Source organism: Paenibacillus sp. CMM36 (assembly GCF_053570945.1).
On record NZ_JBSEDY010000014.1, the window covers coordinates 1 to 57,671 of the forward strand.

Genomic DNA, 57,671 nt, shown 5'->3' on the forward strand with positions numbered 1-57,671 from the left:
TGCTCCGTCTTTCCTCCTTCGCCCATGCAGGAAAAGGATGTATCGGGTATTAGCTACCGTTTCCGGTAGTTATCCCTGTCTTGTGGGCAGGTTGCCTACGTGTTACTCACCCGTCCGCCGCTAGGTTAGTTAGAAGCAAGCTTCTAACTAACCTCGCTCGACTTGCATGTATTAGGCACGCCGCCAGCGTTCGTCCTGAGCCAGGATCAAACTCTCCATTAAAGACCAACCGAAGTTGGTTTATAGAAAGAGCGATAAGCTCATTTTGAAACTGACGAGATAAAAAATATCTCTTGTTTGCTTCCATTTTATACAGCCTGGAAGGCATGTACCAAAATTTCAGCGTTGGATTTTGTGAACAAAATCCCTACTCACTCGTTGTTCAGTTTTCAAAGATCAAGTCAACAGCCGTTTAACTGGCTGGATATATAATTTATCACGTGTATACCTATCAGGCAAGTTGTAATATTTTCCAATTTACTAGTTTGTATTTCTACACGGTGATTTACCTGGAACAACTGAGACTCTCTTATCTCCTACTTAAAGCGCAAAGTTGATCAGGTATAAACATCATAAATCAGAAAAGCAGAAGCTCTTTATGTATTGGAGGAACCGCTACTTCCGCTTTTTTAGATAAAATCCTGAAAGTTAGCTTAGCCTAAAGCTGTAGCTAAATCCTGTATCAGAAGTTCAGCAGGCTCATGCCCTACAGCTAGGCGGATAAGCGATTCGGGCATGTGTTGTTTTTCTAGACTCTGCTTATTGAAGCCGTAGTTTGGTGAGATCACCTGGCTCTCCATAGACCCCCAAGATACACCGATCCGAATCAGTCGCAGTTTATTGATCACTCTGCATATATCCTCATAACCCGAATCTTTTAGTTCAAAACTGAATAATCCGGCATACCCTTTGAGTTGCCTACATGCCAGCTCATGTTGTGGGTGAGAAGGAAGTCCGGGATGATTCACTTTTGAAATGGCCGGATGATCTGATAGAAAACGAGCAACCAACAGAGCATTTCTCTGATGGGCTTCCATTCGGAGCGGGAGTGTTCTTAGCCCCCGAATGAGTAGCCATGCTTCAAAAGGGGCCAACGAGCCGCCAATCAACTCATACTCTTCAGCATACATACGATTTATTATCTCTTTAGAAGCGATCACTGCCCCTGCAATTAAATCATTATGACCACCCAAGTACTTGGATGCGGAGTGAACAACGATATCTACGCCCCATTCTAATGGTTTTTGAAAAAGGGGTGTAGCCCATGAATTATCTATGATTGTGCGGATGCCCTTCGCTTTGGAAAGCGAAGCTACCTCCTGAATATTTACCATATCGAATGTGAATGAGGTAGGAGACTCCATAAGAATAGCACGGGTCTGCGGTTTGATGGCATCAGCAACTGCTTCCGTAGAAGTGGAATGTACAATTGTATAATTTATATTGAACTTCGATAAGTATTTAGCTAGGCTGACGGAGGTTTCGTATATGTGTCCGACCAGAATCAGATGGTCCCCGGCGGATAAACTACACATTAGAGCCGCACTGATAGCAGCCATTCCGGAAGCAAAGCACTTGCAGTCCGCCCCACCTTCCAGTGCAGCAATCATTTGCTCTGCAATCTGAACGGTAGGATTGGTTCCCCTCGAATAGACATAATGCTCCTTTTCATTATTAGCCGCTTCAGCATAATCTTCGTAAGTATCAAAGAAAAATGGAGCAGTCTCATAAATAGGAGGAGCAGCAGCCTTAGCAAAACACCCTAGTTCGTCCTCAAATCGGAGACAGATAAGCTGATCATCCGAGAAACTCAAATCTGATCACCACTTTCTGAAAAATTTCAAACTCATGAGGTAGTCTCCTCAATCCGGGACTCAAATATTCTATAGGGTTATTTCAAAAATCTTTTAAAGAACTGCTGGATCTAAAAATGATAATTAAATGCATGAAATAAATATGGAGCAGTGAATGGAAGCAATGAGTAAAAATACACTCAGGGTATCAGAGTTGATCATCTGTATTTCATTGTTTGAGCTGGGAAGTACAACCCTGACTGTTCACCTTGCTCCTCTTTTTTGGCTTAATTATCAAAATGGTCTTATTTTTAATGCTTTTTCTATCTCATTGGCACGATATGAAGTGTTCCATCCTCGCTTAACTCTGCATAGGCAATCTCATCGATACTATCATATCCCTGCTCTCGCACCTTAGCCTTAATCTCTCCAATATCAATTGTTTTCCCACGCATAGATTCATTTAGCAACCTTCCCTTATCAATGACAGTAACAGAAAAAAGATCAGGCTGTGCATCTATTCCCATATCCTGAGCGGCGGGTGGCTCGTATTCAGGTTTCCGCATGACTGACAAGGAGCCGTTCGTCTCTAACGTAGCGTACCAGACCTCACGCAGAGAAAAAATATTTTGCTGGCGTAGCATGGAGAGTAGCTGTGTAAATTCTATGTCATATTTCTCCAGCATTTCTTGATTAACCTGCCCTTTATCCACGAGCAGCACTGTTCGACCTTCTGCCATATATCCAAATTTCACAAAATGGGTCGTCGCTTTTTCAAAAAAGTAGGCCAGCGCGCACCATAGTGCCAAAGCAAATAAAAGCTGCCCAATGGTCACCTTATCGTCATATAACGTATTTCCCACAATTTCGCTTAACACCAATGATGTTAGGAAATCGAGTGGTGTTAACTGACTAAGTGTTTTCCGACCTGTAATAAAAGTAATGATCCACAAGCCAAAAAAGCTGATGATCAATTTGACACCAATCGAAACAAATACCTCCATAAATAGGCCTCCCGGAAGAAGTTGTTTTGTTATGTGTTATTTACACCGGCCTACCTCAGCATAAACAGAGGATTATTCCTGAAATGTCTGAATAAAAAAGTCCGCTACCAACTAGAGGCAGCGAACTTTTTAATTACGGCTAGTATATAATCTTTAATCAAAGGCAATATGCCAGCTCCCGTAATTTTGTGCATAGTGACATCATTGCCCGCTAGCTTGGACTCCGGAGTCAGATTATCTACTTTTCACAAGAAGCTGAATCGCTTCTTTAACCAGCTTATCCGTGTCTCCTCCTGCCTCTTGCTCTTCCAATATACATCGTTGCAGATTCTCTGCTACAATTTGGGCAATCGCTTTATCTGATGCGTTACGTACGGCAGATAACTGGCTAACGACGTCTTTGCACGATTTTCCTTCATCCATTAAACGAAGTACCCCACGCACCTGTCCCTCAATCCTCCTCAGGCGCGTTTTCAGTTCATCACTGTAATTGTAATCCATAAGTAATGCACTCCTTTTTTGACTTACCATATACACGTATAGGTATATTATAAACCAAAAAAATAAATAGGATACCCTAAATAAATAGATTCACCTTGCCCTGGGAAGCATCCCCCAAGTAGGCGGCTACCCCAGCATATTCCAAACCTTCGATTAGCTCTTCTTGCTGCAGCCCTAACAAATCCATGGTCATGGTACAGGCGACGAGCTTGATCCCCTGCTCTCGTGCCAACTCTATAAGCTGCGGCAAGGAAAGCGCATTGTGTTTTTTCATGACATGCTTGATCATCTGTGGACCGAGTCCGGCAAAATTCATTTTGGATAGTGCCAGCTTTTTGGGTCCACGAGGCATGATCCAACCAAAGGCTTTTTCGAGTATCCCCTTATTAGTGCTCACGATTTCATCCTTGCGTAACGTATTTAGCCCCCAAAAAGTAAAGAAAATAGTTACTTCGTGATCATATGCTGCCGCTCCGTTCGCAATAATGAATGCAGCAATCGCCTTATCCAGCTCCCCGCTGAATAATACAATCGTTGTTTTGGGTGTGCTCATATGGATTCGCTTCCCTTAGTCTCTCCAGCCCATTCGGATATGCCTGAAAGCACAGATTTGACTTTTTTAGCGCCTTTGGCAACTAATAACTGACAAGCCATTTCACTGCGTGCTCCAGCTTGGCAAATCACTGCGATCTCTTCTTCCAAGTTCAGTTCAGAAAGTCTGTGCTCCAGTTCGCCAAGAGGGATGTGCTTAGATCCAGGGATATGTTTAAGCGTAAATTCAGCGGGTTCACGAACATCGAGTAAAATGAAGTTCTCTTTGCCAGAACATTTTGCTTGTAGCTCTTCATGGCTTATCGTAGAAGAAAATATTTGCTCCTTCTTCACTTCAGCTAGATTTGCTTTTTGTAGATAATGTCGCATTACATCTCCATCTTGGAGGGTGCCCAAATATTGATGTCCGGTGTTTTTGGCCCAGCTCTGAAAATCGGCTAATGAACCTTTGTCAGTCGCCTGAACCTCCATAATCTTTCCGGGAACGAGCTCATTCATAGCCTTTCTTGCTTTTACAATAGGCATAGGACAAGCTAACCCTTTACAATCAAGAATATGATCTGCTTGGATATTGTTAGTTGATGACATTCTATAACCTCCGCCTGTTTTTTTGAGGGGGCTTAGCTTAGTAAAATTTTTTATACATATACCCCTATAGGTATTAGAATAATGATACTCACTTCTCTTGTCAACTTATTTGGCCGTTTTTTCTCAGAAGCAAACAAAACCATGTCTTAAACAAATAAAATTAAAAGCAAAAAAAGCCGCGCAAAAACGCGACTCTAATGCATAAACATAAACCAAAATTAATCGTTTTTTTTCATCAGTTCTGGCAAATCCAGCGACATTGAAATATTACACAGCATACCTCTAGCGAGAAAAAGCATCGTTCTTTCCATTGCTTGTTCAATACCTGCCCGTCGGAAAGCATCATACACCGTCGTATGAATTTCACGTAACCCTTGCTGCATCACGCTTACAACCTCATCCTCGCGGATCGTCTGCGCCTGCATTTGCAAAAGTGTTTCATTACGGTATTCCGTCATAATTTGCGAATAGGCTGCAATTAGCTCTTGCTCGAGCTGCTCAGATGAGGCCGAATGAATGACGCTGTGAAAAGAATCTATGATACGTGTAAATGAAACCTTCAGGGCTTCAACAAGCAATGCTTCCTTGGTAGCGAAAAAACGAAAGACATAGGGTTGAGAAATATTGGCCCGTTCTGCAACTTTGGCTGTTGTAGCTCGGTAGTAGCCCATCTCAGCAAACACTTCAATGGCAGCAGATATGATTTCCTTTTGGCGATTTATAGATGTTGACGTAGCTTTAGTCATGTTTTTTTCATCCTTTTATTTAACACAGTTTTCCGATTAGTGATTAATCAATTACAAAATAGTATAAACGACATACCCTAAAAATGCAATGAGCTTGAACAAAGTCGCCTCCGCAATTCTAACGGAAACGACTCTGTTATATACATCCAATTATGGCGTTTTAGAGTTAAAATATAATCGGATATAATTGACCTTTTGCGTTTTGGTTTGATAGGAAAATACTAAATTATAACTAAGTCCTGATGTGTTATTGATCGTATAATTAGCTTCTGCTGTGTCAGGTATGTCTCTAGAGGTATCAACGGTTTCCGTAGGTTGGCCTAAATCGTCAACAATTTGTTTGATAAGCAACTTTTTATAGTCTGGATCGGAAGATGTAATTTCTGTAACTTTATCGCTTCCATCCAGCATGATGTCTGTATGATACTTAGCGTAACTTCTCATAGGACCAGTAGAACCAGACTCGGATTTCCCCCACAGCTCAAATAAAAGATCGCTGCTAGTTCCCAAGCCAAGACCTTTAGGCAAATTCGGTAAGGTTCCCTGCTTGGCTGCGCTAAATATAGCGGCTGCAGGGCTGTGTTTACTGTGAGGTGTAGCTGTACTATTGGCAGGTTCTTGATGGGTCGAGGTTGAGGTTGAGCCTTGCCCATTAGTATTGAGATCCGTGTTTTGATCTGTAGAACTAGCAGGCGATGTGACTGTTTCTGCTTTAGTAGGAGCAGTTGATTTTGCTTCCCCGCTATTGCTGCATCCTGTCATCACAGCAAAACCTATCGCCAATAAAGCACTAGTGGTGATTAGCTTGTAAGCCAACTTTTTACGATCATAAGATTGATGTGTATGCTTCATTATAAGATCACTCTTTCCTTGTTCATGGGTACAAACCAAGTGTAACCGAACCTCGTTTCCAGAATACCTCTACTTGTTTCCAACTTGTAAACAAGGACATTAATGATTTTCTAATATACACTATTTACGACCATAAGATCCCAGCTGTTGTTTAGAAAAGGAGTAAGGAGAGTCACTCTTCTTCAACCATATATTCCCTTTAATGATGAAGATGTATACAGCAAAAACAAAGTAGATCGTACCCGCAATCCAGTCTATTGCCGTTGGGATGTCTCGCTGTACTATTGCATGTATATACCAAATCCCGACTGGGACATGCAGGAGAAGTGCCGTAAACAATCCAGGATTATATAAGGTTTTTGCTTTAATATTGACAACGATGCCGTGCCATACGACCTGAAAGAATCCCATAAAAACGGGTGCGAGTCCAAGCCAGATTACTTGCGGAAACCATACGGGGAGCAGGTAAAACACATAGGCAATTGCAACATTGATAATCATCGCTGATTGAGTGTTCAAGGGGTAATGATCGGGTGCTTCACTTTTAAACATAACGTTGTTAAATAAACCAGCAAAATATCCAGGCCAGCGGTACTCCTCAAATTGATGAAACAATATAGCTACAAAACTCAACCATAACATGCCTGTTATATCCGAAAAGATAGCTTGATTCATAAGCAAAACAACACATACGACCACACCGATTATAGCCCCTGCATCTTGCCAATATTTTCTCAAATAATTCATATTAGTCACCCCTATGCTTTATTTTGATCAAAATATCTTTCAAACAGCAGATTTAATTGTTCCTCTATTGAAGGTATTTTCACAACTGCCCCTGATTCAAGAATCGGACTCATCAGTGCGGGCAGAAAAATAGCTCCGAATATTTGCAGCATCATCGCTAACAAGCGCCCCGGCTGTTGCTCGCCTGTCAGCTCCTTGATCGTGTTCTGAACCTTTGGAAATCCCATTATGTTTAAAAACCTTCCGTATTCCTGTTGAGATGTAAAGGGCGTGCTGCCCATGGCAATAATTCGCGAAAGAAGCTCTGGATATTGACGAATGACCTGTAAATAGTTATATAAAAATTGTTTCAGTCTATCTTGGGGGGGGATCGCTGTATTATCCAAAATAGAAAAGGTGTGTTGAAAGCCATTTAATATCACTTCAATAGCTTCACTGAGCAAATTTTCCTTGGAGCCAAAATAATAATTAACTAAAGAAATATTAGTAGCAGACAGGTCGGCAATTTTTCGGATTGTAACCGCCTCAAAACCTTCCTTTTGAATAAATTCCAGCGTAGCGTCTAAGATTTTTTCTTTGGTTTGTTGTTTTTTGTCTGGGTGATTCATGTTGTTCCTCCTCCTGTTTGGTCAATCATAACGGATGAATGAAATAGGGCAATTTATGTAAATCATTTTTCAAACAGTAATTAAAACATTGTTTAAATTACTGTTTGAACTTAGTTTAGCACTTTATATTTCACAAAACAAGGAGTGATTTGAGATTTAGGGAATAGAAAAACCCGCATACGAATGAGATCGTTTGCGGGTTGATTGATTTGAGGTTGAGAAAAGGACTAAATAGCCCAATTTCCTTTGCGGAACACGGCTTCGTTACTTCCATCTTGCAGTTCGCCATCAATATCCAGCTCAGCTGAGCCGATCATGAAGTCAACATGAGTCAGACTGACATTGGCACCGTTCTGGAGCAGCTCCTCCCGGTTCATTTGTGTCCCATTTTCCATATTAAATGGATACGCACTGCCTAGGGCCAAGTGACAGGAGGCATTTTCGTCGATACCTGTATTGTAAAAAATACGATTGAGATTGGAGATCGGTGAATCGTGCGGCACCAGTGCAACTTCTCCCAAATAGCTGGCCCCTTCATCCGTAGCGAGCAAATGAGTCAGATGCTGCTCGCCGGATTCTGCTGTATATTCAGTGACTTTACCGTCCTTAAAGGTAAACGTTATGCGATCCACCAGTTGTCCATTTAAATTGAGTGGCATGGTACTTGTGACATGACCATTCACACCTGTACGCTTAGGCATCGTGAACACTTCTTCTGTCGGCATATTCGCGACAAAGTAATCTCCGCGCTCGTTCTCCCCACCGCCGCTGCGCCAAATATGCCCGTCAGCCAGTTCAATTCGCAAATCTGTTCCTGGTGCACGATAGTGGAGACTTTTATACTTTTTATGATTCAGCTTGTCTTGTACCTGTTCAAGGTTTTTCAAATGTTTCTGCCAATTCTGAATAGGATCAGAGCCATCTACACGGTTCATTTGGAAAATTGTATCCCACATGACACGTATACGATCCTCTTCTGCTACATCTGCAAATACTTTATCGGCCCAAGCCTTCGTCGGCGCTTTAATTAAACACCAGCTAATTTTATGATTTCGGGTATATTTGGAAAAACTTTCTCTCGCCGTAGCTGCCGCCTTAGTCGCACGAGATACCTTTTGTGGATCAATGCCTTGATATAAATCGGGGTTCGGCACTTTAATCGTTAGTGTGGCTCCACCCTCTTCGGCAAATTTCTCCATCATTTCTGCCTTCCAAGCAGGGTAGTAATCAAAGCTGGCTTCGTCACCATGTTCAAAACGACTACGTGTAATGGAATCATCCTCAAACTCTACCTGTACATATTTAGCGCCTGCTTCATAGGCTTTGCTGACAATCAGGCGTGTAAACTCAACAGTTTCCAGTGGTGCAGTTACCAAAAACACCTGTCCGGGCTGAATGTTAACCCCTACTCTTACAACCAGTTCTGCGTATTGCTCCAACAATGATTCAAATGTACTCATTTTTCCACGCTCCTGTTCCGTTTTGATTATATTGAATAATTTCATCATTACAGTACGGATTGCTTCTCCAGTTCACGCAGCTCCACTCTTCGTATTTTGCCTGAGCTGGTTTTAGGGAGTTCTTTAATAAACTCTATTTTTCGTGGGTATTTATAAGGCGCCGTCCATGTTTTCACATGATGTTGCAGTTCCTTCACTAACGCCGGTGATCCTTCTACCCCAGCTTTGAGTACGACAAAAGCCTTTACAACATGTCCACGGATTTCGTCAGGGCTGGCTACGGCAGCACATTCCTGCACGGAGTCATGCTTCATAAGCGCTTCCTCTACTTCAAAAGGACCAATGGTATAGCCAGAACTGATAATGATATCATCCCCACGTCCTTCGAACCAGAAATATCCATCCTCATCTTTGCGAGCCCGGTCTCCCGTAACAAAATAATCTCCGTGGACACTAGCTAATTTGCGTTCTGGATCATGGTAATACGTATGGAATAATGCCGGCAGATCAGCGCGTACCGCAATATCGCCCACTTGCCCCGGAGCCAGCGGAATGCCATCCTCGTCTACGACCTCAACGAGTCCCGGTGCAATAGATTTGCCCATCGAGCCTGTACGCAGAGGTGCATCCTTTAAATTACCAATAATTAATGTGCTCTCCGTTTGACCGTAGCCGTCACGAATCGTAATGTTGAACTGCTCCTGAAACTTATTAATGACCTCCTGATTGAGAGGCTCTCCCGCAGAAACTGCGCTGCGCAATTGGGATAGATCATATTGATCCAAACCATCCGTTTTCGCCATAATCCGATATTCTGTCGGCGTACAGCACAACACTTGGATTCCGTACTGCTGCATGAACTGCAAATAGCGACCCGGACGAAACGGACCATTATATATGAATCCGGTCGCTCCATTCCCCAGTACAGATAAAAACGGACTCCAAATCCACTTTTGCCATCCTGGTGCAGCTGTAGCCCATACTACGTCTGAAGCTCGAATATCCAACCATGGTGATGTTATCCGCAGATGAGCATATCCCCAGCCATGGCTATGTACAACACCTTTAGGATTTCCCGTGGTGCCCGAAGTATAGGCCAGAATGGCCATGTCGTCACGGTGCGTCTTCACAGCTTCAAAAGTATCTTCCTGTCCATCCATCAGCTCATTCAGCACGAGCCAGCCAGATACATCTAGCGTGTCGTCCCCGGAGACCACGATACGATAATCCAGAGTAGGCAAATCATCGCTTATTTTGTCCACTTCACCTGTTACTCCGGTCCAGGCAATGACTGCGCGTGCTTCAGAATGGCGAAGACGATATGCAATATCCTTGGCACGCAGCATTTCTGAAGATGGAATGACAGCAAGCCCCAGCTTCAAGCAGGCTAAATAAATTACATACGCAATAATACGCCGTGGTACTACGACCAGAACTCTGTCACCTTTGTTAAATCCCAGACTTGCGAGTCCTCCAGCCAGTCGATTAGCCTTTTTCAACAGCTCTCCATAGGTGATTTCTTCGTATTCTCCTGTCTCACTCAGCCACTTAAGTGCTGTTTTATCAGCCTCATGGTGTTCCATTTCCGAAGTCATATTGTAAGATTCAGGCGCAAGCCATTGTTGTTGATCTGTCAAATTATACCTTCCCCTTTATACATAAGATGAGATCCACTTTCTTACTGTAGTATAACACGTCTTAGTACCAGGTTCTAATACCAGAATCATTTTTTTGGAAAAAAAATGAATTGGGTAAAAACAACCACAAAAAGAAAGAGCCTGATTTCAGACTCTTTCTCTTCACTGCAATCTTGATCTACAACTGGAGTTCTACCACTGTATAAGCCGCTTCCTGACCATTTACGAGCAACGCAATCCGATGCGTTCCCGCATAATGGCGACGAGTTGTCAGGTCTGCAAAACGGTGTGTCCGTGTACCTGTAAGATGGGTTCCTCCGGGGACCGTTTTGTCAGATAGCAAAAACAGTTTACGTGAAACTTGTCCTCTCGCCTTTACAAAGTCAATGCCGTACTCGATGCGGACTCGTACCGGGTCACCTTCACGAAGCTGAAGCGCGTAGCTCAACTCACAGCTATCACCAAGCTTTAGCACGGCAGGGTCTGTGGTGAAAGAGGCACCCGTGACCAACGGTCCCCCGTCTGTTTCATCCGCATAGCCGAACATTGCCATCACTTCGGGGATGGATTTGCGAATCAGGGTCCGGCAGCCATGACGCACAATCCAGTCGGTGTCAGGATGTGTCCCTTTCCACCGTTGAGCCGTAGCAATGACCACATCAGGATGATCCTTGGCAATATCGTTCAGGTTGTTGGCTACACTTTTACGTACATATAGTGATGGATCGGCTTTCAGTAATTCCAATACAGCCAATACTGGAGCAGGATCGCGCTTAAACACAGGCAACGCCTGTCCCCAGGGTAGCCGTGGACGGCAGCCTTCGCTGGCAAGACGACGAACGTGCTCACTTTGATGTCCCGCCCAGGTCGTCATCTGCTGCATCATCCGTTCCGGTTCACGCAGGAGGAAGGGTCTTACGGCGAACTCCGCAGAGGACCTAGATGTGAATCGCTCCAGCGCCTTCATGGACAGGTCCCAATGCCCTTCTCCCTGCCCATACACCTCCACAAAATCGGGGAAAAACAAGTACGGAAAACCACTACAATGCTCATCTATAGTAAAAAGAATACCCAGAGCTTCTTCATAATTACTGGGCAAAAATGCCCCTAATGTTAACGAAATACGCCGTATTCGTTCTTTCAGCTCCAGCTCATCCCATTTTTCATCCATCACTTGATGAATAAATCCGATGGTATCGAACGGCCTGTATGCAGACTGTACTTTTTCACCGAATTGTTGAAGAAAATTCTCCGTGTACATATTTTTTAAGGGCTCAGCCATTATATATCTCCTTTTGAATGAGGTTGAGAGAATTGTAGCAAGGCATACTAAAAATGCCAAGTCCTATGATGAGGACCTGACATTTTTACATCAACACAAGAAATCGATTTAACTTATAATTCGTGTTGGACAAACCAATTGGTAATGCGTTGCAGTCGTTCCACGCGAAGCTGCGGGTGCCCTTTTCGTGAAAGCTCGTGACTTGAAGCTGAAAAACGGACAAATTGCGTAGGTTTCCCCAAACGACGCAATGCTGTAAACAGCTGTTCTCCCTGCTCTATAGGGCATCGCAGATCCTGCTCCCCGTGCAATATGAGCAGCGGTGTGTTAATTTGCTGCACATAAGCCAGCGGAGATTGCCTCCACAAGAGCTCGCAATCCTCCCACGGATTCCCGCCGACTTCATCTTCAGTAAACGAGTACCCTATGTCGCTCACTCCATACATTGACAGCCAATTAGATATGGAGCGCTGGGTTACAGCTGCGCGGAAACGATCGGTATGGCCAACAATCCAGTTTGTCATAAAGCCACCATAGCTGCCCCCTGTTACACCCAGCTTTTCCGGATCAATGAATGGGAACTGGCGTATAGCCTCGTCCACTGCGCTCAGTAGATCAGTGTAATCGCGTCCGCCGTAATCTCTAAGGACGACATTGGTAAAAGACTGTCCGTACCCTCGGCTTCCTCCGGGATTCGTGTAGATGACTGTATATCCCTGAGCGGCCAGCAACTGAAATTCATGAAAAAAAGAATTGGAATACATGGCATGAGGGCCACCGTGAATCTCCAAAATGGCAGGATAGGATACTCCCTCCTTAAACCCAGCAGGCTTCATTACCCATCCCTGCACCCGTCGGCCATCCTCAACCTCCGTCCAAAAGCACTCAGGCACACTGATCTCAATCTCATCAAGCAAAGAATCATTTACTCGTGTCAGCCGTACCTCAGTTCCTGAATGGATCGCAATCCGGAACAAATCGCCTGGTAAAGTTACATCGGTGGAAGCGGCAATGATATGCTGCTCATCCGGTGTAAGCTCGAATTGGTAAATTTCTCGATCTCCTTGCGTTAAAATTTTAAAAGTTCCATCAAGCGCAAACTGATATACGTTTACATTCCCTTCAAGAGTTACTAGCGTATACAGGGATTGACCATCCGCACTGAAGCGTGGTGGTCCTACATGAAGATGTGAACGCATGTCGCTCATACCCGCATTACCAAGGTGAGCGTCAAGCGTCTCACTAACGCATACTGCCTTCCCCCCACTGGAAGGAACCGTGTACAGTCGGGTCTGAGTAGCGCCTTTGGCATGTCGATCATGGCCGTAAAAGGCAATCGTTGAACCGTCGGGAGAATAAGCAGCACTCTCGATGTGCAGTTCAGAATGGGTCAGCTTAAGCGGTGCTGCGGCATCATCATTTGAAATCGCAGGAGTTATCGTAAACAAATCATTTAGTTCACGTAAATCCGTATCCTCTTTCGAATGTTCTGCGATTCTGGCGACGAATAAAATACGTTGAGCATCCGGTGACCACACAGGCTCTGCCACATCATAAGCGCCGGAAGTCAGTTGAACTGTGTGCCCCGAAGTCATATCCGTTACATACAAGTGATCACGAGTATCATCCCACAGTCCATAGCCGTCGGATTTAGCTTTCGTTCGATTAACAACTCGTCCCTTAAGTTGCGTCTCCTGAGTTCCTTCATCGGATATCGGGCTTGACGGGTTCTCGGCCGTTTTAGCTACAAACGATATGCAGGTCCCATTAGGAGACCAGGCTAATGAACGAACGTTGTTCTCTACGTATGTAAGCTGTCGTGCCTCTCCCCCGCGTTCTGGAATAATCCATACCTGGCGCTTGCCGTCTGTTGTACGGAGAAAAGCTAGTTGTGATCCGTCGGGTGACCAGACAGGCGTTTCATCTTTCGGTCCGTATGTAAAGGGTAATGCGCTAGCGCCATCGGACGATAATAGCCAAATTCCTGAGTTATAATCTGTCCGCTCTTTATTAATATACTGTTCTACGTAAGCGATTTCACCACTAATAGGATGAATAGCTGGATCGCTAACCCAGTGAAGTCGATATAAATCCTCGGCTGTTATACAGCGCTTGGTCGTGCTAAATTGCGAGTCGCTCAAAAAAATTCCTCCTTATATCATCAGATTCCACATTTTCAAATTTTAACTAATCCGATTAATTTTATGTGATTATAATAATTATACAATTACGTTACTCTTTTAATTTATTTCTGTCAATTTGTCCAAAATTAAAAAGCCCCTCTCTCAGCCGCTATCGACCAGAAAGCACCGTTATTTCGGTTGCTTTCATGAGAGAGGGTAACGTTATTCATCAATCATAACTGAAAATTCATTCGCTCCAAGCCCCTTTCAGCGAACGAATCGGCTTCGTCTGTTCCGGGTGATCGGGTCTAATTTTGGTTGGCTGTCTCGGCTTCATTTTTTTCACGAATGTAAGTGGAGAATAATTCAGGATTCACCACTTTACGCAGTAAATGCATCGTCCCGTCCCCTGTTCCATGGTCAAAAGCATGGATACGTTCATATCCCCAACGCTCGTACATGGATAGCAAATAGGGATGCTTTTCTGCAGTCGCCAGTGTTACTGCAGGAGCTCCCACCTGATCACGTATAATCGTTTGCTCTACCCAATTCAACAATTTTTTCCCATATCCTTTGCCCTGGGTCGCCGGGTCTACAGCAAACCACATCACAAACGGTAGATCGGTTATAAAATTAAGGGCTCTATTTTTGAGATGGCTGACGGTAGCCTGAATGACACCGTCTACTTCCAGCACATAGCAATTATTATTTTTAATATTTTCTTGAATGAGAGCAACGTCTGCCTGAGCGGCAGGCCATCGAAGCCCCAACTGCCGAATTGTTTCATACGCCTCATACGTCACATACTGCAATCTTTCTGCGTCCTCTTGGAGTGCCAGACGATAGATTTCACTCATACTAACCCGCCTCCTTATAGTGTTTTTATAAAACGCGTGAACCACTATATAATTATTCCTATCTATTTAATCAGATATAAAAGTTAACATAACTGTAGCATGCTCACCATCCAGCGACAAATTAATTTTTTCTATAACTCCATTTAAAATAACAATATCCCCTCGAAAGAGGGGCATTCGGTAAATCAAAGTCAACGCAAAAAAGCCCGAAAGCCGGGCTCCTTTAATTTCTAGGCGAATAAAATGCTGTCATGCCTCAGGCATTTTAAACACAACATGTTTGCAGTGTTACTCCGCAGGGGCAGTAAAGCTGCGTTTGGCAAACTCGCTGTCCAGCATATAAAAGGCGTTACTGTCTCTTTCAATGCGTTTAAGCTTCTGAATAACACTGTCGAACAGCGCTTCCTCCTCGACTTGCTCATCAATAAACCATTTCAAGAAATGGATCGTTGCATGCTCACGTGCATCGAGGGCCAAGTCAGCCAAATGATAAAATTTTTGCGTGTTTTGCTGCTCATGCTTGTAGCCATGCTCAAATACGTCCAGCATGGAATCGTAGCTATTTTTGGGCTCTGGTAATGCAGCCAATGTAGCGCGTCCTCTACGATCATTAATGTATTTATACAGTTTCATGGCATGAAACCGTTCCTCCTCAGCTTGTACTAGGAAGAAGTTTGCAAACCCATCCAGACTTTCACTGGAGCAATAAGCAGCCATCGCCAAATATACGTGAGCGGAGTAAAATTCAAAGTTCATTTGCTCATTCAGAGCCTGTGCCAAATTGTCATTCATGTCTCAGGTCACCTCGGTCATGTATGTAATGATGTAACGATCATAGTGTACCACGAATCCGATCACAAAAAAACGGACGGAAATGAATCCAGTTCAGTGCTCTCACATTCCGCCCGCGATTTCCACAATCAGTTCGCAATCAAGGCTCCAGGCCCCAGACACGTTTGTCGTTTATATACAAAGGTGCTTTGTCCCAATCCGTATAAGAGGTCTTGGTAGAATCATAGGAAAAATCATCACTTTCGTTATAGTCGCTCCAGTCCGTCTTGTTCATGCGAATTTGAATATCTCCTGTATTTTCCCCTGCTGCCAGACTTCCCGCACCAGCTCCAAAGGAGATCTCCAGATAATAATCTGCACCTGTAACGGCCTTATCCAGTTTCACAAAACGTCCCTGAACGTTACTACTACCCAACTGTGCATAGTCACAATGGAATTCCTGTGACTTGTCGCCATCTACGGTATAGTAGTATCTCAGCTTAACATTTTTCAGTTCGACAGCCTCTTTACCCTTGTTTACAACACGGAACAGTGGCCGAATCTGGTTATCTCCCGGATTAGTGTCGCCCACGCGGTATTGGGCAATCACGTCTCCCGTTGCTGGAATGGGAGCTGCCGTAGGCTTAGCACTGACCTCGACAGAATCCGGGCTGGTTCCTAAAGAATTTGTTGCATTTGCTACATAATAATAAGTGGTTTCATTCAGCACTCCTGTATCCTTGTAAGTGCTGTCTGTTACCGTTGCTACTGTGGTATAAGGACCACCACTGGTTGTCGAGCGCTTGACCGTATAGCTATCGGCACCCGTCGCTTTGCTCCAAGTGAGTGTAACCTGAGCATCCCCTGCGTTTGCCTTCACATTTGCCGGAACTTTGGGAGCTGTCGGCTCGGTTGGTCCACTACCGTTAATGAGACGGTCATACTCAGCATAAGCCGTTGCCATATCGACTTGGGACCAGAAACGGTGATACGTAAATTCTGGAGCACCTTTATCCCATTTTTTGGTCTGATTGTTCCAAGAAGTCGTGTATTTATCTTTAAGATAGGACCATTGCGGATCTTTAGTGATATTAGGCCGGATATCGCTATAGCTGGAATAGGTACCATTGCCGCCCTTGGACGGGTCAGAAGCGGTAGCGTCTGTGCCAGGGATCGTGTTGCCTTGTCCAGTCTTACCACTCCAGCCGTTCGGGATATACACTTCTTTAGTAAAATAACGATAATAATCCTCGCGAGCTTCCTTCGTTGTAATACCTATACCATCGTTATAACCCCATGCAGCATCAAGCAAAGCTTTAGACAGATCCTTAGCTTCCTTGCCTAACTCGGAATAGTCTCCTTTTTCAGCTTTCGTTCCAGCAGCAAAGAAAGTAAGTGCTTTAACATAGCTGCCCAGTACTCCGGCATCCTGCCCCGGATTCTTTGTTACCACATGGAGATTGGTATTCCCTTTATGATTGGCAAATCCGCTCCAGGTTTCAGGCTTTCCACTCCACTCCAGATTGCTCGGCAGCCAGAATTCGCCTTTAGCTGCTGTAGTAGCCACTTTCGGATTTTTGCCACCCAGAATACGCTTGCCTTGTGCATCCAAATAATATCCCTGCACGTCAGTCACAGGCCGTTCGTTGGCAAATACATAGTTCTTGGACCATGCGATCCAGTTTTCCGTCACTTGTTTAGCCATTTTAAACTGCTCGGACGAAGTATCCCCTTTCTTGGCTAAAATGTAGTACAGCTCGGCAACTCGCTCGACAGGCCAAGCCTGCATCCCGAACCAGTTATTCGACGGTGGATCGTTATATACAGGAGCCCCTGTATAAGCCATGCCATAAAAGGTACTTGTGCCAGATGGATAAGCCTTGTAGGCACCATCCCAGCTATTCGTCGCTCCGCCTGCAATGGCCCCCTCATCGGATTGCAGCCAAGTATAAAACTCCAGTTGGCGCTTCAGCGAGGTCGCCCAATCCTGTCCCGCCGTTGGTGAATTCGGTATTAATCCACCATCTTGGTTGGACAACGCATATGCTGCGACGACATTTTGGTAGCCCTGATGTGCATGGCTGGCACCAATACGCCAAGCCCAGTTGCCGCTTTGGCCAAGTCCGCCGCCCCAGGATGTATACCATGCCATCAGATAAAGACTGGCATCCTTGCCCGTACCAGCAATTGGACTTCCATTGGAAGCGCTTCCGGTTTTCTGGAAGTATTTATCGTACATGCCGTAACGCAAAAAGTCTCCCATCTTTTTGGCTTTATCCAAATATACGGAGTTGTCATATCCCAATTCCTTAGCCCAGTACATCGCTTGAACTGCCCGTGCATCTGCATCGGTGGCATTCGTGTAACGCCATTGCTGAGCCGGGGCATTATTTTCCTTGGTGAACAAGCTCATAAAGCCTTCATTAGGCTTGCCAAACTTTTGATTGTCTTGCGATGGATGTGGTACAACCTCCCAGACCGATTCCTGTTCCCCGCGCTGGAAGGTGTTTACATAGGCTGCTGTATGCGACGGATTCAGAAGATTTCCGAAACCGTACCAATTATCCACGTCCAACAACCAGTGCATCAGATAAGTCTGGTTGTTGCCATAGGTTGCCTTCAGCTCAGAGTCCAGTGGATCCTTGCCAGCACCATACTGACCACTTAGGCGGCTTGGGTACTGATCCGGCTGCGAATATTCTGCTGCATAAGTGGCGGGGCTGTTCGGGTTATAGTTACTCATTGTCGGTTGCTCTTCCTTACCGTCGCCTTCATTAACAGGAATGATATATTTCTCCATGTTGTCCCACGCGGATTCCAAATGCCCCCAATCCCCGGTATAATGACCATACAGTACTTCCAGCCACATCCAGTAGCTGTACGCTTCCGAAGTCGTTAAGTGTCCGTAATCCGGAGCCTCGCTCATGAGCGTTTCAACGGAATGATAAGGTATGCCTTCTTTTGAAAAGTATCCGCTAGCCGGATCCTTCAGCTGTTTATACAATTGTAGAAAGCGTGTCGATTCCGGTGTTGTAGCTGATGCACGGTCGGGTTCTGCCTGAAATAAGCCCAAGGTTAACGGAAGTACCAAAATAGCTGACATGACCATAGAGACAGATTTCCTGAACACGGATTTTCTGCTGATCACTTTGCATTCATCCTCTCCATTATCAATTTTGACTTTACACAAGATTTTATTCCGAAAAATGACAGCACAAAAAGACAGCACCATCACCTCACTTTCCCATAAAAAAGGTGGAGGACACGCTGTCTATTGCTCCAAATGCTTCGCATTGGCCCTGGAAAAAATATACCACACTAGGCGCCAAATGAGAGTCGAAAAATTATATATGTTTAGAGTTTCACAAGGAAAATTGACGAAATCAATTGGAATCGGTACTATTTCACAGGGAGGCGTTAAAACATGAAAATTTTGCTATTGCTTGGTTGTATCGTGATGTTTTTAGCCGTAGCGTTTGGAGCGTTCGGCGCACACGCATTGAAAAAGAGACTTTCCGCAGACATGATGAGCATATTCCAGACAGGAATTCAATATCAAATCGCTCATGGACTGGGTTTGCTGCTGCTTGGAGTTCTTGCTGACAGACTTGTCCATTCTTCTCTCATCGTAACCGCAGGCTGGGTTATGCTGGTGGGTATTCTCCTATTTTCCGGTAGTCTGTATGCCCTTAGTATATCCGGTGTGAAAAAGCTTGGAGCAATCACCCCCATTGGCGGGTTGGCTTTTTTGGCAAGCTGGGTCATTGTGATCGTGGCGGTTGTGCAGGGTTAAACAAGGGTAAAGAAACAGAGACTTGGAAAAGGAGGCGCTTCCAAGTCTCTCGAATTATTAACGTAGCATTCCTGAGTATTATGACAGAATACATTATTTCGTCTGCACTTGTTGCGCTTTCTGAGCGGCTATCCGGTGTCCTTCGATATAACGTCTGGATTCAGCCATCTCATGCTCCTGAGCAGCTTCCATAATAATATGAACCCCCGGCTTGTACTGCTCCAGCAGTTCCATGTAGAGGCCATAGTTCATGTCTCCAAAACCCGGCGGCACCGTCTCAATTTCACCCGACGATGACAAACGCCGGTCTTTGGCATGCGCAGCGATAATCCGGGGGCCCAGCAGTTGGAAAGCTTCCCGAATGATCTCATCCTGCTGCGCCATATTTTCCGTTTTCAGCAGATTACCAGGATCAATCACAACACCGATGTGTGAAGAGGGCACTTCCTCCAGAAAGGTAGCCAACTCTACGGCAGTTCCTACCAAGTGATCGTTTGCAGCTTCCAATCCTACGAATACGCCCCACTTCTCCGCTTCATCTGCTAATTCACGCACTACTTCCCTTACAACTCTCCAGTCACGTTCCGTATAGGCGGTACCATCCTCATTACGTCCCACTTCAGCTGCAACCATGGGTGCTCCTAACAGACCCGCATATCGGATCAGCTCTTTAAAGCGCTCTACATTTTCACGCAGCAATTCCTCATCCTGTACAAAAAAATGCAAATAGCACCCGAGCACCGATATGGAAACACCATGCTTACGAAATTCTTCTGCGATAGACAGTGCCAATCCCGGATTGAACTTACCCGGTTTATTAAAATCCACATCACTGATCGCTCTCCACGGAGCCAGCTGAACATGAGTAAAGCCCGCTGCGCCTACCTTTGCAGCCAATTCGCGATAAGGCAACTTGCCAAACAAATGTGCCAATACACCTACTGTCACTAAAATTCACCTCTTATTTTTATTTTTGTATGCTACTTGTTACCGTAATCTGCTCCAAGGTCTCATTGATGATGTGCGTAATCCGCTCCACTTCATCATGAATAAAAAAGTGTCCTCCCTCAAAGGTAAACATACGAAATTGCTGATCCGTATGCTGTGCCCATGCCTCCGCATCTTGTAAGGTCACCGTGTTATCGGTCATTCCCGTCAAAGCGGTGATAGGACAATGTAAAAGTGCGGCTTTAGCCGTGTACTTATACAACTCAACAGCTTTGAAATCCGCTCTTAACACGGGCATAAAATAGTCGTATAATTCCTGATTGTCAAAAATCGCTTCCGAAAGCTGACCGTACCGCTGCAAATGCGTCCTGAACTGATCTGCGGGCAGATCGTGTAACCACGGGGAATTTCTTGGGACATGCGGTGCCCGTCCACCCGAAACGAACAGATGAGCAGGCTTGCCATATCCACCGGCCACCAGCTTGTAGTACAGCTCGAATGAGATCATCGTCCCCATACTGTGGCCGTATATGGCATAAGGATTGCCGGGGGCTATCTCTTCGCTGATCTTGTGCAACAGATCCTCGCTCATCTCCTCAATGCTTTCCTTTAGCGGTTCCCCAGAACGAATACCCCTGCCCGCTAATTCCAGTGGAACAAGCTTAATCTGCGGAAGTAGCGACTTTTTCCATTTGAAGCTGACCGACGCCGATCCGCCTGCATATGGGATGAAAAATAATGTGATAGTTGCCATTCTTGCAACCTCCTGCCTTGCTAAGTTCTAACTTTTTCATTTTAGCATAAAAAGGTATATTTACCCATTTCAAATATTTTGCAAATCCCAGAAGAAAGGTTGAGAAAATCAAGCGCATTTTACATAAAGAGGGGAATATCTTCCTAAAGGAAGAACGGCTTCATGTTTGAATATAATCATGTATTGGGCCTTTTATTTTTTCAAATCGAGAGGAGTTCTGCGCCATGAAGTATGGTTTCTTCGATGATGTCAATCAAGAATATGTCATCCACACCCCTCAAACCCCTTATCCTTGGATTAATTATTTAGGTAATGAACGATTTTTTGGACTGATTTCCAATACAAGTGGCGGCTATGCATTTTACCGGGATGCTCGCTTACGTCGCTTAACCCGTTACCGTTACAATAATATTCCTGTCGATAACGGTGGTCGTTATTTTTATATTTATGATGATGGGGATTATTGGACTCCAGGCTGGATGCCGGTCAAACGGGAGCTGGAGCAGTATGAATGCCGCCATGGACTTGGTTATACCTCAATTATGGGAGAACGCAACGGTATTCGAGCCACTCAGCTGGCTTTTGTACCCCTATCCTTTGACGGCGAGGTCCATCAGGTTAAGCTTCAGAACACATCGTTACAAACCAAAAAGATCAAACTCTTTTCGTTCGTGGAATTTTGTCTGTGGAACGCCTATGACGATATGACCAACTACCAGCGCAACTTGAACACGGGCGAGGTTGAGATACAGGACTCTGTCATTTATCACAAAACGGAATACCGTGAACGCCGCAATCACTATGCTTTTTTCTCTGCTAATCGTCCGCTAGCGGGTTATGATACAGATCGTGAAGCTTTTCTGGGACTCTACAACGGATTAGATCAGCCTCAAACGGTCGCCGCTGGGCAAGCCTCGAACTCTATTGCCAGCGGATGGTCCCCTGTCGGATCACATTGCATTGAGATCACGCTGGAGCCAGGCAAAGAAACAAGCTGTAACTTTATACTCGGTTATGTGGAAAATCCCGAGGAAGAGAAATGGGAGTCCCACGGTGTTATTAATAAAAAACAGGCACATGCCATGATTGCGCAGTTTGCGGATGAAGCCGATGTAAAGCAAGCTTTGAGTGAACTCCGAGCCTATTGGAACAATCTGCTGTCCAAGTACACCCTTCAAAGCCACGACGACAAGCTGAACCGAATGGTAAACATATGGAACCCGTATCAATGCATGGTTACATTCAATATGTCACGTTCAGCTTCGTATTTTGAATCTGGTATCGGACGTGGTATGGGCTTCCGGGATTCAAATCAAGATTTGCTCGGCTTCGTCCACCAAATACCGGAGCGGGCACGGGAACGGATTATCGACATTGCCTCTACTCAATTTGAAAACGGCGGAGCTTATCATCAGTACCAACCGTTAACCAAAAAAGGAAACCACGAGGTTGGCGGTGGCTTTAACGACGATCCGTTGTGGCTTATTGTCGGTACCGCAGCGTATATCAAAGAAACGGGAGACTTTGGCATACTGGACGAACAAGTGCCCTTTGACGGAAATGTAGAGCGTACGGCTACGCTGTTTGAACATTTGAAGCGTTCTTTTTACCATGTAATAGATAATCTTGGTCCGCATGGTCTTCCACTCATTGGCCGAGCTGACTGGAACGATTGTCTGAATCTCAATTGTTTTTCCGCTACACCCGATGAGTCCTATCAGACAACACAAAATTTGGAGGGCCGAGTAGCTGAATCCGTGTTTATCGCCGGACTATTCGTATATACGGGACCGGATTTTATTGAGCTTTGCAAGCGCAGAGGTTTGGATGAAGAAGCATCCACAGCTCAAGCCCATGTGGATCGTATGCGAGCAGCTACATTGGAGCATGGTTTTGACGGGGAATGGTTCTTACGTGCGTATGACCATTATGGAGACAAAATCGGAAGCAAGGATTGTGAGGAAGGTCAAATTTTCATTGAACCTCAAGGTTTCTGTGTCATGGCAGGAATTGGTGTTGAAGAAGGCTTGGCACATAAAGCTCTCGATTCTACACGTGATCGACTGGAAACTCCCTACGGCATCGTGCTGCAACATCCATCTTATTCCCGTTACCACATCAATCTGGGCGAAATCTCATCTTACCCACCCGGGTATAAGGAAAATGCCGGTATTTTCTGCCACAATAACCCGTGGATTATGATGGCGGAAGCCGTAATAGGACGTGGAGATCGCGCTTTTGAGCTATATAGCAAAATTGCACCTGCCTATCTGGAGGACATCAGCGACATTCACCGCACCGAGCCGTATGTGTATGCTCAAATGATTGCGGGCAAGGATGCTGTTCGTGAAGGCGAAGCCAAAAATTCCTGGCTGACGGGTACAGCGGCATGGAACTTTATAGCTATTACTCAATCTATCCTCGGTATCCAGCCGGAATGGGACGGTCTGCGTATTGACCCGTGCATTCCTACAGCCTGGGACGAATTCATAGTCACCCGCGTCTTCCGTGGCGATACCTACGTGATCCATATCACGAATCCACAGCATGTCTCCAAGGGTGTAGCTACGGTTACTGTAGACGGTACCCTCCTAACGAATAATATTCTGCCGGTTGCAGCGGATGGGGCTATCCACCAAGTAAAAGTGTTACTAGGTTAACAAGTTCATGGCCTTCAAAAAAATTAGCTTCAACTTCATCACATAGTATCTTATAATACGAGAATGGCTAAAGATACATTAAGTGTGGTGACATCATGAACAAGACAAAACGGCTTACTCAAACCATGGATTACAAAACAAAGCAAGCCCACTGGGTACGCAAAATGTTATTACTGTATTGGATGATTATAGCTGTACATTTTATCGTCCAGCTGGGCAGCTACTTATTTCTTGATTACGCCGCTTCGCCTTATGAATTTTACGTCGGAACCCTGATTGTTCCTACGCTAATCATGAGTGGTTCCAACTTACTGGCAGAGTTGGCTCATTTTAAATTTAACAGGTATTCTTTTGCGATCCTGTTTATGGCAAGCACCGTCATTTGCTGGATGATTATTCGTCTAAATTATGATATCCGGATTATTCCTGCGCTATGTTTGTTGCCTATTTTCTCTTCTATTCTGTTCTTCAATCGTCGCTTAATATGGCTTTCCTTTGTATTGCAAGTGGTCGTCTTTTTTCTGTTGCTGGCAGCAGATGGATCATTCCGCAGCTATTTGTCAGACTTTGATATTGTGGCGATTCCAACCTTTTTGATTATGTCCACCTTTCTTGCTCTCATTATTCAGGCCAGCGGCCGCGATTTGTTAGTGGATTTGTATAAAACAAAGCGTGCCCAACAGGAATTAATGATCAGTAATGCGATTATCAGCAAAATGTCAATGACTGATGGTTTGACAAAGCTGTACAATCATTTGTCCTTTCAAAACTTTTATGAAAAAGCACTCGAATATGCCGAACAAGGAGCGATCATCCATCTGGCGTTAGTGGATATTGATAATTTCAAGAAGATCAATGACACTTACGGACATCAGTTCGGTGATAAAATTTTGGAAGGCATCTCTCAAATCATTACAGAGCAAATTACAGCGAATGACATTCCGGCCCGCTATGGCGGTGAAGAATTTGCTATTTTGATGTTTGAGCATACTTCTGAGGAAGCCTATCAGATCGTTGAGAATATCCGGCGTGAAGTAGAGAATATGACCTTTCAGGAGAAAATGCAAATCGTTTCCGTAACCGTTAGCATTGGATTAAAAGGCTATACCGAGGATATGAACAAAGACAAAGATGTATTTTTCCAGGAGACAGACAACTATTTGTATCAAGCCAAGCGCTCCGGGAAAAACAAAATTGTTGCTCTTAATCATACCGCTTAATGTAAAAACACTTCATTTGATGAGACTCCGGCATGAGCTTGCCGGAGTCTTTTGAATATAGAGCTTAAAATGTAATAGAGTTGACAATTCCATAAGTTGAAACTAAAATCGTTACATATGTATTGGTTATTTACTTACGATAAATAAGTTCGAAGGAGATGGTTTTTAAATGTCAACCCTCGTTATTGTCGTTCACCCTGATCTTGCGGAATCTCGCATTAACAAAAGATGGGTGCAAGAACTCAAGAAACAATCCGGCGTGACCGTTCACAACCTGTATGAAGTATATCCGGATGAGCAAATCAATGCCGCCCAGGAGCAGGAACTGCTAGAGCAGCATGACCGTATCGTTCTGCAATTCCCTTTTTACTGGTACAGCACTCCTTCCCTACTGAAAAAATGGCTGGATAAGGTTCTAACCTACGGCTGGGCTTATGGGAGCGAAGGTGGCAAGCTACAGGGCAAAGAGTTGTTGATTGCCTTGTCTGCTGCCAGTGTTGAGGAAAACTATCAACATGACGGACGGAATAGGTATACGATCGAAGAGCTACTGAGACCTCTGGAAGCTACAGGCCATATGATTGGTGTCAAATTGCTCCCTTATTTCGTACAATATGGTGCTGCAGTACTGACCGATGAGCAACTAGACCAATCCGCACAAAAATACGCGCAAACAGTTATTTCTTAATTTTTTACTAGAAAGCCCCTTGGACGGCGCCTGTCATACCTGCTTTACAGCAGACGGCAGCTCCAACCAAGGGGCTTTACTGATTGATTACATCGTAACCAAGGTACTGGTTACCTGTGCCATGCTTTCTTTAATAATGTCGCAGCCCTTACGCAAGTTTTCCAAGCTTATCGTTAACGCTGGCATAATTTTAATTACTGTATCGTTACGCCCAGCACGCTCAACAATGAGTCCCCTACTAAAGCAGAGAGTCGTTACCTCCTTGGCGAACGCTTCTCCCAGATGAGATACATCAATCCCCCAGATCAATCCCATGCCGCGAATTTCAATAAGAGGATCTATGGATTGGATTTGTTCACGCAAGAACTGCTGAACAAAAGCCTCTTTTTCCTTCACTTGTGCTTCCAGCTCTACCGTATCTCTGAACTCCAGCGCAGCCTTTGCCCCGACAAAAGCAAGCTGATTTCCACGGAAAGTGCCGTTATGCTCACCCGGACTCCATATATCCAATTCTGGCTTGAGTAGCAACAGAGACATTGGCAATCCGTATCCACTGATCGATTTGGACAAAACAACCATATCAGGAACGATTCCCGCCCGCTCGAATGAGAAGAACGAACCAACTCGACCGCAACCGACTTGAATATCGTCCACAATAAGCAAAATATCATGATCATCGCACAACTGTCGCAAATCACGCAGCCATTCGGTATCTGCAATATGAATGCCGCCTTCAGCCTGTACCGTTTCCAAAATGATCGCGGCAGGCTTTTCCACACCTGAATGGGTGTCTGTTAAAAGCTGCTCCATATACAAAATGGTATCCATTCCGTTAAATGTGCTGTTATAAGGTATAAAGGTAACATTGTTCAGGGGAACCCCTGCGCTCTCTCGCATGGAGGTGTTGCTGGTAATCGATAAACTACCCAGCGACATTCCGTGGAACGCACCCATAAAGGCAAAAATACCATTTCTGTTTTTCACCTTGCGTGCAAGTTTCAGTGCTGCTTCCACCGCATTGGTTCCGGTCGGTCCGCAAAATTGCAGCTTATAATTCAAGCCCTTGGGCTGGAGAATACGCTCTGAAAAAGACTCCATAAACTCTTGCTTGGCCGTCGTGTACATATCCAGACCATGCATAATCCGATCGGATGTTAAATAATCCAATAACCGGTTTTTCATAAAATCATTATTATGCCCATAGTTCAAAGCCCCAGCCCCGGCAAAAAAGTCAATGTAACCCTTGCCTGTCTCCGTGTACAGTACATCGTTTTTAGCTTTGTTGAATACAACTGGAAAACTTCTGCAATAGGATCTTACATTGGACTCCAGCGCTTCGAATGTGTTCATGATCTCTCGTCCTCCCGCTGACCTGATTTTAAAAACATACAAGCATGGAAAGCAAAAAAAGTGTAAATATGTAATCTAAATGAGAAGACAGTCTGAATTCACAATGGGATATCCACACCAAAGAATCATGAGTACGATTACAAGAACAATTAAAGTACTAAAATTAAATATAGAGATAGCACATGAGAGTAGATTAGTAGAAGATTAAATAGTGGGTTTTTCTAAGAGGCCTATCAGAGGATGTCAACTCCTATGTAATAAAATACCATAATTTTCATTTAAGTCAATGCATGTTTCTGAGATGTTTTGTTAAATTTTTGTAATTTATCATCAGCGGCTTGTAGTATATTGTTAAAATAAAACGAAAAATGTCGTATTATAGTGATAAATCTCAAAAATAGTACATTTCCATATCAAATAGATATACATCTGGACTAATTGTCCACAGGATTGTCACAACAAACCTGATCTTTTGACAGACTGTCCAAAGGAGTTTACTCTATCAACAGAACCTGTCAAAACTTGTTGTAAACATTGCAGTTATCCTAACTATTTGGCTCGAATTTGATAGAAAGATAAGGAAATATGATCATGTCTAATGTTTTGATTATTGAAGATGACAATATGCTGGGAGATACCCTTTCCTTGTATTTAATAGGAGAAGACTACAACGTTACTCGAGTGGAACAAGCGTCTGAGGGTATTGCCAGGCTTAAGGTCGTACAGCCCGATATTATTTTGTTGGATCTGCTGCTTCCAGATTTGGATGGCGTGAATCCCTGCCCACTGATACGCAAGCATACGGACGTCCCCATCATCGTGATTTCTACAGAAAACAACATATCAGAGCGCATTCGTACACTTACGTTGGGAGCAGATGATTATATTTGCAAGCCTTTTAGTATGCAAGAGCTAAAAGCACGGATGGAGGCTCTTTTTCGTCGTATTGAAATCACGCGCTTACAAGGAAGTGGCAGAGCACCTGAACCTGAAACGGGCATTACTTTGGATCTAGCGAGAAGAATGATTACCGTTAACGGACAAAATGTGGAGACAACATATTCAGAATTTGAGCTTATGAAGCTTTTTTATTTGAACCGAGGAATTGTATTCAGCAGGTATGCTTTAATTCAGGCTCTCCGTGGCACAGACTCCTTTATTAACGAGAGGGCCGTGGACGTACATATTAACCATTTACGCAGAAAAATCGAAAAAGACCCTAAGAAACCGCAATTGATTAAGACCATCTGGGGAATCGGCTACAAATTTATGCAATAACACGGTCAGCTCCAAGGAAGTGATGACTTGATTTGGTTAATATCCTTCTGAACCGTGCTCAGATGCTCTTTCCAGTCTGGATACAGTTCTCCTGTTGAGGTTTCATTGCTGCGCTTCAATGCCTTTTCCAGCTCTATAACCTTTGCCAGCAACTCAGGCGCGCACAGGTTCCCCGTTCCTCCCTTAAGCGAGTGGATTAATCGAAGAGCAGAAGATAACTGTCCATTGTCCATTTTTCTCACAACTCTTTTATCGAGATACTGGTATTCCTGTATCCATTTGTAAAGGGCAAATTGAAAAATATACACCTTGCCATCCATACCTGCTATCGACTGCTCAGCGTGAATACCATGTAAATCTTGCAGCCACGCTAAATTAATCCAGCTAGTTAACACTCTAGCAGCGGTCAGTTCATGGACAGGCTTGAGCAACACGGCATTAATACCGGCACGAAGACAAACTTCCTGTTCATGCTGCACAGCATCAGCGGTAAAAGCGATAATGGGAAGCCTGTTAAAAGCTTTGTTTCTCCGAATATGTCTCGCCGTCTCAAAACCGTCCATCTCTGGCATATGCAAATCAAGCAGCACCATATCCCAGTAACGCAGTTCAAGTAACGCTATTAGTTCCCTTCCGTTCGTGACCATCGTTACCTCAAAGTTACGCTCTGCTAAAAACTCGGTAATCACCACCTGGTTAATTTCGTTATCCTCTGCTATGAGAATTTGATACTTTTGTGTTGTATCCCCTATCTCATTGCGGGAACTCATCGTCGCATGAGTCTCCAGAGTATTACCATCTGCAGGCACTGAATGTTCCTTCTTCCAGCAGAGAACCTCCAGCAGAGCGTTCCGGGTAACGGGCTTGGACAAAAAGGCATCCACACTATAATCCATGTCCCCTGCAGCTATTTTTTCCATCTGAAACACGGTTGTAAGTCCAATGATCTGAGTTATCTGCTTATCCAGCATTTGAAGCCATTGCCTCCGGGAGTCCAGTTCTCTCAAACCTTCCATCCCCATATCAATGATAACATAATCAAAATGCTCACCCTTTTGAAAAGCATCCACACTTTCTTGGAAGGATGAAATAGTGAATGTTTTTAATCCCAAGTCTTGCAGTAGTTCGTTCAAGCTGTATCTCACCAGTTCATGCTGCGCAACAATTAAGGCTTTGCCTTTGATTTGTTTTTCTATTCGTGTGCTTCCTGCATTCAATTCCCCAGTTTCCAGCTCGACATTAAAGTGAAATTGACTGTACTCTCCTAATCGGCTTTTCACCTCTACTTTCCCCCCCATAGCTTCAGCCAAATGCTTGCTAATGGCCAAACCCAGCCCAGAGCCCCCATATCTGCGGCTGGTTGCTGTACTCGCCTGGATAAAAGGGACGAATAGCTTGTCCATACACGTCTCGGAAATTCCTATGCCCGTATCTTCTACCATAAAAGAAACGCCTACTCGCCCTTCCTGCTGACTTAGCATTTTTACCTGTAACAATACATGTCCCTGATCCGTAAACTTGATGGCGTTGGTCAGAAGATTTGAAAGCACCTGCTCCATTCGAAGCGGGTCTCCCTTAAAGCTTTTCGGTAACGCCGGGTCCGTTATAAATACGACCTCTATTTCCTTATCTTCTAGCAAAGTTCCAACGGTATCTGCGAGATGCCGAAGCATTTTTTCCGGCTCGAATTCTACCTTTTCCAGTTCCAGACTGCCGGCTTCCATTTTGGAAAAGTCCAATACGTTACTGAGCATGGATGAAAGGGTACGAGAGGAAGTGAGAAGCTTGTGGAGGTAATCTCTTTGAACGGCAGTCAGTTCAGTCTTATTTAACAGCTTTGACAGACCGATGATTCCATTCAGCGGGGTGCGGATTTCGTGACTCATATGAGCCAAAAAAATGCTTTTCGCACGGTTAGCCTCGTCCATCTCCTTTCTTTTCTGCTCTGAGGCTTTATACTCCGTAATGTCCAACACGTGACCGATAACATGCCTAGTAATCCCGTCCTCCATAACCGGATGTAAGGTAATAAGAGCCGAATATTCCCAAAAATCCAATTCAAATACGGTCCGATCACCGAACCAGGCCTGTTTGTAGTATTGGCAAAGCTGCTCCATCGTTTCAGAGGAAAGCTCCAAAATGTCCCCAAGACGCTTCACATGCTCCCTTTTATTGTAGTTGACTTGCATATTCAGACCCACGCGCTCCAGCAATTCACCTTCAAGCAGCCTATAATAAAATTCATTACCGCTTTTCTCCAGCTTGAAGGTAAAGCCAGGTTGAACACCTAGTAAATTCAGCAGATCACGGTCTTTGTTTAACAAACGTTGTCCATATGTATACTTAGCGGTGGTTAAAGTGTGCACAAACAGAGTCATGAACATTATACCCATCCCTAACTCTAGCACGCAGGTCAACGGTGTTTTATCGCTTATGCCAAAACATAAGAACAAAATTCCCGCTCCTCCATAAAATACACCTGTGATCGCCTGGCGAACAAGTTGACGCTGAAAAACCAAAACTAACAATAAAATCACGATAGCACATAGCACTAAATCTCGAACCAAGTGTTCACCCCCCCCTATAATCTTCCATTTTTTATAATATATCAAAAACACAAAAAAACTCAGGACAGATTCCTTATGCCATAAGGCTTAAAGAACTGTCCCGAGCATTCATTGTACTATAGATTCCATAAGGTTCAAGCTCGTTTTAATATTTGAAACGACTGATCATCATCTTCAAATCAGCAGCCATCGTCGAAAGCAACTGTGCTGAAGCTGATATTTCCTCCATGGAAGCCAGTTGCTCTTGTGAGGAGGCAGCAACTTCCTCAGATGTGGCGGCATTACCGGTTGCAATCGTCGCCAGCTCGTTGGCTGTCGCTGCGATTTCTTGTACACTGGCTGATATTTGCTCTGCAATCGCAGCGACCTCCTCTACCTGAGGTGTTGTCTCTCGAATGCCTTCCATCGCATAACCCAGCTTGACAATGGTTGCTTTGGAAATCTGTAGTCCATCCTGCACCTCAGTCGTGACCCTGTCCATCGTCTTCACTGTTGTTTCGGTTTCATGCTGAATTTCGGCAATCAAGGTGGCAATCTGTGTGGCGGATGTCTGAGACTGCTCTGCCAGCTTACGCACCTCATCAGCAACGACGGCAAAGCCTTTTCCATGATCGCCCGCTCTGGCTGCCTCAATAGCTGCATTCAATGCCAGCAGGTTTGTCTGATTGGAGATATCGCCGATAACCTTCGTAATTTCACCGATTTCATGAGAGCGGGCTTGCAAGGTTTGAATCATCTGGTTGGAACGCTCTACTGATTGATGAATGGAATTCATTTGCTCGCCTGTCTGCTCAACAGACTTTCGTCCTTCCTCGGCTTGCAAGGCAGATCGTTTGGCCAAATCAGCTACCGAAATCGATCGTTCAGCAATTTGGGTGATCCCTTGTGCAATTTCATCCAGGGCCACCGAATTATTTTCCAGCCCTGTAGTCTGCTTCTCTGCACCACTGGCAATTTCTTGTACAGCCTGGGACACCTGCTCACTTGCAGCACTGGTTTGTTCCGCGCTTATTGTCAGTTCATTGGAAGAAATTGTGACATGATCTGCACTGTTCCCTACGTTCTGAATGACAGATCGCAAGTTATTCTGCATATTTTGAAAAGCCACTCCTAATTCTCCGATCTCGTCCTCGCTCTTTACTTGAATGTCCTGTGTGAGATCTCCGGCGCTCACATTTACCGCTTGTTCTTTTAACTTTAAAATCGGTTTGATGATGGAACGGATCAGGAAATAAACAATGATAATACCAATCACAAGACAACCGACAATGGTTAGTAAAGTGCTGATCAAAATCGGTCCTGCTGCATCATCGACTTCAGACAAATACAGCGTTCCGCCTATCTTCCAGCCAGTCAGCTTGTTAGTCGCATAGTTCATATATTTGAGCTGGCCCTCATACTCATACTCGTATTCACCAGTATCACTCTGAAACATGCGTGATTCAATATCTGTAATTTTGGTACCTGGTTCCTTCGTCGGATGAACAATGTAAGTATGGTTGTTGTCCAGCAATATGGCATAACCCTCATGACCTACTTTAATATTGTTCAACGTCTCTTTAATACCACTCATTTTCAGGTCAATGCCAATAACACCCGATCCATCTGACGTTGCCTTGGACACAGTAACCGTCATTTGCTTCGAGCTTGCCGAAAGATAAGGAGAACTAATTGCTGCCTTCGCTTGTCCCTTTATCGCTTTATCGTACCAAGGTCTGACTCGTGGATCATAATTATCTGGTAATTGCTTCTGTGGGTAGGTTGTAAATTTGCCGTCCTTCGTACCATAATAAATGGATTCTGTTTCAGGATGGAGTGCAATATATTGCTTAAAGAATTCTTCCAAATTCGCCGCTTGTTCCTCCGTCTCTACCCGATTGCCTTTTAGTCTTTCTGCAAAATAGTCTGCGTCATGTACCTTGGGTTCAATAGTACTATCAATAATAAAATTAGTGCGGACAATAGCCTGCTCGGCACTTTCTTCAATCTGGTTTCGAATCTGCTGACTCGCGCTTATAAACGACAAAGCCCCCACGATCATGGACGGTAAAATCAAAAATGCAATAAAGGCGACCATTAGCTTCGTTTTAAAATTTTTGCTGAGCTTCCTTGCGACTAGCCACTTTTTCCCCGATAACTTCTTCATTAATAAACATCTCCATTTCATTACCTGTATTTCCCAACCTATAGCGAACCTCTTCGTCTTGCCGATGACGACAATCACCCGACAGACTCTCTTTCACATTTTTCACATCTGCTGCTAAAACGCTTGGACATAAAAGATATAAACACGCTAGTTAAATAGGTATATGTACTTATTTTCGAAAACAGCAAGGCTGGTCGGAACCGGTTCTTTGATATAATATACCTAAAAATATTAAAAAAAAATGCAGTATAGATGTTAAGAAAGTGTTAGTTTCATCTCACTATACCTACCACTTAACATGAAAATAATCCCCCTGAAGGTAGCAAACATAGGGTCATTTTTGAAAATCGCCATATATTTTCTACTCCCAAGGGGATTAGGTTCGATCGCTTTATTCAGTTCTAATCCAACAACACCTTCAGATCTTCGAGCCTGGTAACAGGTGCCTGACAGGTAAAATGCTCACACACATATACGGCTGATTTGCCTTCCACAAGATCATAATCACGGATATAAGGAGCCGTCTCTGCAATCTCCGACTGTCCTTCATCCTTCAAAATAACGACCGTATTCGGCCTGAACCCAGCTCGAACCGCCTGAATGAACTGTACGGTCTGCGGATCATCCCTGTGACCCACAATCACAATCTCCTTCGTCGTTCCCGTCGCATACAACAACGCGCTGAGCAACGCGGAGTGGCCTGACGGGTAATGAGCAACCATACCGCCAAAAGCCTTAAACTGCTTGGCTGCATAGTTCTCCAATCCAGATTCACCCGTTAGCCGCGCAAGCCGCACAAAATTATAGGCCGCAATGCTGTTACCTGACGGAATGGCTCCGTCATCAATTTCTTTAGGCTTGGCAATGAGCTGCTCACTATCTGACCCATAAAAGAATAATCCGTCCCGTTCCTCATCCCAGAACAAATCGATCATATTTTGATTGAGCGTCAATGCCCGTTGCAGATATTGTACATCGAAGGTCGCCTGATATAGCTCGATCAAGCCCCACACATAAAAAGCATAATCATCCACATAACCGGGATAAGCTGCCTCGCCGTCCCGATAACGCGCCAACAGCCGTCCGTCCTCCTGTCTCAAATGGTTCCACAAAAACGTCTCCGCTTTCTGAGCTTGCTCTGTATAACTCGTGTCTCCAAAAGCTTGTCCTGCCTTCGCCAGTGCAGCAATCATCAATCCGTTCCACGAGGTCAAAATCTTGTCATCTTTGTGAGGATGAACCCGTTGTTCTCTGGCAGCAAACAGCTTGGCCCGTAGCTCACTAACCCGCTGCTCCAGTTCCTGCTCAGTCAAGTCATGCTTGATCCTATAGGCTTCCAGATTGATATCAATCAGGTTTGGAATGTTGTGACCTTCAAAATTGCCGTAAGGTGTAATCCCATACAAATCGTTGAAAAAGGCGGCATCCTTATCGCCTAGTACAGCCTTTACCTCAGAGTCGTCCCAGACATAGAATCTCCCCTCTTCTCCTTCGGAATCCGCATCCTCCGCCGAATAAAAGGCACCACCTGCATCCGTCATGTCCCTTGCGATATATGTAAAGATTTGTTCTGTAATCCGTCGGTACAGTTCCTTGCCTGTCACCTGCCAAGCCTCTGTATACGCGATGGCCAACAGAGCATTGTCATATAGCATTTTTTCAAAATGCGGCACCAACCACTTCTCATCCACGGAGTATCGTGAGAACCCCATGCCTATATGGTCGTAGATTCCGCCCCGGGACATCGCATCCAGCGTCTTCTCTGCCATTTCCAGTGCCTGTTGATTCCCCGTATGCTGTGCATATCGCAGCAAAAAAGACAGGTTATGCGGAGAAGGAAACTTGGGTGCTTCCCCGAAGCCGCCATATTCCTTATCGAAGGTGTGGCTGTATTCATGGAAAGCTTTAGTCAAGCTCTGTTCATCCAGTTCACCCCGATAACCCGCAAGCAAGTCCTGCCGCTCATGCTCGATCAGTACCTGCTCACTCAACTCCACCAGCTCTTCCGGCTGTTCTTTCCACCGGGTACCCACCTTGCCAAGCAGCTCCAACAGTCCGACACGGCCAAACTTCTGCTCCTTGGGCAAATACGTCCCCGCAAAAAAAGGTTTCTGATCCGGCGTCATCAATATCGTCAGTGGCCAGCCTCCATGCCCCGTCATCGTCTGGCAGATGGACATATAGATATGATCCACATCTGGACGTTCTTCACGATCCACCTTAATGGATACATAATCCCGGTTTAATACCTCAGCCACTTCTTCATCCTCGAAAGATTCTCTCCCCATTACATGGCACCAATGGCAAGTGGAATAGCCAACAGATAGGAAAATAGGCTTGTTATCACGTTTAGCCATTTCAAAAGCCTCATCTGACCAAGGGAACCAATTTACCGGATTGTGAGCATGCTGTAGCAAATACGGTGATTTTTCCTTGGATAGTCTATTCGGTTTGCTGCTCGTTGTCATGGGACATCACCACTTCCGTAGTTGAATTTTATACTTGGTACTATTTTACCCTAAATGGGTGGTAAAAGTCGGAAGAGATGAAAAAAGATAATGACTCTCAAGCATTATACTCATTAGAATTTATATCAAAGATCTCGAGAGCTTTCAGTAAGGCGTATTCACTTGTTCTGGCCCCTTCTTTGGAAAAATGTGCATCCGGAAACGCGGGCGACATATGATGGTACCCGGGAAAGACATGTAATTCGACTAAGACTCCATCAAAGGCCAATTGTTTTGCAAAAAACAAGGATTCATCAATGAATAAATCAATGGTACCTATATTTATATAAGTCGGTGGTAATCTGGCCAATGACTTAGCACGAGCCGGCACATAATACTCACATACCTCCTCCTGACCCGGTTCATCCCCCAATACAGATTTCCAGCCAAAATAATTACTTTGTTTTGTCCAAATAAACTCTCCTGCGTATGGGTGCTCTGGTGCGGTACTTGTGCGATCATCTAGCATTGGCCTCATTAATCTTAGATGATGGATTTCGAATTCCTTCTGATCACGAATGTACAAGGCTAGGCCAGCCGCCAAACCGCCGCCAGCGCTGCTGCCCCCTACGGCAACTTTCTGAGTATCTATCCCTAACTCTTCCGCATGTTCAATGCACCATTTTAGGCCCGAATAACAATCCTGTAACTGACTTGGCTGTACATGCTCTGGTGCTAGGCGATAGTACACGGATACGCAACAGAAACCATGTTGTGCCGCAAGAGATGCATTAGCAGGACGATCCACGACTGGACTTCCTAAGACCATCCCGCCTCCGTGTATCGAATAATATAGAGGCATCTTATGATGCTTTGATTGTTTGGGCTTAATGATTTCGATTTGAATATCTGGACCACTAAAATAACTTGGCACAGCCTTTTTTTCTAATGTAATAGGGAACATCTGCGTTACATCTATTTGTTGCATCATTTGAGATTGATTTTTACGTGCTTCCCTTAGTGTAGATTCGGTAAGATCGGTTGTTGGTATTAAATCAACTGCACTGATAATTTCTGGATCAATCAGATGTCTACTTCTACTTTTTTGCTCCCTCATAGTAATCTTTTCCTCACTTTCTTGTTTTAAAGACAATGAATCAATACATATTTCCCTTCAATTGTTGTTGTCGTTTATATTTATATTTTAAGTTTAAAATCAGCTTTATAAATGAAAACAACGAGTTAGAATCATTCTTGACATAAAAATTATAAAAAAATGGAATGCCAAAAAAGTATTTCGGAATCTGGCTGTGGGAATGCGAAGGCACATCAAACCTTTTACCAAACAAAAAGACGCGACCGGATTGGTCGTTCATAGCGATTATCCGGTCGCGTCTTAAGCTATCACGTTATGTCCATCTACTTTTTATGTGAATAAACAATTTTCTTAATGGTTTCGGTAGAGAGGAAAAACTCATCAGCTAATTGCTCGATACTGCTTCTATTTTGAAAAGCATTTCTGATTGCGGCATTTCGCTGTTCTAGCAACCATCTCCCGCCACTCAAGCTTCCCCAATCCATATATTCCGTTTTTGGCTTAGGAATATACAGAGTCTCTCCTTGAACATATTTTTGGATTTCTATAATTAATTCTTGAGGTAAAACTTTGGAAGCATTCGTATATCTCAATTTTACTCGCCCCTTATTTTGATTTTTTAAAATAAGGTGCAAAGCCAAAAATATTAAAAAGCTTATTCAGCGTTAAAAATTGTTTCGCCCCATACAAAGTAACGCTTTCTTAATAATTGGCTTTGCATGAGTGTAAGAAGTCACAGACAATCCTAACAGATTCTCCATCAGTAGGCACCCCCTTTTACCTCGCAAGTATAGCATAACTTCTGCTCACCTGGGACCAGCTAAATGATATCAGCAAAAAGCAAGCGATTAAAAATTGAGCTGTTAGATAGCTGATTTTAAATACTAACCATGAATACGAACCACATAAATCCGTAGATTAATGCCACTAGCCCTACAATGCCCAACAAGCAGAAAAGTAAAAGCATAAGAACAAATTTTTTACCATCCATAACCGACTCCCCAATACTTTTTCCAGAGTGTGAGACACACTTTCTAACTTAGCTTCCGAATAAAAATTTGAAATTAAGTGCATTTATCCAGCTGAACAGGAGTCCCCGTTATCCTAAGAGCGGCTTCTAGATGTTACGGATTTACACTTTCTGCTTGGCTAGCCTGTCTTGCGTTTATTTTTTTCATTGCAAATCTTGCTATTGGCTGAGCATGGTAGGCTACACGAGTCGTGCCAATATTGATAATGTATAATCAAGCATAAGACTCATAAAGGAGCATATGAACCAGATGAACAATTTTTTGAATGAATTTGAGGAAAGATTTAGGGCAGGATTTTTGGATGATCTTAAAAGCATACTGGAAGAAGTGAAGAATGAGAAGGTTTACGCCTGTGCTTTTGGCACAGACAGCGATTTTGTCACCTTGTTTCTAGCTGTTAATACAGAGGAATCCCTTGTTAGACATATCACAAACATGAAAGCCGAAGGCCTGTGCGACAGCAAGGAAGATGAAAATTATTATAGATGGGGATTTTGCGAATATCAATATGGCGATGCAACACACTTGAATCATATTAGCAAATTTCTATATGCAACCGAAAATGTGTTTGATTATAAAGATGAAATGATAAAAATTATGGCCAAGGTAGTTAAGGAAACAGACGAGGTGCTTTTCAATCAATTTGGTCAAGCCAAAGAAGATATTATTTTTTTCGTGTCCATGACGGATGATGATATGGCCGAGGAACTCGAAGATCAGTCTGTAATTCAGATGACAAACGCCAAACTAGTTGATGGCTTCTTGCATCGTTATCAATAGAAATACAGTTTGAAATATTACACTCATTTCGTTCAGGTAGTTGCTTTAATTCGCAATTTGCTTGTCCCATGCATCGATTGATTACGTATCCTTTTCATTTGGTTTATCCCCATTAGATACGAATAAACCTATTTCTCCTCATGGTTCGAGTTGAAATAAGTTTATTTAAAGCTTTCATCCAGATGAACAGGAATTCTTACCATTCAACTTCTTCAAATAATCGGAAAACCATCTTTTTTTCAAATTCATCTAAAGTTCTAAATCCAGATATTTCTTCTTTCTTTTCTCCAAGTTTTATCAAGTCGCTATTGCTAGGTCTCCCACCTTATAATAACCTAATAGTTTATCTTGGGGTTCCCTTTTTAATGATAATTCACTTAATTTTTTTATCATTTTCTCCGTACGGAAGCCTTCTTTTCCTATCTGTGTCATTGCATGATATAAGACTATGGGGTTATTATCTTCTAACAAATTTTCTAATTCACCTATTTGAACCTTCCCCTTCCGCTATCTTCTTTAATATACTTCATTTTAATCCCAGCTAAGAGCTATAAATTGGAATGACCGGGAAAATGTTTTATCAGAAATAACCACTATGATGAGTTCCACATTTCTCTTCGCAAACTACGCCGCTATCATACTCATGGTATGGGAATCCGTTTGTTTTACTGAAGCGAGACTCCGGTGCAGCTTATGATTAACGATTCCGATTACCACGTCCGGCTCCATTACATCCTGATGGGAGAGCATAACCAATGTTGCAATATCCCCCCTATGATATGCCGCTGTCAACGCTCTCAGAAAAGTTTTCGAGTTTTCACTTTCCGGTAAGGATAACTCTCCTTTGAGGAGATCCTCCTTGACTGCTTCAAGCGATTTTCGTGCCCGGTGGAGTGCAACTTTTACCGCTCCCTCCGTTGTTTTGAGCATGTCGGATGTTTCACTAATCGAAAATGCGAACACATCTCGCAGCAAAAAGACAGTTCTCTGAAGCGGTGATAGATGATTCATTAAGGACTGCAACGCTATCTCAATTTCAAAAGTTCCATGATCCGGCACAGTTACTTTCGCTTGTTCTCTATTCAATACCCGACTGTAGACTGCTTTTCTCCGTATCTCATCAATCCAGGTGTTCTTCGCAATCCGCAGCAAAAGCGCTTTGGGGTTTGTATGTTCGAAATTGTTTAACTTTCCTAATGCTTTTACCCAAGTATCCTGAGCCAATTCTTCCGCATCCCAATTTGATTTCGTAAGCGACAGACAGTAACGCTTCAGGACTGCCTGTAATTCCTCCAAGTTCTCGATGTTTATTGTATTATCTGTCATTTGTATAGAATCATCTATGCGCATAGGTCCTCTCCTCCACGGTCTTATTCTGCCCTTTCCTAGAGCAAAGCCTTTGTTACCTCCAATGTAAACGAACAAGTGGTTGTAAAAGTTACACCATTTACGCAAATCGTTTTCCCATTGAAACCTCCGTATCTTTTTACGGCCTCGGTTCGTTTACAAGGAGAAATCAACTGAAAACAGGAAATTGGGGGTATCAAAATGAGTGTTTATGTTCCTTATGTTGTTGAGCAAACTGCTCAAGGTGAAAGATCGTACGATATCTATTCCAGACTATTAAAGGATCGTATTGTGTTTGTCGGGGCAGCCATCGATGATCATTTGGCTAACAGTATTATTGCTCAATTATTGTTCCTGGCGGCAGAAGATCCGGAAAAAGAAATTTACATGTATATCAACAGCCCGGGTGGCTCTACTTCCGCAGGATTTGCCATCTATGATACGATGCAGTACATCAAACCTGATGTACACACGATATGTACGGGATTCGCTGCTTCGTTTGGCGCGATCCTGTTGCTAGCGGGCGCCAAAGGGAAACGTTCGGCGTTGCCGAACAGTGAAATCATGATCCATCAGCCGCACGGCGGCGCACAAGGTCAGGCCAGCGATATTGCGATCAGCGCAAAACGAATTTTATGGACTCGTGAAAAGGCAACCCGTATCACAGCTGAACGGACCGGACAATCTTTTGAAAAAGTCGAAAAAGATATGGACCGGGATTTTTACATGTCCGCTCAGGAGGCACTGGAATATGGTGTTATTGATCAGGTGATCACTTCTTTATAGAGTATGCTCAAACCCTAATGATCCGCAAGAAACTTTAAGAAAATATGAGGTGATATCATGTTAGCAAGTTTACAAGGTAAGGAAGTAACTATTCATTTTATAGATGGGGCAAATGTATGCGACGGGATATTGGATCAGATTGACGACAAGTTCGTTAAATATCTTACGCAATATCAAACGCTTGTTATTCCTATCACATCTATTCGCACCGTATCCATTGACATTAAGGAACGGCAACGCCATAGAGTTGGATTCGCCCCTTGAACCTATTTTAGTATGGGTGTCAATTACATTGTACGGAGGCCCTATATTATGTAAATTTTACAGGGAGTAGAAATGATTCAGCTAAGACGTGTCGTTCGACAAACTAAAAGCTGTGATTTTGACGCATCATGATGTCGATCATATAGGTTGTCTTCCTGAGATTTTGCAGGAGTGTGGCGATCATATTAAAGTCTATGCACATGAACTGGATAAGCCGTATATTCAAGGGGAGATCCCACTTTTAAAAGATAGTCACCTTGTGCATCGCCCGAAGGGCAAAGTGGACGATACCTTAATAGATGGTCAGGAGCTGCCGTTTTGCGGCAGGATTCGCGTCATCCATACGCCTGGGCATACTCCTGGTCATATCAGTCTTTATTTAAGGCAAAGTAAGACTCTTATTGCCGGGGATTCGATGTACAGTGTAAATGGGATTCTCGGGGGAATTCATGTCCCGACCACACCGGATATGGATGCAGCTCGTCTTTCATTGAAAAAGTATTTAGATCTCGATATTGCATCCGTAGTTTGTTATCACGGGGGATTAAGTAATGTACATGTGAATGATCAGATATTAGGACTTAGTGGCGAGTTAATTTATAGCGAATTGAAGTAACCCCGTAAATGACCGGGGTTGCTTTTATAATGTTCATATGAATTGTATCTAATGCCCACACTTTATTGATAGACACGCACGTAATCGACTAGCATTTGGGACGGGAACTGCGTCGAGTTATTGGGAGCACCAGGCCAGTTTCCGCCGACCGCTAGGTTCAGGAGAATAAAGAACGGCTGCTGAAATTCTTCGGTGTTCCCGGTTCCGTTCTCTATATAAAATTCATTGAACTGCTGTCCGTCGACAAACCAGCGGATATACTTGGAGTCCCACTCGATGCTATACACATGGTATTGGGAAAAATCCAGATTGCCCGATACCCGCCCAAAGTCAGCGTGGCCTCCCGCATCCCAATGCACAGTACCGTTCACAGAAGGATTGTTGTTTACACGTTCCATAATGTCGATTTCTCCGCATTTCGGCCAACCTACCGAGCTGATGTTGCTGCCTAACATCCAGAAAGCTGGCCATATCCCTTGACCGGACGGTAACTTGATGCGCGCTTCTACTTTCCCATAAGTAAATTTTTTCAAGTCTTGAGTTTTGATCCGGGCAGAGGTGTAATTCATTCCGCCGTAAGCTTCTTTTTGTGCCGTAATCACCAGATTGCCTCCGGTAACCTGCAAATTCTGCGTACGGTTGGTATAGTACTGCAGTTCATTGTTTCCCCATCCGCCGCTTCCGGTACCGATTTCAGGGGTCCAATTGGACCGGTTTAACGAAGTTCCATTAAATTCGTCGCTCCACACAAGATTCGAGTTCGGTGCTGCGCTTGTATGCATTGCTGGAAGCAGAACGGTTAGGAGACTGAGCAGCGCAACCGCACATAATCCTTTTCTTAGCATTAGTTCCCTCCTCAATAATAATAATCCAAGTTCTTAGACACTTCAGGAAAATAAGCCTTCAAGCGGTATTGACGATTGAAACGGGAATCACCTCTCTTTATATTTTTCTTCTTGGACAGCTCATAAATTAGAATCGTAGATAGACGATTGAAAAGGTATACCGCTCAAGCAGGAGTATAATGGAAACAAAATACATATTCAACCTATATTTAAGGTTTTTTCTTAAAAATAACTTTCTCATATAGATAAAGCCGGTCTTTATAAATCAATAAGAAATTTAACTGCCATTAAAACAAACGTAGTAGCACGTATCGCACCGGACGCGGTGTAGCCCCGTCGGTCATCTACGATTACCAGAAGACACGTGGTGGTGAGCATCCACAAATCTTCTTATCCGGAGGAAACCTTAGCCCTCAATTCCGTACAACTCATAGCGATGTCGCCACTTCACTAAGGTGGTAACGCTGTGTTATGTTTTTTGCTACTCCCACACGGCTGCTCTGCCCTGCTTTTAACTCCTGTATGATGGCTAGTTTCTCAATCGCATTGTATTCGTTCTTCTTAGACAAAGGAAAACTCCCCTTGAAGTAGCGGTTTATTTATTAAACCTGTCTACTTGAAGGGGAGCATATCAAAATCGGTACTCTGTTCCGTAATTTATAATAGCGAGGTTACGAACTTCACCTCCGGAAAGCGGTTATCCGGTCCTTTCATTAAGATTCCGCCTTGATTTTTCAGATACCTATCGAAGAAATCCAGCATATAGGCATTGATAACGGAGTTCGCTCTTTCGGGCGCAATCTTTCCTGTAATGCCCAGCATTTTGAAAATCGGAGAAATGAACTGTACGTCGGTAAAATTCAAATGCTCCGTATTTTCGATATAGAGGACTTGTCCTCCTTCGTCGACCGTTTCGCGCATCCGTTCAAGCTCCAACTTTTTATCTTCCGTTACTTGATCCTCCCACTCTCTTGTTGATCCCATACGGTTAAGCTCTGCATCCGTGTAGACCCGGTTATCCATCACCATTTTCAATTTTTCGAAATAGCTTTCCGAGTTGATGAACAAAAACGGCTTTCGTAGACCCTCTCTGTCACGCAGTCGATAAAGCCCTCCATCAAGGTCTATTCCAGCCGTGATTCGCGGATCATAAGAAGCGTCATAGGCCGTCGCTCCGCCGATGGAATGACCGAACGTCCCGACATGACCGAGATCAATCCTCCCTTTTAGATGACTTGGAATCAACCCCGATTGGATGAGCTCGAATTGGTCCAACGCAAACGCCACATCGCCGGTTAAAACTTTTCCCAACTTGTCGCGATTTCCTCTACTCGTCTGGTAATCATGGTCGGGCGAGAATAAGTCGTTGGTTGTGCTGGTCGTGATTCGCCCGTCCGGAAACTCGGTTGCAAATGTATTGTAGGTATGGTCGATCACTGCCACGATATATCCATGACTCGCGAGATTTTCGGCTTGCGACGTGTGAAGAAACCTGGAAGAGCCGTTGCCGGGATTCGCAAGGATCAGCGGGTACGAAGTCTGTGCCGAAGAGACTTCGGCCCCCGAATAAGCATGACTGGATACGTACTTCAGGTGTTGAAACGTAAACTCGGGAAGGCCATAGTTCGCGGCCATATAACGTAAAATCTGGGTATCGGGAATAAAGGGAGCGTACTTGCCGGTGCTAGCTTGAGCCGGATACCAGACCTGAACCATCAATTCTCTCTTACCCTCTCTGGCTTCGTCGAAAATCTCTTTCCTATTTGTATCCACGAAATGAAAAGTTTGCGTTCCTACCTTAAATTCGCCTGTCGGTTCAGGTAGTTTAAATACAGGAAAAGCATACATGAGACCCGCTGTTGCGACCAGCATTATTGCTATAGCGGTATAAGCTGAACCCAACATGAATCGTGGGATTTTTTTGGGGCCGGTTTTTTTAAAAGAGCTATAACCTGAAATGGCTAAAAAAATGATCGTTATGCAATATGGGAAAAATAGCTGAACTCTGTATCCTTTCACCGTCCAATGAATGACCAGTAAAAGTGTGGCAATCCCGCTTGCAACGAATACTGGAATTCTACGCCGTCCTTTTTTTAATAGTACGGTTAATGCAAATAAGCCGATGTTTGACAATAAAAGCAACAGTTCAAACAGCCTCATCTCGATTCTCCTTTCAAAAAATTTCTATTTTCGTTTGTTCTAATCTTATCCTGCCAGGCTGGCCTAAGCTATCGATTTGCCTTACATCAACCTAACAATTTTGTAATTCGATCTTGCGGTATTGGAAGACTCGTAAAACCAAGGATGAATCAGGAAATACCAATAAGTATGTGGTTAATACATCACAGACTTATAACGACTATGGTAGTATCACAAGCGCTGTTGACGTGTTGGGTGTACCAACAACGTACACCTATGATGCAACGTTGCATTTACTTGTTGGTGTCTCGAAACCAATTTCTGTGACTCAAACACAATATACGGAATATGTACGTGATGCAGTTCACGGCAATGTGACAAAAATTCGTGTTCGTGAAGTCCGATATTATGGAAATTTCACAGGGAGTAGAAAATGCTTCAGCTAAGACGTGTCGTTCGGCCAACTAAAAGCTGTGATTTTGACGCATCAGGATGTCGATCATATAGGTTGTCTTCCTGAGATTTTGCAGGAGTGTGGCAATCATATCAAAGTCTATGCACACGAACTGGATAAGCCGTATATTCAAGGGGAGATCCCACTTTTAAAAGATAGTCACCTTGGGATCCCCCCGAAGGGCAAAGTGGACGATACCTTAATAGATGGTCAGGAACTGCCGTTTTGCGGCAGAATTCCAGTCATCCATACGCCTGGTCATACTCCTGGTCATAACAGTCTTTATTTAAGGCAAAGTAAGACTCTTATTGCCGGGGATTCGATGTACAGTGTAAACGGGATTCTGGTGGGGGATTCATGTCCCGACCACACCGGATATGGGTGCAGCTCGTCTCTCATTAGATCTCAACATTGCATCCGTAGTTTGTTATCACGGGGGATTAAGTAATGTACATGTGAATGATCAGATATTAGGACTTACCAAAGGATTATTGTCTTTGGTGGGTATGATTCTTACATGGAAGAGATGCTTAAAATGATGAAATTCATGAGGATTCGATCGTTCTCCAGTCCTTCAGCTCCTTTAAAATACCCGATTGGACAACCAACCAGCCTAGGTTATAACCAAGTTTCTCAAAAGTACAAAAAAAACGCTTGAAAACCCAAGCGCTAGGTGTTATTCATGATAAAATGGCGGCGAAATCCCTTTAAGCACTCAGTTCCAGAAATACTGCATCCGCGTATACCCGACATCCCATGCTTTCATGTCGCCCTTAATCGTGATCTTCAGCTCATCCCCCGGCTCAAGCGGAATCTTGAATAGCGAAGGGAACAGATCAGGATTAGTACGCTGAAGTTCTCCAGAATTGCTCATGATCTCCTTGCCATCCCGAGTAACACTGATACTACCGGAATAATCCGTTGGTTCGGGGCATCCGTAATCGAAGGAGAAAATCGTCTGTCCCTCAGACTTGTACGTGAACGTTCTGGAATCTCCGCCTTCAGCGCTATATAGGTTATAGCGGAGCGGTATCTTCTGTCCGTTGATTTGAATACGGTCCGGTTTGTCTCCGGTGGATGAATTGCCCGAGTTGTCCGTCCATTCAGTGATCGCCACAAACGGACCTTCTACTTTAGTTGTTATTTTGTCTACCGCCACCCCTAATCCCCATAAAGCTATAAAAAGAACCATACCCGATATAGCCGTTGCCACCAGATTGCGCCCGAGACTCCGGTAACGGAAACCAAGCTTGTACGCCCCAAAACCGAGGGCTGCTCCAATCGAATTCTGAAGAGCGTCGTTGATATCGAAGCTGCCCAGGAATGTAAGGGCCTGGATCGTTTCCAGCACAAGAATCGCGATGAAGAATAAGGTGATGAACCGGACGAAGCTGACCCGGTACAGCCATGGAATCAATATACCGAAAGGAATAAACGCAATAGTGTTCCCGAAAGCCACCATACTCATTAGGCTGGGATGCAGGAGATCAGCTGGAGACGGCAAACTAATGAAGTTCTCGGGCATAAAAATAAAGGTGTAGCTGGAAATTTGTTCCGAAGCCTCTCCTCTGCCGAAAGCGAAGAACATAAAATAAAGTACAATAATGGTATAGACTATAGTTGCGGTTAGTAAAATCTTGCGTTGTTTGACCATACTTAACTCCTCCACTCTATTTTTCCATCTATCACTATAACCTACTTACCTGTTTCATGAACCCCCCACCCCTTAGCTTGATTAACTTTACTTGCCCAAAATCAGTTCTATGAAATGTAAAAAGAGACACCCTTGACTCTCTGCGTAAAATAGAAGTACCACCAACCACTCCACGCAGAGGAGAACAAGATATGTCTCATACGTATACTTTATCACAACAAAATCATTGGAACAATCGGTCGGAACAATGGAAACTTCCGCTGTATTTCTCAAAACTGGTGCTTCATCACATCAAGCACTTCGTAGACGGTATGCTTTCGACCGGATTTTCAGGTACCTTAACGGATATTCACCGAGAAAGTTTACAGGATCGAGACCGCAGAACCTTGATTCATTTCTTAACTCACGGAAACTGGAACGCGTCTTACCTGAAACGTATTATTCAACATGTCGCTTTCCAGCAGATGAGGGAAATCGCTCAACGGGTCATGGCCCCTTTTTTGTCATCCTTGACGATACCGTATGTGAAAAACCAAGCCTTCGTCACAGGCTACGCATAGGATTCAAGGGGCTTCGTTTCAACATTCTCATCTCAAAGGTCAGTCCGTCTACGGGCATGTTGTTGTCCAAGCCTTGCTTCGTTCGGGTGACCGGGTTTTCCCCTTTGCCTCAGAACGTTACGATCCGGAAGCAAAAGCAAAATCGATTTGGCTTGTGAAATGATTCGGTCTGTTCCGATGTCGACGTGCCGAACTTACGTTCTAATGGACTCCTGGTATCCGTCTGCTTCAGTACTTCAAACGAGCGCGGAACGTGGCTTTCATGTGATTAGTGGTTTGAAAACGAACCGTATCTTCTACCCTCAAGGCATCTGGCAATCGCTCAAAAACTTTGCTTCCTATATCTCGAAATCGGATACCGTTCTGGTGACGATCGGCTCCTCCGCTTACCGAGTATATCGCTATGAAGGGAAGCTCAATCTCTTGGAAAATGCCGCCCTGCTCCTATGTTGGAAAGATGGAGATGGCTTTGAACCTAAGCAGATGAAGGCCTTTCTGAGCACGGATATTTCACTGAGCAATGAAGAGATTCTATGCTATTACAGCAAACGTTGGGACATTGAAGCGTATTTTCGAACTGCGAAAGTACAACTGGCCATGGATCGTTAGCAGGTTCGATCTACTCAGGCGATTGACCGTTACTTGACCCTGCTCATGTTTTCTGCGTTGTATTGCCAGTATGACAGCCAAGGAAGTTTAAACGATGGGTTACATCACTACCGTATCCAGAAAAAGCATGACATGATTGATTATATTTACAACCAAGCCAAAAGCGGGGCAACATTAGACCAAATTAAAACATGGCTAAGCGTTGCATAGGGATACTGTCAGCTCTTAAAACTTACAAATTATTGAAGCGATTATTGGCAAGTACAGTTATTTAGCTATGCTTGCAGCAGCCTTCGAAAAGAGAATCGATGAAGTAGTTGCTTTTAACATTTTCCATTGTGGTTTAGATGCCTTAAAAATGGGAATGCCAGAAGAAACTTACCTGAACATAGTGCAACTAGTCGATCGTAATGAAGTAGATCAAGTGAATCTATTATTCGAACAGATGATGACTCACAATATTGATTTGCATTGGAAGATTACCAAAGGGATGGAAAATACCGGTGAAGCAACGCCTTTTGATCTCATTAAAAATTTCGAAAAGCACACGATGCACGGCATTGGAGCATTCATTAATCAAGATGTTCTTTTACTAGCTGGAGAAGATGATCAATACGTACCCATTAGCCGACTCGCACAAATTCAACAAGAATTAATCAATGCTGCTTCCATTACAACCAAAGTATTTACTAAAGAAACGGGGGTGAGCAACACTGCCAAGCAGGTCACAGGGAGTTAGCATTTAATGAAATGAAGAAATTTCTATAACAAAGAGGAATGAATACTATAATTTCTCGCATAAAAAAATTCAGATGGTTTCCCCTTTTGGGGGAACCACCTTTTTAAGCATTTTATTTGACAGCAACAAATCTCATTTTGTCTACAATATATTAATTATTCTTCTATACTGTAAATACTTGCCCCAACTTGAACAAGATCATGAGATGCTAACTTGCCAATGCATATTCCAATATTTTTCCTTTCAGCCATTGAGGTTGAAATTTGAACAGAGCTAACGCTTAATACCGTCTCAATTTGATCTGCATTTTTAATAAGAATTTTATCACCTATGATTTTTTTTATTTCTGGGTAGGTTAAATGGTCTAATCCTTTGTTTGTTCCTACTAAAATTGTACCTTCATCTTTTGACTCAAAAGTTATACTAACATCCATTATTTTTTCCATTTTAAACGCTGCCCCTTTATCGTTCTTCAATATAAAGTTCTCCCTTAACATCACGTATACGCAAATCAGCGCTTTTTAATTAGGTTATGGCATCCCTCAGTAGGTCATCCTTTCTATTGATGTTAAATCGGTATCGAACCTTGCGGCTCTTATACTAGAGTATGTCTTCAAACTATAAAACTATGATTTCAGTCAAGGTGATGGTAAAATTTATTTTCAAATGAAAAGACGAAACGATTGTCTCATCCGATCCGCTAAATTAGCGGCTTTTTTATTTTAAAAGTGCTGGTGCGTCAGTCCGTTTTCATAAAACTTCAACACGGTTTCCATTTATATCAATACCCAGAAATGTATGGTATGATGAAGGACGATTTAAAGAAATCGTATTGTAGTGAAGGGATGATTTATATTGATAGATCACGATAATCTTGAAGAGTATCGAGACCCGATTAATTATGATCTTGAATTTGGCGACGAGATTAATAAATATAATTTCTATCTTGATATTGCTAGATTGAACCCAGGCGAAGTTTTGGAACTTGCATGTGGTACAGGATTGACAACCATTCATTTATCAAAATCGGGGATACATATAACAGGTGTTGATATTTCTTCATCGATGCTTGAATATGCGCGAGTTAAAGCTCAAGGTTTGCCTGTGGATTTTATTGAAGCTGATGCTCGTACATTCGAATCCGAAAAGCGTTTTTCCATGATTTATTTGACAGGAAATGCATTCCAGGCATTTTTGAGCGATGCGGATCAACGAGCCTTACTCGAAACCGTCTATAAGCACCTAGAGTCAAATGGGTTGTTTATTTTTGAAACACGAAACCCCTTGGGAACCGATTTATCTAACCAAGAGGAAAGCATCTGGGGAAATTTTATCGATAAAGATGGAATTAAAGTCAAGGTATCTGGGACACAGTCGTATGATTCAAGTAACCAGATCATGCACTGGGTCACGTTCCGTGATTGGGGATCGGAGAAAACAACTTCTCGAATTGCATGTCGCTTTACTGATAATGACACGCTTCAGCGTTTATTAACGAGCCGCGGCTTTTTTTTCGAAAATCAATATTCGGACTGGGATAAAACACCTTTCACTCCTTTATCTCCTTCCATCATTAGTGTTTGTCGAAAAAAACATGGAGCCTAATACGATTGACGACCGCGCGTAAGATATCCATGCCATTCGCATGTTTTTGAAGGAACAACAGGCTATTCCAGTGATTCCCGAAAAAAATCGCCGAGTCATCCTAAAATATGATAAGATCGTTTACAAAAAAACGTTATTTGGTGGAATGCTCTTTAATAAAGTAAAGAATTTATCGTCGTCTGGCGACTCACTATGTAAAATGGCGTGTACATTCAAGTCTTTTTTTGCCTTGGCAACCATTATTGTTTGGCTTGCCTGAGTTTGAAGACACGCCCTAATTCATAAAAAATTCTATTGTTTTCTGCCAAGAATCTGATTGACCAAAAGAATTTCCTTTTAAAGTACCACCACAAGTAAAAACGCCTCCACCCATTTTTAAGTTCAATGTTTCGCTTAAAGGTATAATAAATGGTATTGGTAATGAGTGACCTAAATCCTTATAGTCTAAAAGATTGTATTTGTATTTATAATTGTTTTTTTTCAAAATACTCATTATTTCTACACATGCCTCGTGAGTATTCCAAATATTATCTTGATGACCTGCAATTAGCAATAAATTCGCATTTGCATTCTCTATTTTTATTCGAGCCTCCTCTTTATTTCTTGCCCTTTCCACACTTTTTTTATATGTAGTAGTAAAACCAAAAGGTATATTTTTTTCTAAGCAATGACGCTGATGGTCGTAAAAAATTTCATTATCAATTGGTATAAATGGTAATGATCTCCCTTCATACGACCATGATGAAACATTTTTACCACTCATCAAACCATCCAACGCTTGAAAACAATATGCATGAGGTGCAGAAGCCACAACTTTAGAAATGAATTTATATCGTGACGCCAAAAGTAACGCCAATTCTCCACCTTTAGATGTACCATGTACATATATTTCATTAGTACGTGTTAATGAATTCTTTTTAAGCCAAGAGAACACTTTTTCAAAATATTCAAGGGGAATTTCCTCAAGCTTTTTAGGCAATCCCTTTTCATTGAAATATCCAACGGTTAAAACATTAAAACCTCTAGATGCCAATGGTCCTGACAAAATCGAAAGACCACTTAGTTCACCATCAGACCCACCCAATACTACAATCGTTTTATAATTTGAGTTTTCAGTGTAAAACAACTCTCCCACGAATGCATCAGTAATCTGATGTCTTTTCACTTCCGGTAACTTAAACATACGCTCTAGACTTATGCATTCCCGATCTTGTCCATTTTCACATACTATGTCAATAAATAGACTACCATCTATTGAAATATTATGAGCGATATTTCCTCCCTCACTATTAATCTTCTGTAAAGAAGCAATAAGGCCCATACTATCTATATAATCATAAGTTCCAGAATCAGGTTTCTGTTTCGATAAATCAACACTACCGTTTGAATCCGCAGTAAACCAAGCAAATGATTGATACTTTTCACTAACTGCCCAAGGAAAATGCATGGATGCAGTTATTTTTATTTTGTCCTCTGGTGGTAACCCGGTGACACAAAAATCGATTTTTTCATCAATTATTGCAATTCTCGGTTGTACTTGTAATTTCATCTCGCGACCTCCAAAAGTAGCAATGAATTTTGATGGAAAAATGTTTCCCATTATTTAAAAATGCTTTCTCCGTAAAATAAAGCTATCTAAAGCTCGAATTTGTGCTTCTTGAAACCCTTCCAAGTCTTCAAATTTATAATTTACATCTTCCTCAAAACCAACGTACTCTTCGTTGTGAGCACCATATATTCTTTTCAATAAACTCCATAACACTTCTAATTCTTCAGTTGTGAATCCATTAAAAATATCTGCCATTAGGCATATTGCTTTCTCACCACATTCCAGCATGACTCTTTTCCCTAATTCCGTGATTTCCACGTTAATTGCACGTTTGTCCCGTTTGCTTGGCGTCGTAATTAGGTATCCTTTATTCTCTAAATTGACTATAAGCTTTTGTGCGCTTTGTTTGCTTGTTTCTAACTTTCTTGCAATATTAACAAGTGTTGTTTCATCCTCTGGCAAATGAGCTATTGCCAGCATGATCATGTACTGTCGTGATGTTAATTTCTCAAAATAGTTGTCGCCTTGTATTTGCAACTTATTAGTAACGGAAAAAAAAGTAGCGTAAGTTTGTTGCATTATATATAACTCTCTAAGCGCTTTAGAATATTCCATAAATATATCCTTTTCTTTTTATTGTCACCATACTGACTATAATTACAATAACAGCATTTTGTATTATCGTCAACATGGTGACAATAATACCATTTGTAAATTGCATACATTAAATAAATAATTGTTATTGTGTATCTGGAATTCCTAGTCGTTATGAATGATCCGCCCGGTCACGTCTTTTGCCTTGCGGAAGTGAAGTTGTTTGCTAAGCCAGGAGAAGGAGCGATTATATCAACACGTACGACGAATAACTAAAAAGGGTGGAGTTGATATAGTTTATCAACTCCACCCTTTTTCTGTGTGTGACGAGTTCAGTCTCTTTTCTTGGTACCGCTTTTTACTGTAAAAAACAACAATGATAAAAAGAATAGAGCCTGTGAAGTTTTAACCATCAACCTGATTCCTTCACCGGAATCTTTTATATCAAACAAAATATCAGCTATGGATACCAAACCTGTAGTAATAAGTATAATCAATGCGAGTATGTACACGTTTAGTCCCCCTTTTTTCCGATTTTACAGCAAGAAGAAGACAATAGCTCTGGATGCGGGTTCGGCCAACCACGCAGGCAACCCAACATATTTTAAGGCGTAAGCAAGACCGTCCTCTGCTGTGCCTGTGAAATCTACCATGATATCCAAAGCTTGCATTATTACTTGATAACCAAGATAATATTTCAAAGTTTCTTTTGCACCGTCGGTCAAAAGTGGTATCTTATCTACATAAATTTTTATCTGTTCATTCCAAGCACGTGATCCAATATTTTTTAGTTTAGAAATTAATTCTAACGCTACTTCCTTTGCGAACTTTGATCTCCAACCTTGTGTACTTACTTCCCCAGATGGACGTTGAGTATCGACCATTCCAAGATTAATGCCTACAGTTTTGAAAAGGTCATCATAATCAACTTGTCTTAATTCTTGCTCTACTCTTTCATCAACAATTCCATTTTCCAAGTCTATCTTAGTCTCTGAAGTTATAGAAGATTCTACGGTGTTGGCAACTCTCTTCATATATTTGATATTTTTCTTCAATATACTAACATGAATTATATATATTTGTAAAATAGAGGAATATAGTAGTTGTTTTTTCCTGTAATAATATCTATTCATAGTATTTGGACAATAAATGGTTATTATAACCTGTGAAAAGAGACTGTTTATTAAATAACTTTTGACCGAATGATGGCCGTTCGTTAGACTTTTAGCATGATATATTTATATCATGGAAAATTAAATAAGGAACACCCCGCCGCTTTCGAGCCTCGGTGAACCAGGTCGGCCAATGTGCCGGCCTTTTGATTTTTCAACAAACCAAATTAGGGAACATAAATCATGTCTACAGAAGCAAGCGCAGTAAGAAACGGTGGGTGCGCATATTTGGTAAAAATATTGAGTCTCAAAATCATATACTTCAAACAATAAATGGATGCACATACGTTTGTTCCCTTCATGCTCTAAACCTAAATGAAATCCTCTGACTAAATAGCGAAATATTCGCTAAAAATAAATAGCGATTATTTCGCTGGGATATTCTAGGTTTGGAGGTGAGAAGATGTACCAAAGGATCCGAGATTTGCGTGAAGATAGAGATTTGACTCAATCCCAAATGGCTGAATATTTGAATTGCAGTCAACGAATTTATAGCAATTACGAACGCGGCGATGTTGATATTCCTACAAGGATTCTAATCAAACTAGCTGATTTCCATAACACAAGCACAGACTACTTGTTAAACAGAACGAAACAAAAAAAACCTTATCCCGCAGGCTAGCTACTTTTAGAAATAAAAAAGGTAACTCCTCATAAAGGAGCTACCTTTCAAATTTTTTTATAATCGCCCCCTACAATCTTCTGAACTACCTATTTCAACTCTTCTTTCCCGTCAAATACTTCAATCATTATTAGTGCCCCCATTTTATAACCCTCAATATAAGCCGAAGCGGACAATAAGGAAATTAAAACATCTTGTAAATCCGAAAGCTCTTCAATTAATTTGTAATCTTGTTCTGGCAATTTTGTTTTGAGGGCTTCCTCAGCATCGGCTATTCTCTGAGAGACCAGTTCAAACTCAGTGTCTTTCGATTTGATTCGTTCACTTGGGTTACATTTTCCGTAATAAAAGTTCTCCAAGATACTCATGTTCTACTCCTTCATGATATGTATTATTAACCCTCTGACTAATTTTAGCGAATTATTCGCTAAAAATCAATAGCGATTATTTCGCTAAGATATTCTTAGTTCGAGGTGAATATGATGTATCAACGGATTCGAGATTTACGTGAAGATAAGGATTTGACTCAAACTCAAATGGCCGATTATCTGAATTGTAGCCAGCGGATATACAGCAATTATGAACGTGGGGAAATAGACATTCCAACGGAGATTTTAATTAGACTAGCTAATTTCCACCATACAAGCACAGACTATTTACTAAATAGAACAAACCAAATAAAGCCCTACCCGGCGGGATAACATTTCTAAGAAATAAATATTAGTCTTAATCTAATTGTGCATTATTTCAATAAATGTTTTTCAACCAACGTAAAATTCTCTTTTATTGTAGATTTCCCATCCACCGTAATCAGTTTTACACCAAGAGTATGGGTCATTTTATTGGCTTTACGAAGGAGCGCGGAGGGACCATCATAATATATCTATGTACCTACCCAACTTTCCTTAGGCGACAAGCCGTTCGCAGACACAGAGCATCATTTGCTCCTAGTTCTGAAGGATGGCGAAGTCGAACTTACAGGCTACCAGTCTGGTGCGGAATGCACTTCATTTTTATCGTATGTTCGAATGCAAACACAAGGAGCATTGCCCTGTCGACAACATCGGCTTGGACAATGCGCTTTATTTTATAGCAACTGCCCTTGGGACAGCATCTTCTGTGCATTAAAGTTAGAAGTCATAACAAGAAAATTTTTAAAAAAACCTTCACTAATTACTAGGTTAGTGTGGAGGGAACGAATACTTTTTGCCACCCCAAGCCACGAGAAGCGCAAGGAATAAGAGTATGAATAATGCCCATGAAAATGATCCCGCACCAAAAGTTTCGAGTAAAATACCCCCAGCCATCCCGCCGCCGGCGATAGCCAGATTCCATACGGTCGTGTTAATCGGCATAACCATATCCACTTTGCCCTCCCCTGCAGCCTGAGCAAGCGCCGTTTGCAACAGCGTTGCTGCGCCACCGAAAGTTAAACCCCATACCGTAACAATGATATAGATCATAAGGGCATTGGAGTTGCTAAAGCTCATGGCAATAGAAATTAAGACGAAGGAAATAAGACTAATCAAAACAAGCTTACGCAGCCAACGGTCGATGAATACGCCAGTTATCCATATACCTATGAGAGCAGCAATGCCAAAGAAAGCCAGCGCCAGCCCCACTCTCTCCCCCATCCCATTGGCCGCAAGAAATGGAGCAATATAAGTGTAAAGAATATTATGGGCTGTCATCCAGGTCAGTACAACCAATAGTATGGGCCGAATCCCCGGTGTAAGGAAGACTGCATAGATCGAAGCTTGCTTATCGGAGGACTGTCCCGGATAGTCCGGCACCTTCCAAAGCACCCACGCGATCAGTATAACTGTCAGTAGTGACATAATTCCAAAAACAGAACGCCAACCCATAAGGTTCCCCAGAAACGTCCCCGCTGGGACACCAATAGCCAAGGCGATCGGCGTTCCAACCATGGCAACGGCCATCCCCCTCCCCTTCAATGTAGCAGATACCATGCGGAGAGCGTAACCGCCGATCATCCCCCATAGAACTCCAGCCGAAACTCCTGCCAGTAGACGGGCAGCCAGCGTCAGTATGTAGCTGGAAGAAATCGCGGTGACACTGTTAAAAACCAGGAACCCGCAAATAGCCAGAAGTAACAGCGGACGCCTCCGCCATTGGCGGGTAACTATAGCTACAGGGATGGCAGCCACTAGGGAACCGATGGCATAGACAGTGACCAGTTGACCCGCCATTGCCTCTGAAATATAAAGTCCCTTGCTTATTTGCGGAAGCAAACCAGCCGGAATCGTTTCCGTCATAATACAGATGAATCCTGTCATAGCCAAAGCAAGCAGACCAAGCCAGGGAAAGCGCTCAGAGGAGGCGGAAGAAGCAATCTTTACAGTAGTAGAAGAGTTATTGCTGGACATTAGCGCAGCTCCTTAAAATCGATTTCAAAACAAGTTCAAGCGAAAAATCAAGCATATATGCCAATGATTTGCTCTCCTTTTATTTTACTTATGGATCGATCAATCCACATTTTAAAGATACCTCTCTGTCTTGTCAATTACTTTTGGATCGATTAGTATATAAGTACAAGATATAAGGAGGCGACTCCATGGTTAGAACCGGAAGACCACGTAAATTCTGTCGCGACGAAGCGATCTCCCAAGCTATGATGTTGTTTTGGGAGCATGGATTTGAATCAACCTCTTTGGCTCAACTCAAAAAGGCGATGGGCGGCATCTCCTCAGCCAGCTTTTATGCAGCTTTTGAATCAAAAGACGCATTATTCAAAGAAGCGCTGGACCGGTATTTGGCTACATACGGACAAGTATCGACAAGCCTTACAAACTATTCACTTTCATCGCGCACAGCTATTGAATTAGCCTTAAGAAGTTCAGCAATCATGCAGACTGAGCAGACCCATCCCTTGGGTTGTTTAGTCATATTCTCTGCAAATACATGTTCCCCAGAAAACACTCATATTCGAGAACTATTGATCAGGCAAAGAGCAGTGACTAGGAACAAGTTCTATGCTCGTATTGAGCGAGCTACCAAGAATGGAGAACTTCAAGAATCCACAAATGTTAGCATCTTAACCACACTATTCGTTACCTTTCTGGAAGGTATATCTACGGAAGCCAGAGATGGTGTGTCCCTAGACAACATTGATGCAGCCATTACTAAATTGATGGAGCTTTGGGATACTTGTGCCTGAGACTTGAGACTTGAGACTTGAGACTTGCCCAGTCTTCATGAAAATAAGGGCATACAAATAGCAAAAGGCAATCCCCTTAAAAAAGGAGATTGCCTTTTTATTCAGGAAGATTGCTTCTCTCGTAAACGGCTTTATTCAGCTATCCTACACATCAGCTGACCTAATTGAGTATCGAAGTGTGTTTTGAGATAGAATCGATTATTAAATCCCAGTCGTCATAGTGAAGCTCATGCCCGGCACCTTCCAATGTCAGTAAAACCGCACGCGGAATTGCGTTAGCAAGATTTATTCCGTGTTCATAAGGGATAATCGAATCTTCAGTACCGTGTATAACCAGTGTAGGAACGTTTATTTCCCCTGTTCTAGCCAAATAGGATTCCCCGCCTGACAGCATAGCGTGATTATTCATACTGGCCATATTGTTGCTTCTTTTCCATTCTTCTTTTGCTAATTGATAAACCTTTTTCTCATTGAAAGGATGCTTTGAACCGACTAAAATTCTTGATCTACCCACCACAAAATCGACCACCGATTGTTCGTTCGACCAATCTATTGCTCCCATATTCGAGAAATAGTCCATAACCTTTTTCTCCATCGGTGGAAGATCGGAAGCAAAATTTGACGTTGCTAAAAGAGTCACGGTTAATACTCTGTCTGGA

The 57,671-nt window shown here is 43.1% G+C and carries 50 protein-coding genes, 1 rRNA gene and 5 pseudogenes (1 of these 56 running past the window's edge); 18 read left to right on the forward strand and 38 right to left on the reverse strand.

Annotated elements, in window-relative coordinates; all coding sequences use genetic code 11:
- The 17 genes from ACWA2B_RS22145 to ACWA2B_RS22225 all read right to left on the reverse strand — a co-directional run.
- Nucleotides 1-222: ribosomal RNA gene (locus ACWA2B_RS22145) — 16S ribosomal RNA — on the reverse strand; the annotation flags it as partial.
- Nucleotides 223-653: 431 nt separating this feature from the next.
- Entirely contained in the window at nt 654-1,814 is a 1,161-nt protein-coding gene (locus ACWA2B_RS22150) for a trans-sulfuration enzyme family protein (RefSeq protein ID WP_340932170.1), read from the reverse strand.
- Between the two features lie 302 nt (nt 1,815-2,116).
- Nucleotides 2,117-2,797, reverse strand: coding sequence for a YetF domain-containing protein (locus ACWA2B_RS22155; protein WP_029516790.1), 681 nt, complete (start codon nt 2,795-2,797; stop codon nt 2,117-2,119).
- 234 nt (nt 2,798-3,031) lie between these two features.
- Nucleotides 3,032-3,298 (reverse strand): metal-sensitive transcriptional regulator, encoded by a 267-nt coding sequence (locus ACWA2B_RS22160; RefSeq protein WP_013310304.1) that lies wholly within the window; start codon nt 3,296-3,298, stop codon nt 3,032-3,034.
- Between the two features lie 76 nt (nt 3,299-3,374).
- A complete protein-coding gene (locus ACWA2B_RS22165) occupies nt 3,375-3,851 on the reverse strand; it encodes a DsrE/DsrF/DrsH-like family protein (RefSeq protein WP_029516791.1) in 477 nt (158 codons plus the stop codon).
- Nucleotides 3,848-4,438 (reverse strand): sulfurtransferase TusA family protein, encoded by a 591-nt coding sequence (locus tag ACWA2B_RS22170; RefSeq protein ID WP_029516792.1) that lies wholly within the window; start codon nt 4,436-4,438, stop codon nt 3,848-3,850. The genes ACWA2B_RS22165 and ACWA2B_RS22170 overlap by 4 nt, the downstream gene beginning before the upstream one ends.
- Nucleotides 4,439-4,656: 218 nt before the next feature.
- On the reverse strand, nt 4,657-5,184 hold the full coding sequence (locus ACWA2B_RS22175) for a TetR/AcrR family transcriptional regulator (protein WP_340957715.1): 528 nt from the start codon (nt 5,182-5,184) through the stop codon (nt 4,657-4,659).
- A gap of 150 nt (nt 5,185-5,334) precedes the next feature.
- A complete protein-coding gene (locus tag ACWA2B_RS22180; RefSeq protein WP_342426066.1) occupies nt 5,335-6,036 on the reverse strand; it encodes a DUF4309 domain-containing protein in 702 nt (233 codons plus the stop codon).
- Nucleotides 6,037-6,156: 120 nt separating this feature from the next.
- A complete protein-coding gene (locus ACWA2B_RS22185) occupies nt 6,157-6,783 on the reverse strand; it encodes an HXXEE domain-containing protein (protein ID WP_449292617.1) in 627 nt (208 codons plus the stop codon).
- Between the two features lie 11 nt (nt 6,784-6,794).
- Entirely contained in the window at nt 6,795-7,391 is a 597-nt protein-coding gene (locus ACWA2B_RS22190) for a TetR/AcrR family transcriptional regulator (protein ID WP_449292618.1), read from the reverse strand.
- 227 nt (nt 7,392-7,618) lie between these two features.
- Nucleotides 7,619-8,851, reverse strand: a complete 1,233-nt coding sequence (locus ACWA2B_RS22195; RefSeq protein ID WP_449292639.1) for an aminopeptidase — start codon at nt 8,849-8,851, stop codon at nt 7,619-7,621.
- Between the two features lie 47 nt (nt 8,852-8,898).
- Nucleotides 8,899-10,488, reverse strand: coding sequence for an acyl-CoA synthetase (locus ACWA2B_RS22200; protein ID WP_449292619.1), 1,590 nt, complete (start codon nt 10,486-10,488; stop codon nt 8,899-8,901).
- A gap of 178 nt (nt 10,489-10,666) precedes the next feature.
- Nucleotides 10,667-11,770: a DNA alkylation repair protein gene (locus ACWA2B_RS22205; RefSeq protein ID WP_340932156.1), complete on the reverse strand. Its 1,104-nt coding sequence runs from the start codon at nt 11,768-11,770 to the stop codon at nt 10,667-10,669.
- Between the two features lie 113 nt (nt 11,771-11,883).
- Complete coding sequence (locus tag ACWA2B_RS22210) at nt 11,884-13,911, reverse strand: S9 family peptidase (RefSeq protein WP_340932154.1); 2,028 nt, start codon at nt 13,909-13,911, stop codon at nt 11,884-11,886.
- Nucleotides 13,912-14,201: 290 nt separating this feature from the next.
- Nucleotides 14,202-14,750, reverse strand: a complete 549-nt coding sequence (locus ACWA2B_RS22215) for a GNAT family N-acetyltransferase (RefSeq protein ID WP_165150196.1) — start codon at nt 14,748-14,750, stop codon at nt 14,202-14,204.
- 288 nt (nt 14,751-15,038) lie between these two features.
- Nucleotides 15,039-15,542 carry a ferritin gene (locus tag ACWA2B_RS22220; RefSeq protein WP_039275069.1) on the reverse strand — a complete coding sequence of 168 codons (504 nt, stop codon included), beginning with the start codon at nt 15,540-15,542 and terminating at the stop codon, nt 15,039-15,041.
- A gap of 139 nt (nt 15,543-15,681) precedes the next feature.
- The gene (locus ACWA2B_RS22225) at nt 15,682-18,630 is read right to left on the reverse strand and encodes a glycoside hydrolase family 48 protein (protein WP_449292640.1); all 2,949 of its coding nucleotides are present in this window, start codon (nt 18,628-18,630) and stop codon (nt 15,682-15,684) included.
- Nucleotides 18,631-18,945: 315 nt separating this feature from the next.
- Here ACWA2B_RS22225 and ACWA2B_RS22230 point away from each other — a divergent pair, with 315 nt between their 5' ends.
- Nucleotides 18,946-19,314 (forward strand): DUF423 domain-containing protein, encoded by a 369-nt coding sequence (locus tag ACWA2B_RS22230; protein WP_318628370.1) that lies wholly within the window; start codon nt 18,946-18,948, stop codon nt 19,312-19,314.
- 93 nt (nt 19,315-19,407) lie between these two features.
- Here ACWA2B_RS22230 and ACWA2B_RS22235 read toward each other — a convergent pair whose 3' ends face one another.
- Nucleotides 19,408-20,262, reverse strand: coding sequence for a sugar phosphate isomerase/epimerase family protein (locus ACWA2B_RS22235; protein ID WP_039275066.1), 855 nt, complete (start codon nt 20,260-20,262; stop codon nt 19,408-19,410).
- Between the two features lie 19 nt (nt 20,263-20,281).
- Nucleotides 20,282-21,016, reverse strand: coding sequence for a thioesterase II family protein (locus tag ACWA2B_RS22240; RefSeq protein ID WP_318628369.1), 735 nt, complete (start codon nt 21,014-21,016; stop codon nt 20,282-20,284).
- Nucleotides 21,017-21,240: 224 nt separating this feature from the next.
- Between ACWA2B_RS22240 and ACWA2B_RS22245 the strand changes: the two genes are divergently transcribed.
- The 3 genes from ACWA2B_RS22245 to ACWA2B_RS22255 all read left to right on the forward strand — a co-directional run bounded on the left by ACWA2B_RS22245 (nt 21,241) and on the right by ACWA2B_RS22255 (nt 25,584).
- Nucleotides 21,241-23,676 carry a GH36-type glycosyl hydrolase domain-containing protein gene (locus ACWA2B_RS22245; RefSeq protein WP_341040452.1) on the forward strand — a complete coding sequence of 812 codons (2,436 nt, stop codon included), beginning with the start codon at nt 21,241-21,243 and terminating at the stop codon, nt 23,674-23,676.
- 95 nt (nt 23,677-23,771) lie between these two features.
- Nucleotides 23,772-24,896, forward strand: coding sequence for a GGDEF domain-containing protein (locus ACWA2B_RS22250; protein ID WP_165150184.1), 1,125 nt, complete (start codon nt 23,772-23,774; stop codon nt 24,894-24,896).
- Nucleotides 24,897-25,065: 169 nt separating this feature from the next.
- The gene (locus ACWA2B_RS22255; protein WP_341070811.1) at nt 25,066-25,584 is read left to right on the forward strand and encodes an NAD(P)H-dependent oxidoreductase; all 519 of its coding nucleotides are present in this window, start codon (nt 25,066-25,068) and stop codon (nt 25,582-25,584) included.
- Between the two features lie 87 nt (nt 25,585-25,671).
- On the opposite strand, the gene ectB is transcribed toward ACWA2B_RS22255, so the two are convergent.
- Nucleotides 25,672-26,934 (reverse strand): diaminobutyrate--2-oxoglutarate transaminase, encoded by a 1,263-nt coding sequence (ectB, locus tag ACWA2B_RS22260; RefSeq protein ID WP_341070810.1) that lies wholly within the window; start codon nt 26,932-26,934, stop codon nt 25,672-25,674.
- Between the two features lie 591 nt (nt 26,935-27,525).
- Between ectB and ACWA2B_RS22265 the strand changes: the two genes are divergently transcribed.
- Nucleotides 27,526-28,212, forward strand: coding sequence for a response regulator transcription factor (locus ACWA2B_RS22265; protein ID WP_449292620.1), 687 nt, complete (start codon nt 27,526-27,528; stop codon nt 28,210-28,212).
- Between the two features lie 5 nt (nt 28,213-28,217).
- Here ACWA2B_RS22265 and ACWA2B_RS22270 read toward each other — a convergent pair whose 3' ends face one another.
- The 6 genes from ACWA2B_RS22270 to ACWA2B_RS22295 form a co-directional block, all read right to left on the reverse strand.
- Nucleotides 28,218-30,779, reverse strand: coding sequence for a response regulator (locus ACWA2B_RS22270; protein ID WP_449292621.1), 2,562 nt, complete (start codon nt 30,777-30,779; stop codon nt 28,218-28,220).
- Nucleotides 30,780-30,924: 145 nt separating this feature from the next.
- On the reverse strand, nt 30,925-32,925 hold the full coding sequence (locus ACWA2B_RS22275; protein WP_449292622.1) for a methyl-accepting chemotaxis protein: 2,001 nt from the start codon (nt 32,923-32,925) through the stop codon (nt 30,925-30,927).
- Nucleotides 32,867-33,022: a hypothetical protein gene (locus ACWA2B_RS22280; RefSeq protein WP_208332779.1), complete on the reverse strand. Its 156-nt coding sequence runs from the start codon at nt 33,020-33,022 to the stop codon at nt 32,867-32,869. Before ACWA2B_RS22280 ends, ACWA2B_RS22275 begins: the two co-directional genes overlap by 59 nt.
- A 304-nt stretch (nt 33,023-33,326) precedes the next feature.
- Nucleotides 33,327-35,393 (reverse strand): thioredoxin domain-containing protein, encoded by a 2,067-nt coding sequence (locus ACWA2B_RS22285; protein ID WP_449292623.1) that lies wholly within the window; start codon nt 35,391-35,393, stop codon nt 33,327-33,329.
- A 97-nt stretch (nt 35,394-35,490) separates the two neighbouring features.
- Nucleotides 35,491-36,489, reverse strand: coding sequence for an alpha/beta hydrolase (locus ACWA2B_RS22290; protein WP_340933915.1), 999 nt, complete (start codon nt 36,487-36,489; stop codon nt 35,491-35,493).
- A gap of 302 nt (nt 36,490-36,791) precedes the next feature.
- Nucleotides 36,792-37,061, reverse strand: a complete 270-nt coding sequence (locus ACWA2B_RS22295) for a CD3324 family protein (RefSeq protein ID WP_165150172.1) — start codon at nt 37,059-37,061, stop codon at nt 36,792-36,794.
- Between the two features lie 687 nt (nt 37,062-37,748).
- Between ACWA2B_RS22295 and ACWA2B_RS22300 the strand changes: the two genes are divergently transcribed.
- A complete protein-coding gene (locus ACWA2B_RS22300; RefSeq protein ID WP_449292624.1) occupies nt 37,749-38,279 on the forward strand; it encodes a DUF4303 domain-containing protein in 531 nt (176 codons plus the stop codon).
- Between the two features lie 624 nt (nt 38,280-38,903).
- On the opposite strand, the gene ACWA2B_RS22305 is transcribed toward ACWA2B_RS22300, so the two are convergent.
- Nucleotides 38,904-39,629 carry an RNA polymerase sigma factor gene (locus tag ACWA2B_RS22305; protein WP_069011151.1) on the reverse strand — a complete coding sequence of 242 codons (726 nt, stop codon included), beginning with the start codon at nt 39,627-39,629 and terminating at the stop codon, nt 38,904-38,906.
- Nucleotides 39,630-39,827: 198 nt separating this feature from the next.
- Here ACWA2B_RS22305 and clpP point away from each other — a divergent pair, with 198 nt between their 5' ends.
- The 3 genes and pseudogenes from clpP to ACWA2B_RS22320 all read left to right on the forward strand — a co-directional run.
- Nucleotides 39,828-40,412, forward strand: a complete 585-nt coding sequence (clpP, locus tag ACWA2B_RS22310) for an ATP-dependent Clp endopeptidase proteolytic subunit ClpP (protein ID WP_013310269.1) — start codon at nt 39,828-39,830, stop codon at nt 40,410-40,412.
- A 57-nt stretch (nt 40,413-40,469) separates the two neighbouring features.
- Nucleotides 40,470-40,676, forward strand: coding sequence for a hypothetical protein (locus tag ACWA2B_RS22315; RefSeq protein ID WP_039275041.1), 207 nt, complete (start codon nt 40,470-40,472; stop codon nt 40,674-40,676).
- An 88-nt stretch (nt 40,677-40,764) separates the two neighbouring features.
- A pseudogene (locus ACWA2B_RS22320) lies at nt 40,765-41,292 on the forward strand (MBL fold metallo-hydrolase); the annotation flags it as partial.
- A 65-nt stretch (nt 41,293-41,357) separates the two neighbouring features.
- Here the strand turns inward: ACWA2B_RS22320 and ACWA2B_RS22325 are convergent.
- From ACWA2B_RS22325 to ACWA2B_RS22335, 3 genes and pseudogenes are all read right to left on the reverse strand, one after another.
- Nucleotides 41,358-42,137: pseudogene (locus ACWA2B_RS22325) on the reverse strand (glycoside hydrolase family 16 protein); the annotation flags it as partial.
- Nucleotides 42,138-42,565: 428 nt separating this feature from the next.
- Entirely contained in the window at nt 42,566-42,706 is a 141-nt protein-coding gene (locus ACWA2B_RS22330; protein WP_013371081.1) for a hypothetical protein, read from the reverse strand.
- Between the two features lie 88 nt (nt 42,707-42,794).
- Complete coding sequence (locus tag ACWA2B_RS22335) at nt 42,795-44,297, reverse strand: alpha/beta hydrolase family protein (RefSeq protein WP_449292625.1); 1,503 nt, start codon at nt 44,295-44,297, stop codon at nt 42,795-42,797.
- Between the two features lie 428 nt (nt 44,298-44,725).
- Between ACWA2B_RS22335 and ACWA2B_RS22340 the strand changes: the two are divergent.
- Nucleotides 44,726-45,269 (forward strand): annotated as a pseudogene (locus ACWA2B_RS22340) (MBL fold metallo-hydrolase); the annotation flags it as partial.
- A 176-nt stretch (nt 45,270-45,445) separates the two neighbouring features.
- Here the strand turns inward: ACWA2B_RS22340 and ACWA2B_RS22345 are convergent.
- Nucleotides 45,446-46,384 (reverse strand): VanZ family protein, encoded by a 939-nt coding sequence (locus ACWA2B_RS22345; protein ID WP_029515058.1) that lies wholly within the window; start codon nt 46,382-46,384, stop codon nt 45,446-45,448.
- A 191-nt stretch (nt 46,385-46,575) separates the two neighbouring features.
- Here ACWA2B_RS22345 and ACWA2B_RS22350 point away from each other — a divergent pair, with 191 nt between their 5' ends.
- The 3 genes and pseudogenes from ACWA2B_RS22350 to ACWA2B_RS22360 form a co-directional block, all read left to right on the forward strand.
- On the forward strand, nt 46,576-46,944 hold the full coding sequence (locus ACWA2B_RS22350) for a hypothetical protein (RefSeq protein WP_152526656.1): 369 nt from the start codon (nt 46,576-46,578) through the stop codon (nt 46,942-46,944).
- A gap of 111 nt (nt 46,945-47,055) precedes the next feature.
- Nucleotides 47,056-47,553: pseudogene (locus ACWA2B_RS22355) on the forward strand (transposase); the annotation flags it as partial.
- A 268-nt stretch (nt 47,554-47,821) separates the two neighbouring features.
- Nucleotides 47,822-48,321, forward strand: a pseudogene (locus ACWA2B_RS22360) (alpha/beta hydrolase); the annotation flags it as partial.
- Between the two features lie 126 nt (nt 48,322-48,447).
- On the opposite strand, the gene ACWA2B_RS22365 reads toward ACWA2B_RS22360, so the two are convergent.
- Entirely contained in the window at nt 48,448-48,768 is a 321-nt protein-coding gene (locus ACWA2B_RS22365) for a hypothetical protein (RefSeq protein ID WP_239645116.1), read from the reverse strand.
- Between the two features lie 379 nt (nt 48,769-49,147).
- On the opposite strand from ACWA2B_RS22365, the gene ACWA2B_RS22370 reads away from it, so the two are divergent.
- Nucleotides 49,148-49,897: a class I SAM-dependent DNA methyltransferase gene (locus ACWA2B_RS22370; RefSeq protein WP_049816866.1), complete on the forward strand. Its 750-nt coding sequence runs from the start codon at nt 49,148-49,150 to the stop codon at nt 49,895-49,897.
- A gap of 274 nt (nt 49,898-50,171) precedes the next feature.
- Here the strand turns inward: ACWA2B_RS22370 and ACWA2B_RS22375 are convergent, their stop codons facing one another.
- From ACWA2B_RS22375 to ACWA2B_RS22385, 3 genes are all read right to left on the reverse strand, one after another.
- Nucleotides 50,172-51,446, reverse strand: coding sequence for an acyl-CoA thioesterase/bile acid-CoA:amino acid N-acyltransferase family protein (locus ACWA2B_RS22375; RefSeq protein WP_029515061.1), 1,275 nt, complete (start codon nt 51,444-51,446; stop codon nt 50,172-50,174).
- Nucleotides 51,447-51,500: 54 nt separating this feature from the next.
- Nucleotides 51,501-52,061: a MarR family winged helix-turn-helix transcriptional regulator gene (locus tag ACWA2B_RS22380; protein WP_029515063.1), complete on the reverse strand. Its 561-nt coding sequence runs from the start codon at nt 52,059-52,061 to the stop codon at nt 51,501-51,503.
- 515 nt (nt 52,062-52,576) lie between these two features.
- Nucleotides 52,577-53,017 (reverse strand): hypothetical protein, encoded by a 441-nt coding sequence (locus ACWA2B_RS22385; RefSeq protein WP_241113506.1) that lies wholly within the window; start codon nt 53,015-53,017, stop codon nt 52,577-52,579.
- A gap of 598 nt (nt 53,018-53,615) precedes the next feature.
- Here ACWA2B_RS22385 and ACWA2B_RS22390 point away from each other — a divergent pair.
- Complete coding sequence (locus ACWA2B_RS22390) at nt 53,616-53,834, forward strand: helix-turn-helix domain-containing protein (protein ID WP_029515066.1); 219 nt, start codon at nt 53,616-53,618, stop codon at nt 53,832-53,834.
- Between the two features lie 89 nt (nt 53,835-53,923).
- Here the strand turns inward: ACWA2B_RS22390 and ACWA2B_RS22395 are convergent, their stop codons facing one another.
- Nucleotides 53,924-54,202, reverse strand: coding sequence for a DUF6809 family protein (locus tag ACWA2B_RS22395; protein WP_029515068.1), 279 nt, complete (start codon nt 54,200-54,202; stop codon nt 53,924-53,926).
- Nucleotides 54,203-54,313: 111 nt separating this feature from the next.
- Here ACWA2B_RS22395 and ACWA2B_RS22400 point away from each other — a divergent pair, with 111 nt between their 5' ends.
- Nucleotides 54,314-54,535, forward strand: a complete 222-nt coding sequence (locus ACWA2B_RS22400) for a helix-turn-helix domain-containing protein (RefSeq protein WP_305954128.1) — start codon at nt 54,314-54,316, stop codon at nt 54,533-54,535.
- 259 nt (nt 54,536-54,794) lie between these two features.
- Nucleotides 54,795-54,962, forward strand: coding sequence for a hypothetical protein (locus ACWA2B_RS22405; RefSeq protein WP_161626962.1), 168 nt, complete (start codon nt 54,795-54,797; stop codon nt 54,960-54,962).
- 53 nt (nt 54,963-55,015) lie between these two features.
- Here the strand turns inward: ACWA2B_RS22405 and ACWA2B_RS22410 are convergent, their stop codons facing one another.
- Entirely contained in the window at nt 55,016-56,221 is a 1,206-nt protein-coding gene (locus tag ACWA2B_RS22410) for an MFS transporter (protein WP_029515070.1), read from the reverse strand.
- Nucleotides 56,222-56,409: 188 nt separating this feature from the next.
- Here ACWA2B_RS22410 and ACWA2B_RS22415 point away from each other — a divergent pair, with 188 nt between their 5' ends.
- Entirely contained in the window at nt 56,410-57,012 is a 603-nt protein-coding gene (locus ACWA2B_RS22415) for a TetR/AcrR family transcriptional regulator (protein WP_341040466.1), read from the forward strand.
- A 160-nt stretch (nt 57,013-57,172) separates the two neighbouring features.
- Here the strand turns inward: ACWA2B_RS22415 and ACWA2B_RS22420 are convergent, their stop codons facing one another.
- Nucleotides 57,173-57,671, reverse strand: partial view of an alpha/beta fold hydrolase gene (locus ACWA2B_RS22420; protein WP_341071891.1) — the 3' portion only. The gene runs 344 nt beyond the window's last position; only the last 499 of its 843 coding nucleotides appear in the window; the start codon falls outside the window, past its right edge; it ends in the stop codon at nt 57,173-57,175.

Coding starts and splice junctions, on each gene's coding strand:
- ACWA2B_RS22155 (WP_029516790.1), bottom strand. CDS start 2,797: ATGGAGGTATTTGTTTCGATTGGTGTCAAATTGATCATCAGCTTTTTT.
- ACWA2B_RS22160 (WP_013310304.1), bottom strand. CDS start 3,298: ATGGATTACAATTACAGTGATGAACTGAAAACGCGCCTGAGGAGGATT.
- ACWA2B_RS22165 (WP_029516791.1), bottom strand. CDS start 3,851: ATGAGCACACCCAAAACAACGATTGTATTATTCAGCGGGGAGCTGGAT.
- ACWA2B_RS22170 (WP_029516792.1), bottom strand. CDS start 4,438: ATGTCATCAACTAACAATATCCAAGCAGATCATATTCTTGATTGTAAA.
- ACWA2B_RS22175 (WP_340957715.1), bottom strand. CDS start 5,184: ATGACTAAAGCTACGTCAACATCTATAAATCGCCAAAAGGAAATCATA.
- ACWA2B_RS22180 (WP_342426066.1), bottom strand. CDS start 6,036: ATGAAGCATACACATCAATCTTATGATCGTAAAAAGTTGGCTTACAAG.
- ACWA2B_RS22185 (WP_449292617.1), bottom strand. CDS start 6,783: ATGAATTATTTGAGAAAATATTGGCAAGATGCAGGGGCTATAATCGGT.
- ACWA2B_RS22190 (WP_449292618.1), bottom strand. CDS start 7,391: ATGAATCACCCAGACAAAAAACAACAAACCAAAGAAAAAATCTTAGAC.
- ACWA2B_RS22195 (WP_449292639.1), bottom strand. CDS start 8,851: ATGAGTACATTTGAATCATTGTTGGAGCAATACGCAGAACTGGTTGTA.
- ACWA2B_RS22205 (WP_340932156.1), bottom strand. CDS start 11,770: ATGGCTGAGCCCTTAAAAAATATGTACACGGAGAATTTTCTTCAACAA.
- ACWA2B_RS22215 (WP_165150196.1), bottom strand. CDS start 14,750: ATGAGTGAAATCTATCGTCTGGCACTCCAAGAGGACGCAGAAAGATTG.
- ACWA2B_RS22220 (WP_039275069.1), bottom strand. CDS start 15,542: ATGAATGACAATTTGGCACAGGCTCTGAATGAGCAAATGAACTTTGAA.
- ACWA2B_RS22225 (WP_449292640.1), bottom strand. CDS start 18,630: ATGGTCATGTCAGCTATTTTGGTACTTCCGTTAACCTTGGGCTTATTT.
- ACWA2B_RS22230 (WP_318628370.1), top strand. CDS start 18,946: ATGAAAATTTTGCTATTGCTTGGTTGTATCGTGATGTTTTTAGCCGTA.
- ACWA2B_RS22240 (WP_318628369.1), bottom strand. CDS start 21,016: ATGGCAACTATCACATTATTTTTCATCCCATATGCAGGCGGATCGGCG.
- ACWA2B_RS22245 (WP_341040452.1), top strand. CDS start 21,241: ATGAAGTATGGTTTCTTCGATGATGTCAATCAAGAATATGTCATCCAC.
- ACWA2B_RS22250 (WP_165150184.1), top strand. CDS start 23,772: ATGAACAAGACAAAACGGCTTACTCAAACCATGGATTACAAAACAAAG.
- ACWA2B_RS22255 (WP_341070811.1), top strand. CDS start 25,066: ATGTCAACCCTCGTTATTGTCGTTCACCCTGATCTTGCGGAATCTCGC.
- ectB (WP_341070810.1), bottom strand. CDS start 26,934: ATGAACACATTCGAAGCGCTGGAGTCCAATGTAAGATCCTATTGCAGA.
- ACWA2B_RS22265 (WP_449292620.1), top strand. CDS start 27,526: ATGTCTAATGTTTTGATTATTGAAGATGACAATATGCTGGGAGATACC.
- ACWA2B_RS22275 (WP_449292622.1), bottom strand. CDS start 32,925: ATGAAGAAGTTATCGGGGAAAAAGTGGCTAGTCGCAAGGAAGCTCAGC.
- ACWA2B_RS22285 (WP_449292623.1), bottom strand. CDS start 35,393: ATGACAACGAGCAGCAAACCGAATAGACTATCCAAGGAAAAATCACCG.
- ACWA2B_RS22290 (WP_340933915.1), bottom strand. CDS start 36,489: ATGAGGGAGCAAAAAAGTAGAAGTAGACATCTGATTGATCCAGAAATT.
- ACWA2B_RS22300 (WP_449292624.1), top strand. CDS start 37,749: ATGAACAATTTTTTGAATGAATTTGAGGAAAGATTTAGGGCAGGATTT.
- ACWA2B_RS22305 (WP_069011151.1), bottom strand. CDS start 39,629: ATGCGCATAGATGATTCTATACAAATGACAGATAATACAATAAACATC.
- clpP (WP_013310269.1), top strand. CDS start 39,828: ATGAGTGTTTATGTTCCTTATGTTGTTGAGCAAACTGCTCAAGGTGAA.
- ACWA2B_RS22315 (WP_039275041.1), top strand. CDS start 40,470: ATGTTAGCAAGTTTACAAGGTAAGGAAGTAACTATTCATTTTATAGAT.
- ACWA2B_RS22335 (WP_449292625.1), bottom strand. CDS start 44,297: ATGAGGCTGTTTGAACTGTTGCTTTTATTGTCAAACATCGGCTTATTT.
- ACWA2B_RS22345 (WP_029515058.1), bottom strand. CDS start 46,384: ATGGTCAAACAACGCAAGATTTTACTAACCGCAACTATAGTCTATACC.
- ACWA2B_RS22350 (WP_152526656.1), top strand. CDS start 46,576: ATGTCTCATACGTATACTTTATCACAACAAAATCATTGGAACAATCGG.
- ACWA2B_RS22375 (WP_029515061.1), bottom strand. CDS start 51,446: ATGAAATTACAAGTACAACCGAGAATTGCAATAATTGATGAAAAAATC.
- ACWA2B_RS22380 (WP_029515063.1), bottom strand. CDS start 52,061: ATGGAATATTCTAAAGCGCTTAGAGAGTTATATATAATGCAACAAACT.
- ACWA2B_RS22390 (WP_029515066.1), top strand. CDS start 53,616: ATGTACCAAAGGATCCGAGATTTGCGTGAAGATAGAGATTTGACTCAA.
- ACWA2B_RS22395 (WP_029515068.1), bottom strand. CDS start 54,202: ATGAGTATCTTGGAGAACTTTTATTACGGAAAATGTAACCCAAGTGAA.
- ACWA2B_RS22400 (WP_305954128.1), top strand. CDS start 54,314: ATGATGTATCAACGGATTCGAGATTTACGTGAAGATAAGGATTTGACT.
- ACWA2B_RS22405 (WP_161626962.1), top strand. CDS start 54,795: ATGGCGAAGTCGAACTTACAGGCTACCAGTCTGGTGCGGAATGCACTT.
- ACWA2B_RS22410 (WP_029515070.1), bottom strand. CDS start 56,221: ATGTCCAGCAATAACTCTTCTACTACTGTAAAGATTGCTTCTTCCGCC.
- ACWA2B_RS22415 (WP_341040466.1), top strand. CDS start 56,410: ATGGTTAGAACCGGAAGACCACGTAAATTCTGTCGCGACGAAGCGATC.